At 59.6% G+C, this 57,671-nt stretch carries 45 protein-coding genes, 2 tRNA genes and 16 pseudogenes (1 of these 63 running past the window's edge); 18 read left to right on the top strand and 45 right to left on the bottom strand.

All coding sequences use genetic code 11. The annotated features are described in order from the left end of the window. A protein-coding gene (gene fabI / locus JCM25143_RS00300) for an enoyl-ACP reductase FabI (protein WP_025859637.1) crosses the window boundary here: on the bottom strand, positions 1–240 show its 5' portion. The gene continues 600 nt to the left of window position 1, outside the view; 240 of the gene's 840 nt are visible here — the first part of the coding sequence; the start codon lies at positions 238–240; its stop codon lies off the left edge, out of view. Between the two features lie 163 nt (positions 241–403). On the opposite strand from fabI, the gene pdxH reads away from it, so the two are divergent. Then, the gene (gene pdxH, locus JCM25143_RS00295; protein WP_025859636.1) at positions 404–1,042 is read left to right on the top strand and encodes a pyridoxamine 5'-phosphate oxidase; all 639 of its coding nucleotides are present in this window, start codon (positions 404–406) and stop codon (positions 1,040–1,042) included. 130 nt (positions 1,043–1,172) lie between these two features. Next, positions 1,173–2,051, top strand: a complete 879-nt coding sequence (locus JCM25143_RS00290; RefSeq protein WP_025859635.1) for a universal stress protein — start codon at positions 1,173–1,175, stop codon at positions 2,049–2,051. Between the two features lie 42 nt (positions 2,052–2,093). Here the strand turns inward: JCM25143_RS00290 and JCM25143_RS00285 are convergent, their stop codons facing one another. From JCM25143_RS00285 to JCM25143_RS00250, 8 genes and pseudogenes are all read right to left on the bottom strand, one after another. Further along, positions 2,094–2,915, bottom strand: coding sequence for an MBL fold metallo-hydrolase (locus tag JCM25143_RS00285; RefSeq protein ID WP_025859634.1), 822 nt, complete (start codon positions 2,913–2,915; stop codon positions 2,094–2,096). Between the two features lie 11 nt (positions 2,916–2,926). Continuing rightward, the gene (locus JCM25143_RS00280; protein ID WP_051542681.1) at positions 2,927–3,742 is read right to left on the bottom strand and encodes a TatD family hydrolase; all 816 of its coding nucleotides are present in this window, start codon (positions 3,740–3,742) and stop codon (positions 2,927–2,929) included. Continuing rightward, a pseudogene (gene metG / locus JCM25143_RS15385) lies at positions 3,739–5,279 on the bottom strand (methionine--tRNA ligase). Before metG ends, JCM25143_RS00280 begins: the two are co-directional and overlap by 4 nt. Next, positions 5,276–6,219 (bottom strand): annotated as a pseudogene (locus JCM25143_RS15380) (DNA polymerase III subunit delta'). The pseudogenes metG and JCM25143_RS15380 overlap by 4 nt, the downstream one beginning before the upstream one ends. 29 nt (positions 6,220–6,248) lie before the next feature. Continuing rightward, positions 6,249–6,886 (bottom strand): annotated as a pseudogene (gene tmk / locus JCM25143_RS15375) (dTMP kinase). 5 nt (positions 6,887–6,891) lie between these two features. After that, a pseudogene (locus tag JCM25143_RS15370) lies at positions 6,892–8,108 on the bottom strand (D-alanyl-D-alanine carboxypeptidase family protein). 6 nt (positions 8,109–8,114) lie between these two features. Then, positions 8,115–8,948, bottom strand: a complete 834-nt coding sequence (locus JCM25143_RS00255) for a septal ring lytic transglycosylase RlpA family protein (protein WP_035370268.1) — start codon at positions 8,946–8,948, stop codon at positions 8,115–8,117. A 17-nt stretch (positions 8,949–8,965) separates the two neighbouring features. After that, a complete protein-coding gene (locus tag JCM25143_RS00250; RefSeq protein WP_025859631.1) occupies positions 8,966–9,952 on the bottom strand; it encodes a lytic murein transglycosylase in 987 nt (328 codons plus the stop codon). A 221-nt stretch (positions 9,953–10,173) separates the two neighbouring features. Between JCM25143_RS00250 and JCM25143_RS00245 the strand changes: the two genes are divergently transcribed. Continuing rightward, the gene (locus tag JCM25143_RS00245) at positions 10,174–10,743 is read left to right on the top strand and encodes a DedA family protein (protein WP_025859630.1); all 570 of its coding nucleotides are present in this window, start codon (positions 10,174–10,176) and stop codon (positions 10,741–10,743) included. Beyond that, positions 10,740–11,810, top strand: a complete 1,071-nt coding sequence (locus JCM25143_RS00240) for a D-alanine--D-alanine ligase (protein ID WP_025859629.1) — start codon at positions 10,740–10,742, stop codon at positions 11,808–11,810. The genes JCM25143_RS00245 and JCM25143_RS00240 overlap by 4 nt, the downstream gene beginning before the upstream one ends. Positions 11,811–11,823: 13 nt before the next feature. Here JCM25143_RS00240 and JCM25143_RS00235 read toward each other — a convergent pair whose 3' ends face one another. Together JCM25143_RS00235 and JCM25143_RS00230 are read right to left on the bottom strand one after the other, a co-directional pair. After that, a complete protein-coding gene (locus tag JCM25143_RS00235; RefSeq protein ID WP_025859628.1) occupies positions 11,824–13,344 on the bottom strand; it encodes an amino acid permease in 1,521 nt (506 codons plus the stop codon). An 11-nt stretch (positions 13,345–13,355) separates the two neighbouring features. Further along, positions 13,356–14,204, bottom strand: coding sequence for an undecaprenyl-diphosphate phosphatase (locus tag JCM25143_RS00230; protein WP_025859627.1), 849 nt, complete (start codon positions 14,202–14,204; stop codon positions 13,356–13,358). On the opposite strand from JCM25143_RS00230, the gene JCM25143_RS00225 reads away from it, so the two are divergent. Further along, the gene (locus JCM25143_RS00225) at positions 14,205–14,789 is read left to right on the top strand and encodes an MlaD family protein (RefSeq protein WP_081773416.1); all 585 of its coding nucleotides are present in this window, start codon (positions 14,205–14,207) and stop codon (positions 14,787–14,789) included. Between the two features lie 100 nt (positions 14,790–14,889). Further along, positions 14,890–14,964 (top strand) — tRNA-Met (locus tag JCM25143_RS00220). Between the two features lie 151 nt (positions 14,965–15,115). On the opposite strand, the gene JCM25143_RS00215 is transcribed toward JCM25143_RS00220, so the two are convergent. Both JCM25143_RS00215 and prmC read right to left on the bottom strand, forming a co-directional pair. After that, positions 15,116–15,562 (bottom strand): DUF4167 domain-containing protein, encoded by a 447-nt coding sequence (locus JCM25143_RS00215; RefSeq protein WP_025859625.1) that lies wholly within the window; start codon positions 15,560–15,562, stop codon positions 15,116–15,118. Between the two features lie 253 nt (positions 15,563–15,815). After that, positions 15,816–16,697 (bottom strand): peptide chain release factor N(5)-glutamine methyltransferase, encoded by an 882-nt coding sequence (prmC, locus tag JCM25143_RS00210; protein ID WP_025859624.1) that lies wholly within the window; start codon positions 16,695–16,697, stop codon positions 15,816–15,818. A 101-nt stretch (positions 16,698–16,798) separates the two neighbouring features. Here prmC and JCM25143_RS00205 point away from each other — a divergent pair, with 101 nt between their 5' ends. Further along, complete coding sequence (locus JCM25143_RS00205) at positions 16,799–17,188, top strand: hypothetical protein (RefSeq protein WP_408735017.1); 390 nt, start codon at positions 16,799–16,801, stop codon at positions 17,186–17,188. A gap of 39 nt (positions 17,189–17,227) precedes the next feature. On the opposite strand, the gene prfA is transcribed toward JCM25143_RS00205, so the two are convergent. The 7 genes and pseudogenes from prfA to JCM25143_RS00170 form a co-directional block, all read right to left on the bottom strand. Then, positions 17,228–18,289: a peptide chain release factor 1 gene (gene prfA / locus JCM25143_RS00200; RefSeq protein ID WP_035370246.1), complete on the bottom strand. Its 1,062-nt coding sequence runs from the start codon at positions 18,287–18,289 to the stop codon at positions 17,228–17,230. After that, positions 18,286–19,533: a histidine--tRNA ligase gene (hisS, locus tag JCM25143_RS00195; protein WP_025859621.1), complete on the bottom strand. Its 1,248-nt coding sequence runs from the start codon at positions 19,531–19,533 to the stop codon at positions 18,286–18,288. The genes prfA and hisS overlap by 4 nt, the downstream gene beginning before the upstream one ends. A gap of 175 nt (positions 19,534–19,708) precedes the next feature. After that, positions 19,709–20,865, bottom strand: a pseudogene (ispG, locus tag JCM25143_RS15365) (flavodoxin-dependent (E)-4-hydroxy-3-methylbut-2-enyl-diphosphate synthase). A gap of 147 nt (positions 20,866–21,012) precedes the next feature. Then, positions 21,013–21,240 (bottom strand): hypothetical protein, encoded by a 228-nt coding sequence (locus tag JCM25143_RS20495; protein ID WP_051542680.1) that lies wholly within the window; start codon positions 21,238–21,240, stop codon positions 21,013–21,015. A 2-nt stretch (positions 21,241–21,242) separates the two neighbouring features. Continuing rightward, positions 21,243–22,202 carry a helix-turn-helix domain-containing protein gene (locus JCM25143_RS15360; protein ID WP_051542676.1) on the bottom strand — a complete coding sequence of 320 codons (960 nt, stop codon included), beginning with the start codon at positions 22,200–22,202 and terminating at the stop codon, positions 21,243–21,245. After that, a pseudogene (locus JCM25143_RS15355) lies at positions 22,195–23,279 on the bottom strand (NAD(P)H-dependent flavin oxidoreductase). The gene JCM25143_RS15360 and the pseudogene JCM25143_RS15355 overlap by 8 nt, the downstream one beginning before the upstream one ends. Beyond that, positions 23,272–24,525, bottom strand: coding sequence for an aspartate kinase (locus JCM25143_RS00170; protein ID WP_025859620.1), 1,254 nt, complete (start codon positions 24,523–24,525; stop codon positions 23,272–23,274). The pseudogene JCM25143_RS15355 and the gene JCM25143_RS00170 overlap by 8 nt, the downstream one beginning before the upstream one ends. Before the next feature lie 213 nt (positions 24,526–24,738). Here JCM25143_RS00170 and ubiG point away from each other — a divergent pair, with 213 nt between their 5' ends. Further along, positions 24,739–25,512 (top strand): bifunctional 2-polyprenyl-6-hydroxyphenol methylase/3-demethylubiquinol 3-O-methyltransferase UbiG, encoded by a 774-nt coding sequence (ubiG, locus tag JCM25143_RS00165; protein ID WP_408735016.1) that lies wholly within the window; start codon positions 24,739–24,741, stop codon positions 25,510–25,512. A gap of 55 nt (positions 25,513–25,567) precedes the next feature. Here ubiG and JCM25143_RS00160 read toward each other — a convergent pair whose 3' ends face one another. The 5 genes and pseudogenes from JCM25143_RS00160 to JCM25143_RS22930 all read right to left on the bottom strand — a co-directional run. Next, the gene (locus JCM25143_RS00160) at positions 25,568–25,933 is read right to left on the bottom strand and encodes a DUF2147 domain-containing protein (protein WP_234394801.1); all 366 of its coding nucleotides are present in this window, start codon (positions 25,931–25,933) and stop codon (positions 25,568–25,570) included. A 215-nt stretch (positions 25,934–26,148) separates the two neighbouring features. After that, positions 26,149–26,655, bottom strand: coding sequence for a DUF1178 family protein (locus JCM25143_RS00155; protein WP_025859617.1), 507 nt, complete (start codon positions 26,653–26,655; stop codon positions 26,149–26,151). A gap of 53 nt (positions 26,656–26,708) precedes the next feature. Next, positions 26,709–26,969 carry a glutaredoxin 3 gene (gene grxC / locus JCM25143_RS00150; protein ID WP_025859616.1) on the bottom strand — a complete coding sequence of 87 codons (261 nt, stop codon included), beginning with the start codon at positions 26,967–26,969 and terminating at the stop codon, positions 26,709–26,711. A gap of 80 nt (positions 26,970–27,049) precedes the next feature. Further along, positions 27,050–27,694 carry a ComF family protein gene (locus JCM25143_RS15350; protein WP_234394800.1) on the bottom strand — a complete coding sequence of 215 codons (645 nt, stop codon included), beginning with the start codon at positions 27,692–27,694 and terminating at the stop codon, positions 27,050–27,052. Positions 27,695–27,738: 44 nt separating this feature from the next. Next, positions 27,739–27,813: pseudogene (locus JCM25143_RS22930) on the bottom strand (hypothetical protein); the annotation flags it as partial. A gap of 99 nt (positions 27,814–27,912) precedes the next feature. Between JCM25143_RS22930 and JCM25143_RS15345 the strand changes: the two are divergent. After that, positions 27,913–28,826 (top strand): annotated as a pseudogene (locus tag JCM25143_RS15345) (methyltransferase domain-containing protein). Here JCM25143_RS15345 and moaA read toward each other — a convergent pair. From moaA to JCM25143_RS00120, 5 genes and pseudogenes are all read right to left on the bottom strand, one after another. Continuing rightward, positions 28,823–29,836 (bottom strand): annotated as a pseudogene (moaA, locus tag JCM25143_RS15340) (GTP 3',8-cyclase MoaA). The pseudogenes JCM25143_RS15345 and moaA overlap by 4 nt on opposite strands. Positions 29,837–29,996: 160 nt before the next feature. After that, positions 29,997–30,341 carry a phosphohexomutase domain-containing protein gene (locus tag JCM25143_RS25015; RefSeq protein ID WP_369347341.1) on the bottom strand — a complete coding sequence of 115 codons (345 nt, stop codon included), beginning with the start codon at positions 30,339–30,341 and terminating at the stop codon, positions 29,997–29,999. Positions 30,342–30,359: 18 nt separating this feature from the next. Beyond that, a pseudogene (locus tag JCM25143_RS15335) lies at positions 30,360–31,405 on the bottom strand (hypothetical protein); the annotation flags it as partial. Beyond that, positions 31,405–32,288 (bottom strand): annotated as a pseudogene (gene galU, locus JCM25143_RS15330) (UTP--glucose-1-phosphate uridylyltransferase GalU). The pseudogenes JCM25143_RS15335 and galU, both read right to left, overlap by 1 nt. A 320-nt stretch (positions 32,289–32,608) precedes the next feature. Beyond that, positions 32,609–32,694 (bottom strand) — tRNA-Leu (locus JCM25143_RS00120). Positions 32,695–32,766: 72 nt separating this feature from the next. Between JCM25143_RS00120 and lipB the strand changes: the two are divergent. Beyond that, positions 32,767–33,467: pseudogene (gene lipB / locus JCM25143_RS15325) on the top strand (lipoyl(octanoyl) transferase LipB). Here the strand turns inward: lipB and JCM25143_RS00110 are convergent. Together JCM25143_RS00110 and JCM25143_RS00105 are read right to left on the bottom strand one after the other, a co-directional pair. Beyond that, positions 33,448–34,008, bottom strand: a complete 561-nt coding sequence (locus JCM25143_RS00110) for a LolA family protein (protein WP_025859615.1) — start codon at positions 34,006–34,008, stop codon at positions 33,448–33,450. The pseudogene lipB and the gene JCM25143_RS00110 sit on opposite strands and share 20 nt — an antisense overlap. Then, complete coding sequence (locus tag JCM25143_RS00105) at positions 34,005–34,346, bottom strand: BolA family protein (RefSeq protein WP_025859614.1); 342 nt, start codon at positions 34,344–34,346, stop codon at positions 34,005–34,007. The genes JCM25143_RS00110 and JCM25143_RS00105 overlap by 4 nt, the downstream gene beginning before the upstream one ends. A 51-nt stretch (positions 34,347–34,397) precedes the next feature. On the opposite strand from JCM25143_RS00105, the gene JCM25143_RS00100 reads away from it, so the two are divergent. The 3 genes and pseudogenes from JCM25143_RS00100 (at position 34,398) to JCM25143_RS15315 (ending at position 38,031) form a co-directional block, all read left to right on the top strand. Next, entirely contained in the window at positions 34,398–35,006 is a 609-nt protein-coding gene (locus JCM25143_RS00100; RefSeq protein WP_025859613.1) for a J domain-containing protein, read from the top strand. A gap of 70 nt (positions 35,007–35,076) precedes the next feature. After that, positions 35,077–36,082 (top strand): annotated as a pseudogene (locus JCM25143_RS15320) (AAA family ATPase). Positions 36,083–36,107: 25 nt separating this feature from the next. After that, positions 36,108–38,031 (top strand): annotated as a pseudogene (locus tag JCM25143_RS15315) (cobaltochelatase CobT-related protein). 54 nt (positions 38,032–38,085) lie between these two features. On the opposite strand, the gene JCM25143_RS00085 reads toward JCM25143_RS15315, so the two are convergent. The 7 genes from JCM25143_RS00085 to JCM25143_RS24530 form a co-directional block, all read right to left on the bottom strand. Then, complete coding sequence (locus JCM25143_RS00085; RefSeq protein ID WP_148299959.1) at positions 38,086–39,339, bottom strand: hypothetical protein; 1,254 nt, start codon at positions 39,337–39,339, stop codon at positions 38,086–38,088. Between the two features lie 45 nt (positions 39,340–39,384). Then, the gene (locus JCM25143_RS00080; RefSeq protein WP_025859611.1) at positions 39,385–40,086 is read right to left on the bottom strand and encodes an FkbM family methyltransferase; all 702 of its coding nucleotides are present in this window, start codon (positions 40,084–40,086) and stop codon (positions 39,385–39,387) included. A 35-nt stretch (positions 40,087–40,121) separates the two neighbouring features. Next, complete coding sequence (locus tag JCM25143_RS00075; protein ID WP_148299958.1) at positions 40,122–40,544, bottom strand: LbetaH domain-containing protein; 423 nt, start codon at positions 40,542–40,544, stop codon at positions 40,122–40,124. Between the two features lie 185 nt (positions 40,545–40,729). Then, entirely contained in the window at positions 40,730–41,836 is a 1,107-nt protein-coding gene (rfbG, locus tag JCM25143_RS00070; protein WP_025859609.1) for a CDP-glucose 4,6-dehydratase, read from the bottom strand. Next, entirely contained in the window at positions 41,821–42,585 is a 765-nt protein-coding gene (gene rfbF / locus JCM25143_RS00065) for a glucose-1-phosphate cytidylyltransferase (RefSeq protein WP_025859608.1), read from the bottom strand. The genes rfbG and rfbF overlap by 16 nt, the downstream gene beginning before the upstream one ends. A 41-nt stretch (positions 42,586–42,626) precedes the next feature. Beyond that, positions 42,627–43,268 carry a class I SAM-dependent methyltransferase gene (locus JCM25143_RS15310; RefSeq protein ID WP_051542674.1) on the bottom strand — a complete coding sequence of 214 codons (642 nt, stop codon included), beginning with the start codon at positions 43,266–43,268 and terminating at the stop codon, positions 42,627–42,629. 457 nt (positions 43,269–43,725) lie between these two features. After that, on the bottom strand, positions 43,726–43,854 hold the full coding sequence (locus JCM25143_RS24530) for a hypothetical protein (protein ID WP_267879888.1): 129 nt from the start codon (positions 43,852–43,854) through the stop codon (positions 43,726–43,728). Here JCM25143_RS24530 and rfbH point away from each other — a divergent pair. Next, complete coding sequence (gene rfbH / locus JCM25143_RS00050) at positions 43,816–45,102, top strand: lipopolysaccharide biosynthesis protein RfbH (protein ID WP_035370243.1); 1,287 nt, start codon at positions 43,816–43,818, stop codon at positions 45,100–45,102. The genes JCM25143_RS24530 and rfbH overlap by 39 nt on opposite strands. 92 nt (positions 45,103–45,194) lie before the next feature. Here the strand turns inward: rfbH and JCM25143_RS15305 are convergent, their stop codons facing one another. Continuing rightward, positions 45,195–45,908 carry an N-acetylneuraminate synthase family protein gene (locus JCM25143_RS15305; RefSeq protein ID WP_234394799.1) on the bottom strand — a complete coding sequence of 238 codons (714 nt, stop codon included), beginning with the start codon at positions 45,906–45,908 and terminating at the stop codon, positions 45,195–45,197. 50 nt (positions 45,909–45,958) lie between these two features. Further along, positions 45,959–46,288: a hypothetical protein gene (locus tag JCM25143_RS22535; protein ID WP_199897783.1), complete on the bottom strand. Its 330-nt coding sequence runs from the start codon at positions 46,286–46,288 to the stop codon at positions 45,959–45,961. 421 nt (positions 46,289–46,709) lie between these two features. Here JCM25143_RS22535 and JCM25143_RS00040 point away from each other — a divergent pair, with 421 nt between their 5' ends. Both JCM25143_RS00040 and JCM25143_RS00035 read left to right on the top strand, forming a co-directional pair. After that, a complete protein-coding gene (locus tag JCM25143_RS00040) occupies positions 46,710–48,506 on the top strand; it encodes a thiamine pyrophosphate-binding protein (protein ID WP_025859606.1) in 1,797 nt (598 codons plus the stop codon). Then, on the top strand, positions 48,506–49,516 hold the full coding sequence (locus JCM25143_RS00035; protein WP_025859605.1) for an NAD-dependent epimerase/dehydratase family protein: 1,011 nt from the start codon (positions 48,506–48,508) through the stop codon (positions 49,514–49,516). Before JCM25143_RS00040 ends, JCM25143_RS00035 begins: the two co-directional genes overlap by 1 nt. 9 nt (positions 49,517–49,525) lie before the next feature. Here JCM25143_RS00035 and JCM25143_RS00030 read toward each other — a convergent pair whose 3' ends face one another. After that, complete coding sequence (locus JCM25143_RS00030) at positions 49,526–50,977, bottom strand: pyridoxal phosphate-dependent decarboxylase family protein (RefSeq protein WP_025859604.1); 1,452 nt, start codon at positions 50,975–50,977, stop codon at positions 49,526–49,528. Positions 50,978–51,010: 33 nt separating this feature from the next. Next, a pseudogene (locus JCM25143_RS15300) lies at positions 51,011–51,993 on the bottom strand (bile acid:sodium symporter family protein). Positions 51,994–52,174: 181 nt separating this feature from the next. Between JCM25143_RS15300 and JCM25143_RS15295 the strand changes: the two are divergent. After that, positions 52,175–52,981 (top strand): hypothetical protein, encoded by an 807-nt coding sequence (locus JCM25143_RS15295; protein ID WP_234394798.1) that lies wholly within the window; start codon positions 52,175–52,177, stop codon positions 52,979–52,981. Between the two features lie 89 nt (positions 52,982–53,070). Here the strand turns inward: JCM25143_RS15295 and mfd are convergent. Together mfd and JCM25143_RS00010 are read right to left on the bottom strand one after the other, a co-directional pair. Next, positions 53,071–56,533: pseudogene (gene mfd / locus JCM25143_RS15290) on the bottom strand (transcription-repair coupling factor). Positions 56,534–56,602: 69 nt separating this feature from the next. Then, positions 56,603–56,911, bottom strand: a complete 309-nt coding sequence (locus JCM25143_RS00010; protein ID WP_025859603.1) for an FAD assembly factor SdhE — start codon at positions 56,909–56,911, stop codon at positions 56,603–56,605. A gap of 200 nt (positions 56,912–57,111) precedes the next feature. On the opposite strand from JCM25143_RS00010, the gene JCM25143_RS15285 reads away from it, so the two are divergent. Then, positions 57,112–57,671: OB-fold nucleic acid binding domain-containing protein (locus JCM25143_RS15285; RefSeq protein WP_035370242.1), on the top strand; the 560-nt coding region annotated here is incomplete at its 3' end.

The raw sequence follows: 57,671 nt of genomic DNA, 5'->3' as shown, positions 1-57,671 counted from the left end.
AGCATCGTCGGTTACATCGCACGGCAGCACCAGCTTTGCGCCAATACTTTCCGCCAGCGGCTGCACGCGCTTGCCCAGTGCATCGCCCTGATAAGTAAAGGCCAGTTCGCCACCCTGCGCCGCAACGGCGGATGCAATAGCCCAGGCAATGGACTTGTCATTGGCAACTCCCATCACCAGGCCTCTCTTGCCCTTCATCAGAGTGCCCTGCGCGGCCGGTACAGTGTGGGAAGAAGACATGCGATAACCTCAGCCTATGCGAGTGAAAACCAGTGGGGTGTTGCGCCGTGGTTGGTCGCACACCCGGAGCGGTGAAACAAGCCCGAACGCTACTCCCATACTTCAAAGCAGCCCTTCACGGGAGTATGAGTGAAGTAGAAACCGCAGCATACGAGTAAACGCCATGACGGATACCCCCTCGCCTCTTTCCGCTCCCCCACGCGATGACCTGCCGCTGATCGACCTGCAAGCGGACCCTTTCACACTCTTTGAAAGCTGGATGGCCGAGGCGGAAAAAACCGAAATAAACGACCCGAACGCCATGGTGCTGGCCACAGCAACACCAGATGGCCGCCCCTCCGCCCGTATAGTCCTGCTCAAAGGTGCGGACCGGCGTGGCTTTGTTTTCTACACCAACCTTGATAGCCGCAAGGGTAATGAACTAGCGGCCAATCCGCATGTGGCGCTGCTGTTCCACTGGAAAGGCCTGCGCCGGCAAATCCGAATCGAAGGCCCGGTCAGCCCTGTGAGCCCTGCCGAGGCGGACGCCTATTTTGCGAGTCGTAGCCGGGTCTCGCGTCTGGGAGCCATTGCCTCTGACCAGTCCCGCCCGCTGGCTTCCCGCACGGTGTTTGAAGAGCGCCTGCACAATGCAGAGGCCCTCTATGGTGAAGGAGCCATTCCGCGCCCCGCCAACTGGTCCGGCTACCGCGTTAGCCCCGAACATTTCGAATTCTGGCAGGAACGCCCATTCAGGCTGCATGACCGCGCAATCTGGGAGCGGGCAGATGCAGGCTGGCAGGTCACACGCCTTTATCCCTGAGCCACAGCCCTGCCCGATCAGCCCCCACTCTGCCAGCCGGAAGAGAACCCGGCTGGACATTGATCCAGCGCAACGTCGATGATGGTCTGGCGTAATAAGATGTAAACACGGCCCGAAGGAAGGAAGCCCCATGAAAGAAGTGCGAAAAATCCTGCTGCCCATGCCCAGCGTCTCCAATGGAGAGGCGGCCCTGACACGAGGCTATAATTTCGCACGGCGTTTCGGCGCGCATCTGGCCATATTACACGTCAGAACCGACGGACGGGACATTGCCCCCCTTGCGGGCGAAGGCCTGTCCGGGGCGATGGTGGAAGAACTCATGCGCTCGGCGGAGCACGAAAGCTCGCGCCATGCCCATGATGTGCACACGCTTTTCGAGCGCTTTGCCGCAGCTAACCCTGATGTGCCGCTGGTTTCGCGTCATTCCGCCAACGGCCTGCCTTTCCCCAGTGTCAGCTTTACCGTTCTACGCGGCGTTGAAAGCGAGATCATTCCCTCCCATGCCCGTCTGTCCGATTTTACGCTGGTGCCGCACCCGGATTCAGGCCGCGAGGTTTCCTCTTCCGAAACATTGCATGCCGTGCTGTTCGATAGTGGCCGCCCCGTAGTCATGGCACCACGCACGCCCCCCGTGGGGCTGATCAAGCGCGTGTGCATCGGCTGGAACGGCACGGCGGAATCCTCCGCCGCGCTGCATGGCGCACTAGCATGGGCCGCCGAGGCCGAGGCCGTGCGCGTTCTGCACTGCGAGGACTACCAGCGCCGTGGCCCCAGCGCACAGGACGTGCTGGACTATCTGGCCCTGCACGGCATTGAGGCCGATGCGGTGGAGTTCCCTCCGGTGGATCGCGATGTCGGTAAAGGACTTATGGCCGCCTGCACGGATTTCGGCGCCGACCTGCTGGCCATGGGGGCGTATTCTCACTCACGCCTGCGCCAGCTTATTCTGGGTGGTGTTACCCGCCATGTTCTCGAACACGCGGACCTGACCGTTCTGATGAGCCGCTAGCCTGAATGCGGGGCGGCATCACCGCCCCGCTTCATGGCCTTTTTACGCTACTTGCTGATTGTTCGCCCGTGGTGGGTCTGGCAGGTCGATGCTCAGGCCGTCATATGCAGGCTCCACTCCATCGGGCAGAATTGCACAGAGTGATGCCCAGTCCATGGCAACCCCCATATGGGTCAGGATCGTGCGCCGGGGCTTTATCCGCTCACGCCATTCCATCACCCGGTCAAGCCAGGCATGAGCCACATGGGGTGTGAGCTGAAAACAGTCCACTATCCAGGTATCCACACCTTCCAGCACATTCAGGCTCTGCTCTGAAAGCTCCACAACATCCGTGCTGTAGGCAAAATTCCCGCATCGCACGCCGCTAGAACCAGCATAACCGTGCTGCTGCTCGATAAACGTGAAGGCATAACTGCCTATCGCGGTTTCCTTGCCGATTTCGAAAGGGTGAGCCTCCAGCACCGCCCGGAAAAAACCCGGCGGCTTCCATGGCTTGAACACAAAACTGAAGCGCTGTTCAATTTCGGCCAGCACTTCGGCCGTGCCATAGGCCTTAATAGGCTGGCCTATCACCCGGTTGACGGCACGCACCTCGTTAATACCATCGACATGGTCGGAATGGCCATGCGTATAGATAATAGACTGAAAGCGGCTGATACGCTGCGCCAGAAGCTGCGCACGCAGGTCTGGCCCGGTATCGATCAGCACAGCCTCGCCATTATCCATCTGCAAGAGGATAGAGGAACGGGTACGCCTGTTGCGGGGTTCGCTAGGGTCGCAGTCGCCCCAGTCCCCCCCGCCGTCTTCACCACCGACCATGGGTACACCAGCAGAGCCGCCGCAGCCCAGAACAACCACTTTCATAAACCCGCTCCCTAGACTGCCTTACGGAACAGGCGAAAGAAATTGGCCGTTGTCAGATCTGCAAACGCGCTTTTATCCATGCCCCGCTCTTGCGCCAGACGCTCGGCCGTATAGGCCACCCATGCGGGCTGGTTGCGTTTGCCGCGCCTTGGCACCGGTGCCAGATAAGGGGCATCCGTTTCCACGACAATTCGCTCATCCGGCACGCTCTGGGCCACTGCACGAATTTCATCGCATTTGGGAAAGGTTGCTATACCCGAAAAGCTGACATAACCGCCAAGAGCCAGCACCCGCTGCGCCAGTTCCGGCCCGGATGCAAAGCAGTGCAGAAGAATAGGGAACGCACCTTTGGCGTATTCATCTTCCAGCACTGCCGCCACATCGTCATCCGCCTGACGGGCATGGATGATCACCGGCACATCCAGCAGACGTGCTGCTGCGATATGACGGCGAAAACTCTCCTGCTGCAACGGACGTATGGCGTCCTCGCCATGGAAATAGTCCAGTCCGGTTTCACCAATGCCTATTACCTCTGGCCTGTCGGCCATGGCGGCAATCTGCTCAGCCGGGGGCAGATGTTCTTCATCCACATGGTCAGGATGGGTGCCAATCGTGCACCAGACACGCAGGTCCGGTTTATCATGGCCTGCCAGCGCAAGCTGTTCGCCTGCGCGTGACAGGCGCGTGCCGATCGTAACCAGACCGGCAAGCCCTGTCTGCCGGGCCTCATCCAGCAGGAGGGGCAGTTCCTCATCGGAAAAATGATCGAGATGGCAGTGGGTATCGATCAAACAGCCCTGACCCACTCCATTTGCGGCGCTACTCATGGCGCTGCTTCCGGCTCGACATAGCGGGGGAACAGTCCCTGTGGTGCAGGAAGCGCGCGCCCTGCAGGCAGAGGCACCTCAAGTGCGGCAAGGCTACGCTCGTCGGGCTGCACAGCAAGCTGGTCGAGCATACGCTCCATGGTCTGAGGCATGAAAGGCTGAAGAACCGTGGCAATACCCCGCAGCGCATCCAGCAGAACCCGCAGGACGCTGGCCATGCGCACCGTGTCAGTCTTGCGCAACGCCCAGGGTGCCTGATGGTCGATATACGCATTGCAGGCGCGGATAACCTTCCAGACATCCTCCAGCGCATCCGTCAGGGCACTGCGTTCCAGTTGCGTGGCCATAAGCTGGGGCAGCACCGCCACCTGTGCGAGAAGCTGCTTATCCTCAACCGTTGGCTCACCCCGCGCAGGATCATCGCCTCGCAGTTTTTCGCAACCAGTGAGAGCGTGCGCTGGGCAAGGTTGCCCAGATCATTGGCCAGCTCGACATTATTGCGCGTAATCAGCGCCTTGCGCGACAGATCGCTATCCCCGCCAAACGGCACTTCACGCAAAAGGAAGAAACGCACCGCATCAAGGCCGAACTCACGCACGAGATCGCGCGGGTCAATAACATTGCCGATCGACTTGCTCATTTTCTGGCCTTCGACCGTCCACCAGCCATTGGCGAAAATCCGGCTGGGCACATCAATGCCCGCGGCCATAAGGAACGCAGGCCAGTAAACAGCGTGAAAGCGTGCAATGTCCTTGCCGACAAGATGCAGGTCCGCTGGCCAGTAGGCCGCCCGTGCACCATCCATGTCAGGAAAGCCCAGCGCGCTCAGGTAATTGGCCAGCGCATCAAACCACACATACATGACATGGGCCTCATCCCCCGGCACGGGAATACCCCATTTAAAGCTCGTGCGGCTGATTGACAGGTCACGCAGCCCCTGACGGACAAAGCTGATAATCTCGTTGCGTGCACCATGTGGCCCCAGAAATTCCGGGCACTGCTCATATAGTTCCAGCAGCCGGTCCTGAAACGCGGAAAGACGGAAGAAGTAAGAGGGCTCCTTGACCCACTCCACCGGAGCACCCGTGGGTGCCAGCTTCTGACCATCTGGCCCGGTGGTCAGTTCGTCCTCACCGTAGAAACATTCATCCCGCAGGGCGTACCAACCTTCATACGCGCCAAGATAAATGGCATCGTTCTGCGCAACACGTTCCCACAGGGCCTGCGCTCCGGTCACGTGGCGCGGCTCGGTCGTGCGGATAAAATCGTCATACGAAATGGCCATGGAATCAGCCATATCGCGGAAATCAGCAGCAATACGGTCAACAAAGGCCTGCGGCTCAACACCGGCGGCCTGTGCTGCCTGCTCCACCTTCTGACCATGCTCGTCGGTGCCGGTCAGAAAAAACACATCATGACCGGCCAGACGGTGGAACCGCGCCATGACATCCGCCGCGATAGATGTATAGGCGTGCCCGATATGCGGCGCACCGTTTACATAATAGATGGGAGTAGTAACGTAAAAACGACGGGTCATGCTTGGCTCGCAATCGTCATGGCTTCGAGTAGGGCTTCCTGTTTATCCAGGTTGAAACGCTCTGTTTCACCATATAGGCGTACAAGGGTCTCCCATGCACGCGCACAGGCAAGACCATGAGCGCTTCCACTCAGCGCGGCCTGTCTGGCCACCGCCTGAAGCCGATCTGATAACAGGCTGAAAAACAGATCGAAACCATATTCCTTGCGCAGAACCATTTCCGCGACTTCATAACCTTCCAATGCACTGAAACCTGCACACACGCGCTCGACACAACGGGCGATTTCACCCTGCGTATCGGCCAGCAGGGCAAGTGCGCGGCCGGGGCCCCGTGGGCCAGTGCAGTCACGCGCTCCAGCTCAGCCGGATCGGCCTCAGGCGCTATAGTGCGCAGTACCGCCCCCATGGTGCGGGCATCAAGCCCTCCGAGCGCAAGCCTGCGGCACCGGCTGCGAATAGTCGGCAACAGACGTCCGGGGGCTGAGCTTGTCAGAAGCAGGATGGTTGCAGGCGGAGGCTCTTCGAGTATTTTCAGTAGCGCATTGGCCGCACTGCGGTTCATCCATTCTGCGCCATCGACAATAACAACGCGCCAACCACCTTCCGCGGCGGTACGGCGCAAAAACGCATTGATGGGCCGCACATCGTCCGCAACGATCTCGGAGCGATAGCGCTGGCGCTTTTCATCAAAACCGCGCTCAACCACCAATAGGTCGGCATGGGTGGCAGCAGAAACGCGCCGGCCTGCCGGGCTGTCCGCCTGCGTGGCTCCCAGCAGCAGACGCCCCAGCGCAAAGGCAAACGTGGCCTTGCCAATACCGGGCGGGCCGGTAATCAGCCACGCATGGGGCATACAGCCCCGCTCCAGCGCCTGACGGAATACGTCAAGCCCGGCCTCATGCCCCTGCAATGCCAGTGAGGCAAGGCGTGGGCCTGTAATGGTAGTGCCTGTCTCCCCCATGCCCGGCCTCACGCCTGACAGACCAGAGCCAGAATATCCTCCACAATCCGGTGGCTGATCTGCCCGGCCTCTTCCTGCGCGGTGTTCACACGCCTGACCCGTTCAGGCTCATGGAGGGCCATGGCCTCAAAACCCTCCGCTACACGCGCATGAAAGTCTTCATCCGCCTGCTCGTATCGGTCCGGGCGTCCCGCACGGGCGGCAAGCCGCTGGCGCGCAATGGCGCGCGGCACTTCGAGCAGGAAAGTCCTGTCCGGCCGGAGGGCCAGCATAGCGGTCAGGTTACGGATCAGGGCCAGAATACCCGCCTGCCCCGCCGCACGGCCATAGCCCTGATAGGCCAGTGTGGAATCGGTAAACCTATCACACAGGACAATCTGCCCTGCTTCGAGCGCAGCAGGATCACACGATCCACATGGTCGTAACGTGCGGCGAAATGCGCCAGAATTTCGGCCCGCAGAGAAAGCGGGTTATTGCCGAACAGCAGGAGCTGGCGCAGGTCTTCCGCGCCGGGAGAACCTCCCGGCTCGCGCGTAATCAGCACGTCATGCCCGCGTTCACGCAGGGCTTCGCCCACCAGCCGTAACTGGGTGGACTTGCCTGCGCCTTCACCGCCCTCAAGCGTTATAAACACACCCTTGTACATACCCGTTACAGATGCAGCCTGCGCGCGGCCCGCCCGACAAGGCCAAGAGCAGGCACGGAGCTTGCGGCTTCAACCGGCACCTGCGCCTGCTTGCCGCCCGGTAGAGAAACGGTAATGCGGCCCACAACCTGCCCCTGCGTAACGGGGGCCACCAGCGGGCTGTTATAGTCCAGCGCAAGCTGGGTGCCATTGCGCCAGCCATGGGGCAGAAGTAGTTTCAGATCCTGTGCCGCGACCAGAGCCACTGTGCGCTCGGCCCCCATCCATACCGGGGCCTGCTCTACGATATCGCCTTTATGGACAACCCAAGCGGTTTCAAAATTGGCGAAAGCCCAGCCCATGAGCCGTTCACCCTCACGCCACGCTCGCCGGAGGATGTAAGCCCGTTAATGGCCATGATAACCCGCCTGCCCTCACGCTCGGACGAGGCGCACAGCCCGAAACCACCTGCATCCGTGTGGCCGGTCTTCAGCCCGTCGGCCAAACCTTTCACCACCAGACTGTTGCGGTTTTCCTGACGGATATTGTTGTAGAAAAACTCTTTTTCGGAAAAGAAGTGGTAATATTCTGGGAAATCATGAATCAGACGCAGCGCGAGATACGCCACGTCCCGCGCGGACATGTAATGCCCCTCCGCGGGCCAGCCGGTCGCATTCATGAAATGGGAATTGCTGAGCCCCAGACGCGCGGCGGTCTCGTTCATCAGCGCGACGAACTGCTCCTCCGAACTGGCGATCCCCTCCGCCAGAACAATGCACGCATCGTTACCGGATTGAATGACCATGCCCTGAATAAGGTCCTGCACGGGCACGCTCTGGCCCAGCGGCAGGAACATTCTGGAGCCCTGCATACGCCATGCGCGCTCACTCACAGGCAGGGTCTGATCAAGTTTCAGGCGCCCCGTACGCAGCATGCCAAACGTGACATAAGCTGTCATCATCTTGGTTAGTGATGAGGGGGGCATACGCTCGTCGGCATTTTTTTCCAGCAGGGGGGCTCCACTGCTGTAATCAAGAATGCAGGCCCAGCGCGCGGAGGTCTCGACCGGGCCAACGGGCGTTGTGGCCGGGGCGGGCGGCGGCGCATCGGCTGGGGCCTGTTTTGCGGCAGTTGCCGCACGGCCACGCGTTTTGCCCCAGGCATCCGCCACAAGGCTGCTCGAAACACCGCCACAAAAAAGGGCCGCGCCCCCTGTGAGTAAGAACCGTCGGGTCTGCAACATGTTTTCCTATTCGACGACGATATGAGAGCCAGTCAGTCCGGCGGCCAGTGCCCGTCTCAGCGCTGAATCCGCGTCCTGTATAGTCGTAAACGGTCCAAAGCGCACCGCCCACATCATGCCATATCCGGCAGTCAGATCGGGGCGTATCACCCCCCCGTATCGGGCTGCCTGAACCATGGCGCTGTAGCGCGATGTCAGGTCCATAACCTCTACCCAGAGCATACCCGGCGCGGCCCAACCCTGCCTAACCTCGGCTGGCAGAGCGGGTAGCGTCAGGCCTGTTTTCGGCGTAGCGGCATCTCCCGCCTGCACCGCCATACCCACGGTAGAACTCCCCTGTCCGGACAGGTCCGTCTGGGTAACACCCTCACGCGGGGCCGCACTGATTTCGAGCTTCGGCGCACCGGGCAGGATTTCCGCCAGCCTGCGGCTTTCCGCTTCGTTCTCGACAACCCGCACGCGGGCAGGGCCCTCTCCCATGCCCAGCAGATCAGCCGCCCGCGCTGAAAGCGACAGCATGCGTCCGGCCTGTGCAGGGCCACGGTCATTCAGGCGAACCACCACCTCACGCCCGTTTTCAAGATTGGTTACGCTTACAATGGCCGGTAGTTGCAGGGTCTGGTGCGCGCCGGTCATGGCCATGCTGTCACGCACTTCACCATCGGCGGTGAGTTCGCCGTCCTGCCCATGGTCACGTACGGCAAGCCCTGTATCCTGCCATGCAAAATCCTCACGCGGGTAGAACCACCGCCCGTCCGCCTGCCATGAAGCTCCGGTTACGTAATGCGGGTCAGGCGTTGCCTGTGGCTCGCGCCGGCAGGCCACCAGCAGCAAACCCATACATAAAACCGCTTTTTTCACGTTATCGCATCACCCAGAATACCAACCGCCAGCGCATAGAAGTCCGAAGCGTTGTAACGGCGTATTACATTGAAATTATGGTAAACGACAAACGCTTCACCACCGGGCCCATCCGGGCGGATAACCGCCCCCATAGCCGCATTATCGGCAAAACGCCCGGCACGGGGCCGCACACCCTGCTGCACCCACCATGATAGCGGCCTGACATGGCTGCGCCCGAGTTGGGCCTGCGCCATGGAATCCGGCACAATCACGGCTTCGCCCCATATTGCCCCATCCTGCCAGCCGCTCCGGGCCAGATAATTGGCAATGGAGGCGAATACATCCGCCTCGTTACGCCAGATATCGGGCCGTCCGCCTTCGGGGTAGCTGACAGCAAAACGCTCATAGGCGCTGGGCATGAACTGGGGTTGCCCCATCGCCCCCGCATAGCTGCCCAGCATGGCGCGCGGCTCCATACCGCCCTGGGCAAGAATATGCAGCGCCTTGAATAGCTCGCCCCTGAAAAACGCAGCCCTCCGCCCTTCAAAAGCCAGTGTGGCCAGCGCATCGATAACGGAAAACTTGCCCATACGGGTGCCATAGGCAGATTCCAGCCCCCAGATGCCAGCAATCACGCCCCGGCTGACCTTGTACTGCCCGCCAATCTGGCCGATGCGCTCGCCCTGTTCGGTCATGGCTTGGAGGCCATCGGACAGCTTTTTTTCCGTCAGCACCCTGTCCTTGTACTGCGCCCATGTCAGAACCTGCTCCGGCTGGTGCCGATCCGCCTTGATAACGGCTGCATTGGGGGTTTTGCACAGGGCCAATGCCTGATCGATTACCCCCGCCGGAAGACCCTGCCCCAGCGCCTCGTGCCTGACACCGGCCAGAAAGGCGGCATAGGTAGCAGGCTGCCCCCATGCCCTGCACACAGGCACACTAGAAAGCCCCGTAAAGGCCGAGGCGGCCAAACCGCGAACAAGCAGAGTTCTTCTATCCATTATCCCCTCGTCCCGGCTGCCTTGCGCCGCCTGTGCCATGACTGACGCCTTCCCGTCTAGCACCCTGTTCGCGCGTTCATCCACTCTCTTTTCCCGTATGGGGCCTGCCGTGCTCCAGCTTGACAGGACACCGGCTTGAGCGCCTCCTGCAACGGGTTCATCCTGCCCTGTATCCCAGCCGGGCACAGACCCGCACAACAGGAGAGGAGAGCCGGGGTTCCTTGCTTGAGCATGTCCTTCACCTGACAGCCGCAAGCCCTTTTATGCAGGTTGTCATCATCATTCTGGCCACCTTTGTGCTGGAAGACGCCGCCACGCTGATTACCGCCATTCAGGTTCAGCTCCATGTCGTATCCCCTTTCGCGGCGCTGACGGCCCTTTATTCAGGAATCGTTCTGGGCGATGTTGGGCTGTATGGCCTTGGCGCTCTGGCGGCATGCTGGCCACCCGCCCGGCGGTGGGTCGACATGCCGGGTATTAGCCAGCAACGCCAGTGGCTGACACGCAACCTGTTCAGGGCTGTGTTTATCAGCCGTTTCATTCCCGGCACGCGCCTGCCGCTTTATACCGCGTGTGGTTTTTTTCGTGCGGGGCTGAAAACCTTCACACTGGCCACCGTGCTGGCCACCATGCTGTGGACAACAGGGCTGTTCCTGCTTTCGCTCAAAATCGGCGCTTTCCTGCTGGCGCATCTGGGCGCGTGGCGTTGGGCTGGCATTGCAGGTTTTGCGGCACTCATGATCCTTTCGGGGCGGGTTGCCGCCCGCATCAGGAAAAACCACAACTCATGACCGATGATACTTCAGCCAAGGCGGCCAACCCGCTCTCCCTGTTTGAATTCTGGCCCGGCTGGCTCTTTTATACCCCGGTAGTGCTGTACTGGTTCCTGCTCGGCCTGCGCTATCGCAGCCTGACCGTGCCGACCGCCGCCAACCCGCGCATTGTCACAGGCGGGCTGTGTGGAGAAAGCAAAAGCAGTATTCTGGACATGGCAGGCTCATATGCCTCCGGCTGGATTGCCCCCTACACAACCCTGACCACCGGCAAGGACGACGCAACCCGCGCACGTGCTGCCATCAAGGCCAAAGGCCTTGAACTGCCCGTGGTGGTCAAACCCGATATTGGCTGCAACGGCACCGGCGTACGCCTTGTGCGCACACAGGCTGATCTGGAAAAAACACTGGCGGCTTTTCCGCGCGGGATCGATCTGGTTATCCAGCGCCTCATTTTATTGCCGCATGAGGCGGGGCTGTTCTACATCCGCCACCCCGATGACCCTCAGGGCCATATTTCGTCCCTGACCTACAAGGACATCCCGAGCATAACCGGCAACGGCCGCGACACGGTTCTGGAGCTTATCCGTCAGGACAACCGCGCTGCCCGCCTGCCAGAACTGTATGAAAAACGCCTGAAAGAACGCCTGCACACCGTTCTGCCCGAAGGCGAGCGGATGGAACTGCTCTTTACCGGCAACCACTGCAAGGGCGCGGTCTTCCATAACGGCAAGGAGGATATCACCCCTGCCCTCACCGCGCGCATAGACGCGATCATGCAGGATATTCCCGATTTTCATTTCGGGCGTATCGATGTGAAATTCCGCTCGCGCGAGGCCCTGCGTAACGGGGAGGATTTCGAAATTATCGAAGTCAACGGTGTCGGCTCCGAAGCCACCCATATCTGGGATTCTCGCACCACACTCAAGGAAGCCTACGCAGCCCAGTTTCACCACTACGGCGAAAGCTTTCGCATTGGTGCAAGCAAGGTCGCGCAAGGGTGGCGGCCTACCAATCTGTGGCGCGGCATTCGCCTATGGCGGTGGCAGAAAAGGCTTCTGGCTTCCTACCCCCCCAACGACTAGGCGGGTTCTGGCCTCACGGGCCGGATTCCGCCTGCCCCATCCGTGAATGATGGCGGCCGTAAAACCGGTAAAACGCCCAGCCTGCCAGCGCGTAGCCCACAAGCAGCGCAACTGGCAGCGGATTGCCCTGCCACAACGCCAGCGCCATGTCGGCAGCAAGCGGCACGATCATGACAAGGCAGAACAGCACACCCAACAGCGGCACATAACCAATCCAGATACCCCGTATCCAAAACCCGCCCAGAGGCACCCGGAAGACACGCGGCATATCCGGCTCGACATTCCGCAGCCAGATAACCGTCAGGCACACGACCCCAAACGCCATGGCCGTGCCAAGGCTTACCAGATCACCAATCATTTCAACCGGCAGCACCGCCGTTGCCAGAGCAACCCCGACACCCAGCACCAGTGTTCCGTGCCATGGGGTGAGAAAGCGTGGGTGCAGCCTGCGAAACAAAGCGGAAAGCAGGCCATCTTCCGCCATTGTATAGAAAATACGGCTCTGGGCGTATAACAGCCCCAGCAAAACCGAGCACAGGCCGATAACCGCCCCAAGCTTGATACACAAAGCAAGCCATGGTTGGCCCATAACCCCAACTGCCACGGCCAGCGGGTCTGCCACACCGAGCCCCCGCCATGGCACCACGCCCACCAGCACAGCAGCCACGGCCATATAAAGCCCCGTACACACGACCAGCGCCCCGACAATACCCAGAGGCACATCGCGACGGGGGTTACGGGCCTCTCCCGCTGCAGTGGAAACCGCCTCAAACCCGACATAAGCGAAAAAAATCAGCGACGCGGCACGAAAAATACCCGGCACACCGTAATGCAATCCGCCTTCATAAGCCGGGATAAAAGGGGTCCATAACGCAGGCCGGACCCACCATACCCCTACCCCCACAAACAGAAGCAGCACCCCGACCTTGAGGAGCACAATAGCGGCATTGATACGAAAAGACTCCCGCACCCCCACAAGCAGCACACTGGTTACAAGCAGGATGGAAGCGGCCCCCGGCAAATCAAGCCTCAGCCCGAAATGCACCGTCTGGGTAGAAGCCCCCTGCGCCACCTGCACTGTTGTCGTGCTCAGGGACTGAGGCACCAGCATGCCAAAATCATGCAGCAGGCTGACAAGATAGCCCGACAGCCCCGAGGCCACACCCGCACAGGAAATGCCGTATTCAAGCAGCAGGAGCCAGCCAACAGCCCATGCCCAGCCTTCCCCCAGCGAAACATATGCATAGGTATAGGCCGACCCGGCCACCGGCATAAGAGACGCCAGTTCGGCGTAGGATAGCGCAGTAAAAAGGCAGGCCACCCCTGCCAGCATAAACGAAAGCAGCACGGCTGGCCCGGCGTAATCCGCCGCCGCCACACCGGTCATGACATAAATACCAGCCCCGACCGTAGACCCAACCCCAAGCAGGACAAGATGCACCGGCCCAAGTGTGCGGCGCAAAGAGCCCGCGGCACCTTCGCGCCCCGCATGTTCAAGCCGCTTGCGACGGTGCACAGACGGCACAGCCGCCATATCCGCCCGCCTCAGCCCATGAAACGCAAGGCGAGAAACGCCACGCCGCCCAGCACCATGCAGTACAGGGCAAAGGGGGTCATGGCCCAGCGGTCATGACTGCGGAAATAACGCATGAGAAACGCGGTGCTGGCCAGCGCGGTAACCCCGGCGACAACGGCTGCCGCCATGGCAAGGTGGATCTGCCCAGCATCTGGCGGCGCATGCCACAGCTTGAAACCCTCGCGCACGGTCGCGGCAATAATGACAGGCTGCGCCATAAGAAAGGAAAAGCGTGCCGCCGCATCATGGTGCAGGCCGCGCAAAAGCCCACCACAGATTGTCGCCCCCGAGCGCGACAGGCCGGGAAAAAACGCCAGACACTGGAACAGACCGATCACCACGGCATCACGCGAGGTCAGGCCGGCAATACAGCGCACCTCACGGGTAACCACACTGCTGCGCAGCCGCTCTGTCAGCAGTAGCAAAAGCCCGTTCAGAAACAGGAACACCGCCGCCGATGAGGCCGAGCCAAAAAACGAACGGAGCAGATGCTCGAACAGCCCCCCCACCACAACCGCAGGGATGGTTGCAACAATCAGCAGCCAGAAAATATGCAGGCTTTCAAGCTGGATACGCTGCCCGTCCCGCCCGACAGCCCCCAGAAACAGCGCACGCCAGTCCCTGAAAAAAAACACCAGCAGGGCAACAGAGGTGCCCAGATGCAGCATGACCAGAAAAGGAAGGAACGACACATCGTGCAGGTCGTAATTCCAGTGCAGCAATGCTGGCAGAATAACGGCATGCCCCAGACTACTGACCGGGAAAAGCTCTGTCGCGCCTTGCAGCAACGCCATGATAAATGCCTGCATGTACGACATATGCGCCTGTATCCCCATTACTCTTTTCTTATTGATGTCCTTGCACCATGCCCCCGATGGCTGCAAGGTTTTCGTCCGGCCCTGATAACAGGCCGGGAACAGGTAGCCATAAAAGAAGGTAAAAACATGATGAGGCAGAGCCGCACAGGCGCATGGATTTTCAGTGGCGCTGTTTTGCTGGCTGCAGCGGGTTTTGCCTCCTACGCGCTGGGAACACAAAAAGCCCCAGGCGGCAATGGCTACGAACTGTCCGCCCGGTTTGTTTCAGCAAACGGGCTGACCCGTGGCGCGGATGTCGAACTGGCAGGCGTGCGGGTCGGGCGGGTATCTTCCATTACTCTGGACCCCGCCAGTCAGATGGCACTTGTGCGCTTTCGGCTCGCCTCGTCGCTACGGCTACCACAGGACAGCACGCTCAGCATTGGCAGTGCCACGCTGGCATCAGAAAACGCGCTTATGATCGAACCGGGGCATGACAGCACATACGCCCCTCCCGGTGCCCTGCTGACCCACACACAGGAACCTACGAGCCTTGAGCAGCAGGTCAGTAATTATATCTTCGGTTCCGGCAACCTTGGGCCGTAAGGACCCTGCGGTAAGCGCATGATCTACAAAAAGAAACAAAAACCATAAACACGGGTTGACGCCCATGCCGGAACACGGTAGATCAGCGCCAACAAACGATGGCGGCGTAGCTCAGTGGTAGAGCAGGGGAATCATAATCCCTTGGTCGGCGGTTCAAATCCGTCCGCCGCTACCAGTTTTTTTCATAAAAACTTGGTTTTTTCAAAGACACCACGGCAATAGCCGTGCGTCTTTGCGCGTCATGCGTATAGATTCTGCATGGACATCACCCTTCCCATGCCATCAGCCACAATCAAGCTATGACATGGGAAGAGTGCTGGAACTGCTTAGCCCTCTGACAGTTCGGGCTGCGGTTCCATAGCCAGATCCCTGACTTCGCCCTCTTCTTCCGCATCAGCTTCAGGCGCTTTATCCTCGCCGTCTTCCGTCGCGTTATTCTGGTTACGCTGCTGGCGACCGGCCTGACGCTCAGCGCGCTCGATCTGGCTCTGCTGAGCGGCCTGCGCCATGGCATTCATGATACGGAAATAATGTTCGGCATGCTGGAAATAGGCTTCAGCCGCCACACGATCCCCAGAGCCTGTGGCATCGCGGCCAAGCTGGAGATATTTTTCAAAAAGCTGCTGGGCGGTGCCGCGCACCCTCACATCCGGGCCATGGCTGTCGAAAACGTGGTTCCGGTTCATGGGAATCTGGCCGCTCGACTGCCTGGAGGACGATCCACTGCTCCCGCCAGAACGATGATGTCTGGTCCGCATCCGCTTTACATTCATGGGCTTACCACAGCGCTTTCCTGTTCATGGCACTTTACATGGGAGCGGGCCATTCCTGACGGGCCAGTTCCTGAATGAAGGTCCAAATTGTTTTTCTGGAGGGGCACTTCTAATAGGCAGCAACATGGTCATTGCCAGATATAAAGGCCCGTACCGCTTGTTTGGCCTAACGAGGTTACAACAACCCACAGATGGCCTTTTTGATCAAGCTCTTTTACATTACCAACCACAGGCCTTAAAGCAACCGCTTTTTTCATATCGGCTGATGCCGCATGACTACCGCGCGGGATATGCCCTCAAAATCGGGCCGCACCTCAGCCACGTCGAGATGGTTTTCAGCCGCCAGCGCCCTCAGATCCGCTTCCTGCCCTATGCCGATTTCAAAGACCCCAAGCCCATCCGGCGTAAGCCGGGCTGGCAGGTCTGTGCACAGCAGGCGGTACGCATCCAGCCCATCCCGACCGCCATCCAGTGCGCGCACGGGTTCATGGTTTCGGACTTCGGGCATCAGTTCCGCCAGGTCGCGCGTAGGAATATAGGGCGGATTGCTCAGCACGAGATCAAACCGGGCCTCTGGCGCCAGTGCGTCCGTCCAGCTTCCCGCAATAAAAGCCGCACGACCACCAAGCCCGCAACGCGCGGCATTGCCTGCGGCAAGAACTGCCGCCTGCGGGCTGATATCCACCCCCATACCCCATGCCTGCTTATATTCGCTCAGCACGGCCAGCAGAATACAGCCGGTTCCCGTACCCAGATCCAGCACCGATAGTGGCGCATCCCTGTCGGGAAAATGATCCAGCACGCAGGATACGAGCGTTTCCGTATCGCCACGCGGCACAAGGCTGGCGGAGGAGACTGCCAGATCGAGTGTCCAGAACCCTTTCTGCCCAGTAATATAAGCAAACGGCTCATGCTGCGTACGGCGCGCCACCCAGTCCAGATAGCACGCCTGATCAACCTCGCTACGAGGTGAAAGGGCCAGCATCTGCTCGGCAGTCAAACCCAGTGCGTGCTGCAACAGCAGTCTGGCTTCACGTCTCGGGTTTTCTACGCCGGCTTCCGCCAGAGCCTGTGCACCCTGCCGTAAAAGCTGTTCTATTGGCGCCTGTCCCCGGTTATGATCCGCAAATGTCACGTTCTTATACTCCAAGCCCACATAGGCCTGTTTCCGCCATGCCAACACGTACAGCCCGGGCCGCGGCCTTTGTGTTCGCTTTTTTTGCCCTGTTCCCTACCATGGCCCATGCAGGGGAGTTTTCCGTGACCGATGAAAAGGCGGATACGGAAATATCCGAAGTTTCGCGCATCTATCTGGACGGTCAGCTTGTCAGCACCATCAAGCTTAATGACATGAACCGGGCCAAGACAGTGCGTGTGCCGACACCAACCGGACGCACCGAACATTCGTATACGTTATGCGGAGAAATCACCATCCGCACCCCTGAAGGCCGGGTAGAAACCCACGAAGTCAGCAGCGATGGCGTGCTGCACAGCCCTGATGGGCATCATTTCTTTGCCCTTGGCTCAAACGGTTTTACGGATTTCTACCTGCTGGACCCGGATTCACCCGAGACAGCCGAACACCGGCCCGGCCAGTCAGACTCCTGCGCAGCCCCCATCAGCTAGGCACTACAGCCCCAAGCCACCTGCCGGTGGCCCAGAGTGCTACAGGCCTTCAGCCGCCAACAGGGCGGCCTGTTCGTCCTGTGTCAGCGCATCCACGAACTCATCAATCTCGCCCAGCATAAAGCGGTCAATCTTATAGGCAGTCAGGTTGATCCGGTGATCCGTAACGCGGCCTTGCGGGAAATTATAAGTTCTGATCCGCTCGGAACGATCGCCCGTTCCCACCTGTGAGCGACGATCCGCCGCGCGGTTGGCATGAGCCTGCTCGCGCTCGCGCTCATACAACCGCGCACGCAGGATTTTCATGGCCTTGGCGCGGTTCTTGTGCTGGCTTTTTTCTTCCTGCATGGAAACAACAATACCGCTGGGCATATGCGTAATCCGCACCGCACTTTCGGTCTTGTTCACATGCTGCCCACCCGCGCCCGATGCCCGGAAAACATCGATACGCAGGTCTGTTTCGTTGATATTGACATCCACCTCTTCCGCTTCAGGCAAAACGGCCACGGTCACGGTGGAGGTATGAATACGACCCTGACTTTCCGTAGCTGGCACACGCTGCACGCGATGCACCCCGGATTCATATTTGAAACGAGCGAACACGCTGCGGCCATTGATTTCCGCTATGCCGCAGCGCAGGCCACCCAGTTCGCTCTCATCGTAATCCATAACCGTAAAGCGCCAGCCTTTCAGCTCGGCATAGCGACGGTAAAGGTCGAACAGTTCGGCAGCGAACAACGCGGCCTCATCTCCCCCGGCAGCGGGGCGAATTTCCAGAATAGCGCTACGCTCATCCGCAACGTCACGCGGCAGCAGCGCCAGCCGCACGGCCTGATGCAACGATGGCAGGCGGCTTTTCAGCTCTTCCAGTTCCACCGTTGCCAGTTCACGCATTTCGGGGTCGGCCAGCAATTGCTCGGCCTGCGTCATTTCCTGCTCCGCATCACGCAGGGCGTTGATCTGGCTGACCACACCTTCAAGCTCGGCATATTCGCGCGAGGCCTGGGTAAACGCATCTCCCCCCAGACCGCCAGCCAATAGGGCTTCAAGTTCCAGTGCGCGGCTGACAATCCTGTCCAGCCGTTCATCCAGTGCGTTCACGCAAACACGCTCCCGGCATCCGTCATGAGCGCCTGATGCGTGGCTTCACGCTCCTGCCCGCTTTCCATATCCTTTACCCGGAACAGACCGGCCGCGAGTTCGTCTTCCCCCACAAACAGGACATGGCTGGCATTCTGTTTTGCAGCCCGCTCCATCCGTTTGCGCAAGGCCCCTTTATAGCCAATTTCGGTTCGGATACCCTGCGCGCGCAACGCCTGCAGAATGCCACACAGGGCCCGCTCATCCGGCGAGCCCACGGGCACGATCACGACGGACCGGGGGGCCTGCGGCGGTGTTTCCAGCAACATGGCCAGACGCTCGACACCCGCTGCCCAGCCGATAGCAGGCACATCCGGCCCGCCCATCTGCTTGACCAGCCCATCATACCGGCCACCAGCCAGCACCGTGCCCTGTGAGCCAAGTCGCGTCGTCACGAATTCAAACGTGGTGTGGTTATAGTAATCCAGCCCGCGCACGATACCGGGGCTGACTTTGTAATCGATGCCGAACACATCCAGCTTGGCGCGCAGTTCATCCCAGAAGTCCTGCGCCTGCGGGGTCATATACTCTGCCATGCGCGGGGCATCCGCCACCAATGCGCGGTCGCCTTCGTTCTTGCTGTCCAGAATGCGCAGGGGATTCTTTTCCAGCCGCACCAGACTGTCTTCCGACAGGCGGTCCTTATAGTCGGAAAAATAGGCCACCAGCGCAGCACGCCAGGCATCCCGGCTTTCGGCATCACCCAGCGTATTGAGTTCCAGCGTTACATGCTCGGCCACACCAAGGGCCGACAGTACCGCATGCCCCATGGCAATCACCTCGGCATCGGCCAGCGGCTCGGCGGCCCCCAGCAATTCAGCGCCGATCTGATGAAACTGCCGATAGCGCCCTTTCTGGGGGCGCTCGTGCCGGAACATCGGCCCGGTGTAAAAAACCTTCTGAGGCAAGGACTGTGTTAGCGCGTTGCTGACCAGCGCACGGCAGATGGCGGCCGTGCCTTCTGGGCGAAGGGTCAGGCTTTCACCATCCCGGTCACTAAAGGAATACATTTCCTTGGACACAACATCTGACGTATCGCCCAGCGAGCGCGAAAAAACCCGTGTTTCCTCAAAAATCGGGGTGGACCACTCATCAAAGCCATACAGCCCCGCAATCCGTCGCGCAGCTTCGACAACCTGTGCGTGGCGGCGCTGCTCCTCGCCAATAAGGTCGTGGGTTCCTCTTACGGGTTGAATGCTGCTCACCGGCCTGCCCTGCTCTCGATCCCGCATTCCGTGTCACGCCCCGGAATGCTGCGTGTTGTCTTTGATGGTTCCACAAAACGCCATGCGCCGCGCACGAAACAGTTCCATGCGCGGCGCACTCCGGCGCCAGTTTCCTGATCCGGCCTCGGGCAGACAGCCCGAAGCCGCTAGCCGCTTAGTTAGCCGAAGCCATATCCGGCAGTTGCTCGGCTTCACCAGCCTGCTTTGCCTTGCTTCTTCCGCCTCGATCTGGCCACGCGGGCCTCAACCAGATCCACGACATGGTTGATCATGTCGCCTGCGGGCACCGTGTGATCCTGCTTGCCAGCCGAATACACCATGTGACGGCCAGAACCACCGCCCGTAACGCCCAGATCGGTCATCAGCTTCACCGGGGCCATTCACCACGCAGCCAATGATCGACAGGGTCAGCGGTGTTTTGATATGCGCCAGACGGTCTTCAAGTGTCTGCACCGTCTCGATCACGTTAAAGCCCTGACGCGCACAAGACGGGCAGGAAATGATCTTCACGCCACGGTGGCGCAGGCCGAGGGACTTGAGAATATCCCAGCCAACCAGCACTTCCTCTTCCGGGGCGGCGGACAGCGAAACGCGCATGGTATCACCCACGCCCGCCCACAGCAGGTTGCCCAGCCCGATGGAGGATTTGACCGTGCCAGCGCGCTTGCTGCCTGCTTCGGTAATACCGATATGCAGCGGGTAGTCGCACGCATCGGCAAGCTGCTGATAGGCAGCAACGGCCAGAAACACGTCAGACGCCTTCACACTGATCTTGAATTCACGGAAATCATGATCTTCAAGGATTTTAGCGTGTTCCAGAGCGCTTTCGACCAGCGCTTCAGGGTTGGGCTCACCGTATTTTTCCAGCAAGTGCTTTTCAAGCGACCCGGCGTTAACCCCGATACGGATGGAGCAGCCATAATCCTTGGCGGCTTTCACCACTTCGCGTACGCGCTCGGCGCTGCCGATATTGCCGGGGTTGATACGCAGGCAGGCGGCACCCGCCTGAGCGGCTTCGATAGCGCGCTTGTAGTGGAAGTGAATGTCCGCCACGATCGGCACGTTAACTTCGCGCACGATTTCGGCAAGAGCTGCGGTGCTTTCCTCGTCCGGGCAGGACACACGCACAATATCCACGCCCGCCAGTTCTGCCCGACGAATCTGCTCGATTGTCGCCTGCGCATCGCTGGTCAGGGTGTTGGTCATGGTCTGGATGGAAATCGGGGCGTCCCCACCGACAGCCACCTTGCCGACATGGATCTGCCTGGATTTCCGTCGTTCTATATGCTGGTAAGGCCGGTAGCCGCTCATTTTACATCCTTTTGTCGAGACGACAGTTGGCGGACAGAACCGTGCTCGGCACCACGGCTTGCCCGCGAATTCTGGTGCTGTCCTGCCAAAAACAAACGCTTTTGGCTACACACAAAACAGAAACAGCGCCATGACCATGGCAGGGAGTTAGCGCAAGCCCTGCCCTTCGATCTGATCCGCGTTCAGTTTATCCGCATCAGAGGCCGCATGCGGCACAGACGGCGCGACATCTGCCGGGGCACTCCGCGCCACAGGCGGAGCAGCCACACTGGCAACCAGCGAACCATCCCGCACGGCCTGTGCGCTCAGCACCAGATGCCGCCGCACTGCACCGTTACGGCCCAGAGGCGGTGTTGTTACATCCCCTTCATTCACTGTTATACACCAGCATTGCCCACTGTCAGGTCATAAGGGCCATTGCCTTCGGGCACATTCCAGCTTTCACCTGGTTGCAGAACCTTGTCGTAAACAACCTTGCCTGCACCATCACGCACCTGAATCCAGCTTACCTGCCCAGCCCGGATCACCATGGGCTGGCCACCAGCAGAAGGCCCAGAGACTACACTACCGCCAGCAGGGGCTGCTGCAGATTGAGCGACCTCGGCCCCAGAAACAGATGCACTAGCCCCCTGTTCGGCAGAATGTTCGGGTGCGCCCGCTGCCTGCGGTGCTGCACCCTCACCTGAAAAAGCAGATTCAGACGAATCCTGTACCGCTTCGGGTGATTGAGGCAGTGGCGGAGGAACTGGCACGTCCTGCACCCTGCCTTGACCTGAAGCTGTGTCAGGAATGCCGCTTTTCTCTGGCAGAATGGAGGCAACCTGCGGAGAGGGCGCATTATGCGCGGCCTCTCCGGGCATGAGACTCGCCACCGGCGGCACTGGCTCCGGCAGCGGGGTTGCCCGCCCCATGAAGCAGTACCAACCCACATAACTAAGAACGACAACCCCAAGACCGATGGAAATAGCCACCGCCGGAGGCAGGCGCCGGTCAGGGATAGGAACGGGAAAATCAAGCTCGGGCCTGTGCCCGGCTGCCCGGCTGCCCTTGCGGTAGAACCCGGCCAGACTTTCGGGGTCAAACCCTAGTGCCTGTCCGTAAGTCCTTAAAAATCCAAGGGCATAAACTTCTGCAGGCAGGATACCGGCCTGCCCGCTTTCCAGCGCTTCCAGATAGGAACGACGGATACGCAGCCAGCCGGACACATCATCCAGCGACCACCCCAATTGCTCGCGCCGCTGGCGCAATGCCTCACCCACACCGATCATGGCCACATCAGGCAGAGGCGGTGTGGAACTGCCCTGCACTTGCTCTGGACCGTGTGTGTGTTCAGCCATCGGCATCCATACGTCTTTGTTGCCCGACCAGAGCTAACACGGCCTGCTCTATCAGGTCAGCAATAATTTCCGCGACAGGCTGGACAGACCTGACCATCCCTACCGACTGCCCCGCCATGACGGAGCCGTTTTCCACATCACCATCAATCACGGCACGCCGCAAGGCACCGGCCCAGAAATGCTCGATTTCAAGCTGGGCTTCTTCGCGCGTCAGTTCGCCACCCTGAAAGCGGCGAATGACATCAGCCTGATGCGCCACAAACTTACGCCCGCCTTCATTAGCCAGCGAGCGCACAGGAATGACCGGAAAGCGCTCATCAAGCTGGGGCGATGTCACCGCATCGCGCGCGGCGGCACGCAGGAAGGCTTTTTTGAACTTCTCGTGGGCGATGCTTTCTTCGGCGGCAGCAAAGCGCGTGCCGAACTGGCCACCCGCGGCCCCATTTCCAGATACCCCAGAAGAGCATCGCCCCGCGCCAGACCACCGGCAACAAACACGGGCACGTCCTGAATGACCGGCAGGATTTCCTGCGCGAGAACCGTTAGAGAAACCGGGCCGACATGGCCACCGGCTTCCGTTCCCTCAATCACCAGTGCATCAACGCCCATCTTGATCAGGCGCTTGGCCAGAACAAGTGCTGGTGCGAAGGCAATGACCTTTGCCCCGCCTTCCTTGATGGCCTTGATAGCCGCACCCGGCGGAATACCCCCCGCCAGCACGATATGCGTGACACTCGCGTCCAGACAGACCTTGATCAGGTCATCCAGCCGGGGGTGCATGGTAATCAGGTTCACCCCGAATGGGCGATCGGTCATGGCGCGGGTGGCGGCAATTTCCTCCGCCAGTCGATCGGGCTCCATCGCACCGCAAGCAATAACGCCAAACCCGCCCGCATTGGAAATGGCCGAAACCAGATGCCGCTCACTCAGCCAGGACATGGCACCGCCAAGAATGGCATAGGGCGTTCCCAGAAACGCCGTGCCCCGCTGCCACAGCCGGTCAAGCCGCGCGCGAGCGCGCTGGAGCTCGGCCTGCGTGGGAGCCAGTTCCGCCTCTGCGGGCAGCACCTCAGACATTATCCAGCCCATAAGCGGTATGCAGGGCGCGCACGGCCAGTTCGGCATATTCTGCCGCGACCAGAACGGACACTTTGATTTCGCTGGTAGAAATCGCCTGAATGTTGATCGAGCGCTCGGACAGGGTGCGGAACATGATGCTGGCCACCCCGGCATGCGAACGCATGCCCGTGCCAACCACGCTAACCTTCACGATATCCGGGTCGGTCTGGAGCTCCTCGTACTGCACGGCTTCACGCACGGAATCCAGCACGTCTATGGCGCGCGGCAGATCGGTCTTGCTGGTGGTGAAAGTCATGTTGGTGGTGCCATCCGCGCCCGTGCTCTGCACGATCATGTCCACATTGACATTCGCCTCGCTCAGCGGGCCGAAAATCGCTGCGGCAATGCCGGGCCGGTCTGGAATGCGCCGGACAGACAGCTTGGCTTCATCACGGGAATAGGCAATGCCGGTGACCAGTTTCTTTTCCACGATTTCGTCCTCATCCACCACCAGAGATCCAGGAAGCTGGCCTTCCATAACCGCCGGACCATCTTCAAAACTGGACAGCACCTGCACCCGCACGCCTTGGCGCATGGCCAGCGCAACACTGCGGGTCTGCAGTACCTTGGCCCCTACGGAGGCCAGTTCCAGCATTTCCTCGTAGGTAATCCTGTCGAGCTTGCGCGCCTTGGCGACTATACGCGGGTCGGTCGTGTAGATCCCGTCCACATCGGTATAAATATCGCATCGGTCAGCCCGGATGGCCGCCGCCAGTGCAACAGCCGACGTATCGGACCCGCCACGCCCCAGCGTGGACACCCGGCCATCAGGCGCAACCCCCTGAAAGCCCGCCACAACCGGCACAACGCCCTCGGCCATGGCGCCCAGCAGGCGTTCGCCATCAATACGGTCCAGACTGGCCTTGCCATGGGCGGAATCGGTCTCGATCGGCACCTGCCACCCGGCAAAGGAGCGCGAGGGCACGCCCAGAGTCTGCAATGCAATGGCCAGCAGCCCGCTTGTTACCTGCTCGCCCGTGGCTACGATCGAATCGTATTCCTTGGGGTCGTGCAGGGGGGACAGGGACTGACAGTAGCCCACCAGCCGGTTGGTCTCTCCCGCCATGGCAGAAACAACCACCAGAACATCGCAGCCGGCGTCTTTCTGCTTTTTGACACGTTCGGCCACGGCCCGGATACGATCAAGATCGCCCACGGACGTGCCGCCGAATTTCATGACAATCCGGGGTGCGGAACCGGACATACGTTTTTCTCCACCAGACACGCCGCGAAATAACGGGCCACGAAAAACCCCCGCCCCAGCTTTCCCTCCCGTGTATGAAGGATATAAAGCTCTCCGGGCGGTTGCGCGGCTTCACAAGGCGCGTCACATAGCCTCCCCGGCCCCCTTTCGTCCAGCGGGGAGACCAGCAGTAAAGGAATTTGTTGCATGCCAGCCACCAGCGCTCCAACGGATATGCCGCAGGGCATGCCCCTGAACGCGGCCCCCGGCCCCGTGACAAACGCCTCTGTCTGCCCCGAGGAAATCGCCCGCTTCAGCGCGCTGGCCCAACAATGGTGGGACCCCACAGGCCCCATGCGGCCCCTGCACGCCATGAACACCGTGCGGACAGAATGGATCAGCCGCCACCTGCCCCTGCGTGGCCGGACATCGCGCCGGGTACGGCTGCTCGATATCGGCTGCGGTGCGGGACTGGCCAGCGAATCGCTCGCCACGGCTGGGCATGATGTGCTGGGGCTTGATGCCTCGGCAGATGGAATCGCCGCTGCCCGCGCCCATCTTGAGGCGCACCCTCTCCCTGCTGGTTCAGGCCCGCTCACCTACCGCAATGGCAGTGCGGAAGATCTGGTGGCTGAAGGGCAACGCTTTGATGCCGTTATCGCGCTGGAAATCATTGAGCATGTGACAGACCCCGAGGCGTTCATGCAGTTGCTCAGTGCACTGGTGGAACCGGGCGGCACGGTTATTGTCTCGACCATGAACCGCACCCTGCGCTCATTCGCCATTGGCAAAGTCGGTGCAGAATACCTGCTACGCCTGCTGCCCGTAGGCACGCATGACTGGAAAAAATTCATCCGCCCATCAGACCTCGCCCGGCAGGCCCGCGCCGCAGGGCTGGATATGCAGACCATTACCGGCCTGACACCCGGCCCCGCAGGCTGGGCCAATAGCTGGAAAGAAACGCGAGACCTGAGCGTGAACTACATTGCGTCGTTCATAAAACGCTGATTTGTCAGGTTTTATCTGGTGGCGCCTGCGGCAGCGCAGGGCACCGGCAGCGGCTTCAGGGCATTTTGCACATCGGGCCCATGGCGGGGCCTGTATAGCGTGTCCATGTCTGGGTCTGCCCGAATAACGGCAGGCCCAGATAACCCCGGAGCTTGAGCACATCCGGCCCATCCGCCCATATCTGAGCATCGTATACATGCCCTGTATCGGGGTCGAGAATATGCCCCTGCAACTTGCGGGTATTCTCCTTCATGGGCCGGAAATCCGTCAGCATCATGAGGTTGCATTCCACCTTGCCATCATGCCCACGCGGCACGTCCGTGCCTTCGTACTGTAGCCCAACAAGGTGCCCACACACGACATCGCCGCATTGCTGAACCAGAAACACACCATCATGGTCCTGACTCAGCCAGTAACCCATCAGCGTTCCTTCTGAGGCTGCCATAGCCGGCCTAAAGCCGCCGCCAATCAGCAGCGCACAGAAGGCAAAAACGGCCGCCCAACCGCGCATATTACCGCTAAACCACCGGCCTGAACGCGCTGCCATGCTCTGTCCACTCATGTGCCTACTCCTTGCCGCAAGCCATAAATGACAAACCCCGCATTGCGCGGCCGCCCCGTTATGCTGGCTCGGCGTCAGCTATCGGTCTTGCTTACCCACGGGATGGCGTGAAACTGCACACCTTCATCGTGCAGCATTTCACGGTCCCGCGCGCTTACATCTCCATAAATACCGCGCTCCGGTGCCTCGCCATGATGTATCCGCAACGCTTCGTGCGCAAAATGCTCACCAACATTTTCGCAGTTTTTTTCAACCATCTCGCGCATCTGCCTCAGCGCACCCAGAATCCTGTCCTCTTCGCTAACGCTCAAGGGTTCAGAGCCGCTCTGCCCAGTGGGCACAGGCTGATTCTGGCCGGATGCACCCGCCACGGCAGGCGTGTCCTGCACCTGTGGCGCGGCTTCCTGCCGCCGCCCACCACTGACGATGGCAGGCGCCATGGGGGCCTGATCCACAGCGGCCATGCCACATTCAGCACAGGACAGCATGCCAGCCTCGCGCAAGCGGCTGAAAGTCGCGCTGTCCTTGTACCATCCTTCAAACTGATGGCCATCAGCACAGCGCAGGCGGTAGCAGATCATCTCTTGCGCCTCTCCCTTACCATCCACTCACGCGCAGGCACCGGCTGCCATATTCAGGCAATACCAAGGCTTGCATCCAGACGGCCCGAGCGTTCAAGCGCCATCAGGTCATCACACCCACCCAGCGCTGTATCGCCCACAAAGACCTGCGGCACGGTCGTCCGCCCACCTGAACGACGGATGGAGTCTTCGCGCTCGGCGGTGCCGTGCGGCGCATTGATTTCCTTAAACGGCACGTTCTTGCTTTGCAGCAGGGACACGGCCCGGCGGCAGTATGGGCAGCCCGGCTGGGTATAGATAACAATCTCTGACATAAGCTCTCTCTTGCACTTCCTCTGACACCCGAAGCTTTCGCCTATCACATGGTGATGCCACGCGGGATCTGACAGAGTTGTTAGTGCATTTCCTGCAAATCTATATCAAGCCCGGGCCGCTCAGGCACTACACCAGCCACCAGCAGGTGTATCTTTTGCGCACCGGCCTCTCGCAGAGCCTGCACACAGGCTGTTGCCGTGGCACCTGTTGTCAGCATGTCATCAACCAGCACGACCGTGCGCCCGCGCAGCACACCACGCCAACGCGCCCGAACCCGCATGACTCCCTGCATTTCCTGCCTTCTTGCCCCGCGCGAAAAACGGGCAAGCCGCACCGTGGCGCGCAGGCGCTCCAGTACATCCGGCCCATGTTCGCTGCCCTGCATTCTGGCGATATGGCGGCTCAATAAAGCCGCCTGATTGTAGCGCCGCGAGAGCAGCCGCCACCGATGCACCGGCACAGGCACCACCAGCGCACCCGGCACCAGCACATCCTGCCCCGCCCGGACCATATGCTTTGCCAGAAATGCTGCATAATCAATCTGGTCCGCATATTTCAGCCGCAGGATCATGTCGCGTGCCGCGGCATCGTACACAAAAGCCGCACGCCCCTGATCCCATGCCGGGTGCCGCCGCTCGCAGGCGGCACAAAGGCCGTCTGCTCCCAGCAATGCGCTGGAAGCCTGAGGCTGCGCACACGCCTTGCAGTATGGAGGCCCCAGCATGGCAGGCGCACAAAACACGCCCCACAGACCAGCCCGGCCTGCACCGTATCAGCCCCACACAGTAGGCAGGAAGGCGGGTACAGCCTGTCCAGCACGAACCGGCCTGCCACCCGCAGCATATGCGCACCCATAGCCCAGCCTCCGTTCAACAGCCTGCCTGCGGTCATAACGGCAAAGGCAGACTTGGCAAAACAGGCCTGAGCGCGCACACCAGCGAAATGAACACGCCCGCCATCTTCGACCACCGCGCCATCAGGCTCCACAGGGACAGGGCCGCAGGCAGACAGGCCCTGATCAGCCCCATTCTGGACGCCGCAACCGCAATCCTGTCAGACCGGCTGGATGATGTCGCGCGCCCCTTTACCGCAGCGCTGGATATAGGCGGCCGTGGGCTGGTCAGCCAGATGCTGGCAGAGCGGCATATCCCCACACTGTCCATGGATATCTCAGCCCGGCAGGCCGCCCTTTGTGCACCTCATGCGCTGTGCGCCAGCCCGGAAGCCCTGCCCTTTGCACCGGCAAGTTTTGACCTTGTGGTAGCTTGCCTGTCGCTACACTGGGTGAACGACCTGCCCGGCACGTTCATGCAGATCCGCCAGAGCCTCCGGCCCGATGGGCTGTTTCTGGCCTGCATGCCTATTCTGCCGACCCTGCGCCCCCTCCGCTCGGCTCTTGAGCGGGCTGAACTAGCTTGAGCGATGGGGTTTCGCCCCGGGTTTCGCCCCTGCCTACCCAGCAGGGCTGTGTGCAGCTTTTACAACGCGCGGGCTTTGCCCTGCCGGTTGTGGATAGCGAGCGGTTGGACCTGCGCTACCGCTCCACCACCGCCCTGCTGGCCGACCTGCGGGCTGCGGGCGAAACCAGCGCCCTTGTGCAGCGGCCACGACGCTTTACCTCACGCATGCTGTTTGCGGCAGCCGCAGCAGAGCTTGAGTCTAACAGTGAAGACTCTCGCACAATGGATTGTAATAAAAACAATACTGATGGTTTTTCTATGCCGCTGCACATGGCCGTTCTGTCTGGCTGGGCTCCAGCGCCAACACAGCCGCAGCCTCTGCAACCCGGCCAGTTTCAGCATGATCTGCGCGATGTACTGTCCGGCAGCAAAGCAACGGAGCAGATACCGGATTAACCCCCGGTCACACTCATATGCCGCTCCGGCCCAGCAACCTGCCCCAAGGCAGGGTCCAGCATGAAGTCATGCCGGGCGGGCTTGCGGCCAATAGCCTGATCAATCATCCCGGCCAGTGCGGCATCATCCGCTCCAGCCCGCATCAGCCGCGCAAATCGGCACCATCCTCCTGCCCCAGACAGGTGTAAAGCCTGCCGGTGCACGATAGCCGCACCCGGTTGCAGGTTGAGCAGAAATTATGGCTCAACGGCGTAATAAACCCAAGGCGCTGCCCTGTTTCGGCCACACGAACATAGCGCGCTGGCCCACCAGCCTGTGGGGACTATCCTCCAGTGTCCAGCGCCGTGCCAGATCAGTCCGGACATCGGATAACGGCAGATAACGCGCGATCCGGCTATCGCCTGTCTCACCCATGGGCATGGTTTCAATCAGGCACAGATCAGCTCCGATTTCTCCACACCATCCAGCAGGTCATCAAACTCGGTGTCGTTTCCGCCTGCCATGGCCACAGTATTGATACGCACGGCAAGGCCCGCCTCACGCGCGGCACGAATCCCATCGAGTGTGGTCGCCAGCCTGCCGCGCCGGGTCAGTTGGGTGAAACGCTCCGGGTCAAGGGTATCAAGGCTGACATTCACCCGCCGCACGCCTGCGCGTACCAGCAACTCGGCAAATTCAGCCAGCCTGCTACCATTGGTGGTAAGCGTGATTTCATCGAGCCGTCCGGGCTCATCGGCCTGACCCAGAAGAGGCCGCAGCGCCAGCAGAAAATGCCCGATATCCTTGCGCACCAGCGGTTCACCGCCAGTAATCCGCAGCCGCCTTACGCCCTGATGCATAAACACGCGGGCAAGGCGCAGCAGCTCGTCATAATCGAGAACATCATCTCTGGGCAGGAAGGTCATGTTTTCCGACATGCAGTACAAACACCGCATATCGCACCTGTCTGTTACTGACAGGCGCAAATAGGAAATCCGCCGTCCGGCAGGGTCCATGAAAGGGGACAACATTTGTCCTCTATATCAGTAACTGGGAGCGAACTGAAACATATATTCCCTGCAAGACACATATTCAAACCTGACAGGGCAGGCCTGATTCTGAAGCCGCCTCAAACGGAACGGGCGGCCCGGCATACCGCCAGACCGCCCGAACCATAACAGACGAGCAGATTTAGTGCCCGGCGTTGTCACCCGAAAAATCCGGGCTGGACAGGCCGGACTCTTCAAGCTGCACCACCAGAGCCGCTTTGAGCCGTTCCAGACCAGCCTCGTCGCTCCCTTCTGCCCGCGCCACCAGCACGGCCTGCGTGTTGGAGGCACGCAGCAGCCACCAGCCATCAGACGTGTTCACCCGAACGCCATCGATTTCGGAAACATCGGCACCGGCCTTACGCAGGCGCTCGGCCACTTCCTCAATCACCTTGAATTTACGGTGATCATCGCAGTCAAAACGCACTTCCGGGGTGGAAATGGTCTTGGGCAGAGACTCGCGGAAAACCGAAAGAGGCTCATCCATACGCGCCAGAATATCCAGTGCGCGCACCCCACCATAAAGGGCATCGTCAAAGCCGTACCATTTATCGGCAAAGAAGATATGGCCCGACATTTCACCCGCCAGCGGCGAGCCGGTTTCGGCCATCTTGGACTTGATGAGCGAATGGCCGGTGCGCCACATCAGCGGCTTGCCGCCCGCGCGCGCAACCTCGTCGAACAGAACCTGACTGGCCTTTACGTCTGCAATGATGGTCGCACCCGGATGGGTCTTGAGCACATCACGCGCCAGCAGAATCAGCGTCTGGTCGCCCCACAGGATTTCGCCCTTGTTGTCCACCAGACCGATCCGGTCGGCATCGCCATCGAAGGCAATACCCACATCGGCACCATTATCACGCACGACGCTGATAAGCTGCTGAAGATTCTTGCAACCGTCGGGTCGGGGTGATGAGCCGGGAACGTGCCATCAATAGCAGCATTGAGCACGATATGCTCGCCCGGCAGGGCCGCCACCAGCTTTTCCAGAATCTCGCCAGCGGAACTGTTGCCGTTATCCCAGACAATCTTCAGCTTGCGCGAACCGCCCACGTAGTCCTTGACCAGGCGGGCAACATATTCGTCGCGCACATCGGCTTCGCGCACGCTGCCATCCTCACGCGCGACAACATTGCCCTGCGCGGAAAGCTCGCCCAGTTCCTTGATCTGGGCGCCAAAGAAGGGCTTACCCGCCAGCATCATCTTGAAGCCGTTGTAATCCGGCGGATTATGGCTGCCCGTCACCATGATCGCGCCATCGGCCTCAAGCGTGGCCGAGGCGTAATACAGCATGGGAGTCGGGCCGCGGCCCACACGGGTCACTTCAAGCCCGCATTCCACCGCACCCTGCACCAGGGCTTCCTCCAGCATGGGGGAAGACAGGCGGCCGTCGTATCCGACTACAAGCGTGCGTCCACCATTACGGCGCACCATGCTGCCGAATGTACGCCCGATAGCGAAGGCATCCTCAGCGCTCAGGGTTTTACCGACAATCCCGCGGATATCGTATTCACGCAGGCTGGTGGCGTCAAAGTTGTGAGAAAACGTCATTATTTCTGCCCCTCATACTTGGGCAGGAAGGCGCGCACGCCCTCAGCCAGTTCCGGGCGCTGCAGAGCAAAGGCAATCTGGGCTTCAAGGAAGCCAAGCTTGTTGCCGCAGTCGTAACGCGTACCTTCGTAGCGCAGTCCGTGGAATGGTACCTCGCCAATGGTTTTGGCCATGGCGTCGGTCAACTGCACTTCACCACCCGCGCCGCGCTCCAGCTTGGCCAGATGCCGCATGACATGCGGGGTCAGCACGTAACGGCCAATAATGGACAGATTGGAAGGAGCGTCCTCGGGCTTGGGTTTTTCAACCAGCCCGCGCACCTCGACCAGATGCCCGTCATCCTTGCCAACATCGAGAATACCGTAGCGGTTCGTGTGCTCACGCGGCACTTCCGACACTGCCACAACACTGCCGCCCGTTTCATTATACGCTTCGGCCAACTGCTTGAGGCAGCCTTTTTCAGACTGAACCAGATCATCCGGCAGCAGAATGGCAAACGGGTCGTCACCAATGAATGCGCGTGCGCACCAGATGGCGTGTCCCAGACCAAGCGGCTCCTGCTGGCGCACTGCCATGAGCGAACCGGCCTGAATGGAGCTGGGGCCAAGCGCCTCCAGACAATCCAGCTTGTTGCGTTCTTTCAGCGTGGTTTCAAGCTCGTAGGCAATATCGAAATAATCAATCAGGGAATCTTTGCCGCGCCCCGTGATCAGACAGAATTCCTCGATACCCGCAGCACGTGCTTCATCGATCGCGTACTGGATAAGGGGCTTGTCTACAACCGGCAGCATTTCCTTGGGCATGGCTTGGTGGCCGGCAGAAAGCGCGTTCCCAGCCCTGCAACCGGCAGAACTGCTTTACGTAAAGGCTTGGGTTTGGACACGAATGCACACCTTAGAAAATCACGTTGAGTCTCAACCATTCAGACCGACCATGCAGCATGTCGCCACCAGCCAGACCGTGCCACCAGACCAGAACACGCCGCCACCCATCCTTGGGGCAACACGGCTCCACTCTGCCAGCCAATAGTATCTCTTGTTACATATCTCCGCTCGCGCGGCCATTCCCATAGACAGGAAAAGAACGGCGCGAATATGACAGGCCAGAGGCCAAATTCGGATCAGTGCCGGACCCGAAGACACAAAAACAGCCCCTCCCCTTACCAGGGAGGGATTCTGAATTTGTCATTTTTCTGGAGAAAAATGGTGCGGTCGAGAAGACTCGAACTTCCACGGGGTTTCCCCCACAAGCACCTCAAGCTTGCGCGTCTACCATTCCGCCACGACCGCCCGTGACAACCGGTACCAAAAAGGCGATACCGTGTGGTGAGAGGCATATAACCGAACCATGGACACGCGGCAATGACCAAAGAACATATTTTGTGGGAAATCAGCAAAAAAACAGTTCCTTACCCGCAGGCCCTGTCGCGCATGGAGCAGATTGCACGCGACATCCGGGCAACGGGGGTACCAGAGCGCGTCTGGCTGCTCGAACACCCGCCGCTTTACACTGCAGGCACCTCCGCCCGGACGGAAGACCTGTTCAACCCCGCCGGTTACCCCACCTACCCCGCCGGACGGGGTGGACAGTGGACCTACCATGGGCCGGGCCAGCGCATTGCCTATGCCATGCTTGACCTGCAACGCCCCCATGGGGATGTTCCCGCCCGCGACCTGCGTGCTTATGTACAGGCACTCGAACGCTGGATTATCGCGGCTCTCGCGCGTTTCGGCATTAAAGGAGAAGTGCGCGAAGGGCGTGTTGGCGTATGGGTGCAAGACCCGGCCAGCGGCATGGAAGAAAAAATTGCCGCAATCGGGGTGCGCATTTCACGCTGGGTAAGCTGGCATGGCATTGCCATAAACCTTGCCCCCCGGCTGGAAGATTTTGACGGAATCGTACCCTGTGGCATCAGGGAGTTCGGCGTTACCAGCTTTCGCCGCCTTGGCTTGATACGGATATGGCCGCACTGGATCAGGCGCTGGTGGAATGCTGGCCCACCGTTTTTGGCAGCCAGCCCTCCGCCCTGCAACCGGTTGAGCCTAGCCTGACCCCAGCGTAATCACCGTCACACGGCGTCGTTCATCGACAATCCGCACCTCATAGAGTGCCAGACGCGCCGCAGAATCGCGAAAGCGGAGCGTCACCAGCCCCTGCGACGGGTTATCCGTCCGGGCGAGGGAAAGCTGGAGCACGCCGGGGGCATGGCGGATATCGGTCACGGTCACCGCGCCCCCCAGATGCACCGGGTTGTCCAGCAGCAACCCAAGCGGGTTATGGGCCAGCCCTATGCGGGTTTCAGCCCCTGTCGCACTGTCCGTAAAAACAGCATGGCGGCCTTCGGCATGCAGGGTCATGGGGTGCGGAGCGGTAAAGCGCATATCCAGATAGCCGGGATGGTAGGCCAGTTCCCCGCTACCCACGGCACCATCAGGCCAGACCTGCGAGAAAGGAGCCGCCTTGAGGTCGACCGTATGGAAATACGCCTCGACCCGCGCGATATCGCGTTCTGACGATGCGCCCTGCATGCCTTGGCCAGCGCACGCGGCCAGCAGCAGGGGTAACAGCAGGGCACTGCGCCGGATATGTTGCCACAGGCTCATGCCGTATGGCTTTCTTCTTCCTGCGGGGTGCGCAGGGTCAGTGCAAGAGCGTGCAGCCCGCTGTTCAGTTCATCGGCCAGCACATCATGCACCATGCGTGAACGGTTAACGCGGCTGACGCCTTCAAACGCCTTGGAGACGATCAGCATACGGAAATGCGTTTCGGTGGCTCCCGCATCCGGGCCACGCACCATGGAAACATGGTGGGCATGGCGGCTGCTTTCGTCGAGCATTTCAAGCCGCTGGGGCTGAAAGGCCGCGAGCAGTTTGTGGTGCATGCGTCCGGCGCGTGCTTTGGAGGGAACAGAACCCGTGGCAGAATCCGAAAGACTGCTCATATCGGCATTAACCCCTTGCGACTGATGCGTTTGCAACGCAAATAACAGGAAATGACCAAGCCAAGGAACACCCGCGCCCGCGCGTTTGACCCGGACCCCGACGCGCCGCAGCGTTGCTGCGACATGCCGAACTGCTCAAACGCGGCAGGCTACCGCGCCCCCCGCTCACGCGAGACGCTGAACCAGTATTACTGGTTCTGCCTCGAGCATGTGCGCGAGTATAACGCGCGCTGGGATTACTACAAAGGCATGAGCCCCGGACAGATCGAGGCCCATCTGCGCGCCGATGCCCGCTGGGACCGCCCGACATGGACCTTTGGGCAGGCAGGCTCGCCCAAAAACCACAACACCACGGAAGAAGACATTCTCGACCCGCTGGACATTCTGGGGCGCAGCCGCCGCAGCCGGGCTGAACAGGCCCGCTCGCGCGCAACACCCGCAGCCCCCCCGCCCCTGCGTGAAGCGCTGGCGGTGCTGGGTCTGCCATGGCCCGTTTCGATGGAAGACGCCAAAACGCAGTATCGCACGCTGGCCCGCCGCCACCACCCCGATACCAACAACGGAGACCGCGCGGCGGAAGAACGCCTCAAGCAGATCAACGTAGCCTTTACCATGCTTCGCACACATCTGATGTCAGAAGGCCTCGAAAAAACAAACTGATCATGTATCCTGCACCTGCCAGACCCCGCAGGCACGCAGGGCGTTTCACCTTACGACCAGACGGATCATCATGACGGACCTCTCCACCCAGCCCTCCACGGGCGATCTGCCCCCTATCTCGGCCATTTCCGTTCCCGACCTGAACGTGTCTGTCCGTGAGGTCTTCGGCCTTGATACCGACATGACCGTTCCGGCCTTTTCTATCCGCACGGACCATGTACCCCCGATTGATCCGGCCTATCTGTTCGACCACGACACCACGCTGGCCATTCTGGCAGGCTTTGCCTTCAACCGCCGGGTGATGGTGCAGGGCTTCCACGGCACGGGTAAATCCTCCATGTGGAGCAGATTGCCGCCCGGCTGAACTGGCCGTGCATTCGCATCAACCTCGACAGCCATGTTTCGCGTATCGACCTCGTCGGCAAGGACGCCATCGTGGTGCGTGATGGCCAGCAGATTACCGAGTTTCAGGAAGGCCTGCTGCGTGGTGCCTGCAACGCCCCTGCGCGCTCGTATTTGATGAATACGATGCCGGGCGACCCGATGTCATGTTCGTGATCCAGCGCGTGCTGGAAGTCGAAGGCAAGCTGACCCTGCTGGATCAGAACCGTGTCATTACGCCCAACCCGTGGTTCCGCCTGTTCGCTACCGCCAATACGGTGGGTCTGGGTGATACCACGGGCCTGTATCACGGCACGCAGCAGATCAATCAGGGGCAGATGGACCGCTGGAACATCGTCACCTCGCTCAACTATCTGCCCCACAGACAGGAGGTGGGCATTATCTGCTCCCGCATGGGAATCGCGGAAAACGACACGCAGGCCCGCGCCAAAATCGAGCAGATGGTTGCCCTCGCCGCCCTGACGCGCGCTGGCTTCATGGCGGGTGATCTATCCACCGTCATGTCCCCCCGCTCTGTTATCGCATGGGCCGAAAACGATCAGATTTTCAAGGATACGGCCTTTGCTTTCCGCCTAACGTTCCTGAACAAGTGCGACGAGGCCGAGCGCGCCATGGTGGCCGAATATTACCAGCGCTGCTTCAACAGTAGCCCGCTGCCCGCCCGCACGGCGTAATACCTCAGACCGGAGCAGGCTGGTTATGGCTGACACAACACAAGACCCGCCAAAAAATCCAACGGCGCTTTTGCCCCGCCTCTCGCGCGAGGAGGCGGAAAAACGCGCCGATGCTTTTCGGCAGGCCACAGCGGCCACCCTGCGCGCCATGGGCGGCGGGCAGGAAGCCGATGTGTCATTCCATAGCGGTAACATGCCGCTGGCACCGCTCAGCCTCGGCGGCAAAGTCCGCTTGCAAAATCCGTCGCTCTCGCTGAACGAGGATGAAAAACAGCGCCTGCGCGGCGTGGCGGACGCGCAGGCGCTGCGCCTCAAGCACCACGACTTTACCCTGCACGCGGCACGCCAGCCTGCCGAAACCATGGCGCGCGAGGTCTATGACGCGCTGGAGCAAGCCCGTATCGAATCACTGGGTTCGCGCCATATGCGTGGCGTGGCCGCCAATCTGCGCCAGCGCCTTGAACAGGACGTGCAGGCTGCAGGGCTGGAGCGCCTGACAGACCCCACACAGCTTTCACCCGTGGTCGGGCTTGAACTGCTGGCCCGTGAAAAGCTGACCGGTGAGCCCATACCCGAAGCCGCACGCACTATTGTGGAAAAATGGAAGGCCACCCTGCCCCCGCAGGCCCTGAGCGTGCTGGACACCCTCGCCCGCGATCAGGAAAGCCAAACCGCCTATGCCCGCGCCACCCGGCGCCTACTGGCCGCCTGCGCTCTGGCAGAAGACGACACGGCACAGGAAGAAAACGAAAACAGCGAAGACCCCGGTGGCGACACCTCGGACATGCCCGAGGATACCTCCGAGCAGCCCCCGGCGGATCAACCGGAACAAAGCCCCGAGCAGGAACCTGATCTTGAAGATGCTGTCAGTCAGCCTCAACTCATGGCGGGGAGTGGGGACAGCGCACCCGATACTGGAGAGGACGAACAGGACTCCGGCATGGCCGAAGGCACGGGCGAGGCCGCAGGCCCCGGTAGCCGGGCCGAAATAGACCCCGGCGATACCGCACGCAGCTACCATGCCTATACCACCCGGTTTGATGAGGAAGTTCCCGCCGAAGACCTATGCGACCCGGAGGAACTCTCCCGCCTGCGCCACCAGCTTGACCTGCAACTCGCTACCCTGCACGGCGTTGTGTCGCGTCTGGCCAACCGCCTGCAACGCCGCCTGATGGCCCAGCAGACCCGCTCCTGGTCGTTCGATCTGGAAGAAGGCATGTTGGATGCGGGCAGACTGTCACGCATTGTGGCCAACCCGTCTCTCTCGCTGTCCTATAAACAGGAACGGGAGACGGAATTCCGCGATACGGTTGTCACCCTGTTACTGGACAATTCCGGCTCCATGCGGGGGCGCCCTATTTCGGTGGCGGCGGCCTGTGGCGATATTCTGGCCCGCACGCTGGAGCGCTGCAACGTAAAGGTGGAAATTCTCGCTTTACCACCCGCGCATGGAAAGGCGGGCAAAGCCGTGAGCAATGGCTGACAGACCACAAACCCGCCAACCCCGGCAGGCTCAATGACCTGCGGCACATCATCTATAAGGCGGCGGATACACCGTGGCGTCGGGCACGCACCAATCTGGGCCTGATGCTGCGCGAGGGGCTTTTAAAAGAAAACATTGATGGCGAGGCCCTGCTCTGGGCATGGAAACGGCTGAAAAGCCGCCCGGAAGCCCGCAAAATCCTTATGGTTATTTCAGACGCGCGCCGGTGGATGACAGCACCCTGTCCGTAAACCCCGCCTCCTATCTGGAAGACCATCTGCGCGAGGTAATCACGCTGATAGAAAACCGAAGCCCGGTGGAACTGACCGCCATCGGCATCGGCCATGATGTCACGCGCTATTACCAGAAAGCCGTGACAATCACCGATGCGGAAGAACTCGGGGGCACCATGCTACAGGCCCTGTCGAGCCTGTTTGATGAACGCGCCCCCCGACGCACGCGCTAGAGCGGCCTGAGCAAGAGAGCGCACCGGGAAGGCGCATTCTCTTGCAGTCCGTTTTTACTGCAATGATGCAGGAGGCCATACAAACCCGGCAGGCAGCCCTTCCGGCTGGGCTTTTACCCGGTCAAGCCGGATTGCGGCTGCCAGTTCCAGAACGGTGGATACGAAAATATCCGGCGCGTATTTTTTCTGGAAACAGGTCGAAACTTCAATCCCTGCCTCTATGGTTCTGTCAGGGTGAGCGATGGTTTCCGCTACGCAATGCCTGATGGCATCGGGCTCGAAATCAAACATAAACTCATCTGCACGAGGCAGGTCATTAAAAAATGGCTGCCTGTTTGTCAGACACAGAGTGTACGCGCCATAAGAACGACAGACCCGGTCATGCGCAGCCAGTCCGGTATTGGGTGACATATCGATCATTGCAAGAGAACTTTGAATAAGCCCTGTTGATTCCTGATAATTACAGGAATCAACATAAGTGCAGCGTTTATTGGACAGGTCAACATGCCCCCACCCGGTGCCCTGAATGCGCACCGGGAACTCCGCCAGTATGTTTGCCAGAAAGGCTGCTTTTACATAGCGCAGATAGTGATCAAGGTTTGAAATAAAGAACAGGCGCAGTTTTATGAGGCTCTGCACATCGAAATTATGGTTGGCAAAATACTCTACAACGATATCGTCAATCTGATTGGTTGCGGGGTTACTCATGTTCTCCGTCAGATACGTGGCAATTTCCCGTATGGCCTTGAGCATGCGCGGGGGCAGTACGTTCTCCCAGCTATCCCACAGAACCTGCGGATTATGGGTGTTTTTCAGGAAAAGAAGCTGCCCGGAGCGCTTGCGTTCGATATCAACATCTTCCCGACGCATCGGGTCCACCATAACTGACCCGATTGTCCCGATTACCCCATTAACCAGCGGCAACCGCCTGCGCAGGGCCGCATGCTCGGGAAAGCCGTACAGCGTGGCGAAATTGCTGCTCCTGACCACATGACGGTCAAAAAAATGGGCGGGGGAATCTCCATAGAGTGAAACAAACGGAATACCGCACTCTTCCCATACCCTGTGCTGCTGCCCATTCTGTCCGTTCAAGGCCAGATCAGCGCCAATACCCATGAAGCTGAAGGCGACCTCCACATTCTGGCCGATGATCTTTTCTTTAAGAACTGCCAGAGCCATCTCCCCGGAAGCCAGATCAAGTTCGACAAACTCGTAACCCGCATCGGAAAAACACCGACCCAGCGCACGGCCCAGCCCGTTCAGCATGTCACCTTGCGAACTGGCCGCTACGTACACAACTTTTGTCATTTATAATCTCTTCCACAATGCAGGAAACGGGCAGGCGCGCCCGCGTCAGATCTTACGCGGGCGCGGGATTGCATAGGCCACCACTTCAAACGTGTTTTTTTCGTGCTGGCGCAAAAAGATATCCGCATCGGGCAGAATATCCCTGATCTGGAACGGCAGTGCCCAGATATCCTCGGGGCGATGATAAACGCTGATCGCAAGCCGGGCATTATTCTGGCGTATGGTCTGACTCATACCCCGTAGGGCGGCAGCCTCGGCCCCTTCGATATCCAGCTTGACGTAATCAACCGGAATGCCGTGAAAAACCTTATCCACCGCCACGCACTGAATACTCTCACCACCCGGCTCATGACCGCCGACAATACGCGACCCCTGCTCGTTCCCTGTCGCAAACGAAACCTGATGCATGCTGTCAGACAGGCCACACGGCATGAAGGTGGCTTGAGCACCGCAGCTTTCGCCAAACTGCGCCAGTTTTTCAAAATTCGCGGCATCTGGCTCAAAAGCCAGCCAGCGATTGATTGAAACCCCCGCCTTTACCAGCCCCCGGAATGTATCGCCATCATAAGCACCACCATCCAGAAAACTGATAGGGGCATCAAACCCCGGCAGATCTTCAGGCAGGTACATTTTGCGCGACAGAACAGGGGATTGTGGCGCATTGCCCCCAATCACGCGAAACCGCAGGATAGACAGCAGTGTTTCGACCGAAACCGCATCACCCAGCAGGCTGGCAAGCGCGCGCACCTGCTCGAAGTGATCAATAAAAAACTGGCGTTCATTCAGCAGAAATCACCAATCGAAGCACCCAGCGCATCGACAATATCCGCCCCCCAGAAAACATGCTCAAACCCATAATCCTGCCCGAGGCGAACCAGTTCTCCCATATCGTTATGGGGGTTCAATATACCCAGCACAAAAACTTTTCCGGCCGCGATTTCGGGCGTAATCGCGTCAGGGTGCAGCACCGGCAGCCCCTCGATACTGGCCAGATCAGCCCCAGCCCGACGATCGATCATGCCAAGGCATGGCAGGCCGGCCTGCACCATCTGCCGCGCAATCCGACGGCCAAAATTGCCAGCCCCATAAACATATGCCCCGTTGGCAAGCTGGCTACGCAACCATGCTGGGGAACGATCACGCATGACCGCCAGAATATCGCTTTCAAGCTGGTCCAGAGCTGTGGAAAAGCAAGCAGCACTCATGATTTCACTCCGGGTCAGGGCCCTGCCTGCCACCATTCCAGATAATGATGCGGCGCAGCCTCTCAGGCGGCCTCACACCACAACAACACAATATTTTTTCACCACAGCCAAACACAGTGTCACGCCAACATCCGACCTAACCCGCCAGAACAAGGCTGTACCAACCGCCTGCGTTCATACACAAGCTAGCAGCCGCTCTTTTCCCTGACTGCGGATTGGTATTGCCGGATTTGCGCAAGGGTATACGCCCGCATGGACTCTCCACGCGCATGGGCCTGATGCCAGCTGACAATCCTGTCCAGAGCGGCCTCCAGCCCCCAGACCGGTGTCCAGCCCAGCAGGGCCTGCGCTTTTGAGCAGTCGAGTTTCAGATGGGTTGCCTCATGCACACCCTGCCCCTGCTCGCATATCCATGCAGCACCCTCCCCCCATTGCCGGGTCAGGTTTTCAACGATCCACTGAACGGGTTTGACATCTGTATCCGAAGGACCGAAATTCCACCCTCCCGCAAAGCCCGCACCGTTTTCATACAGGTGTTCAGCCAGCATCAGATACCCGCGCAGGGGTTCCAGAACATGCTGCCATGGACGAATGGCCTGCGGGTTGCGCACCTTCACCGGTTCATGCGCGGCCAGTGCCCGCATAATATCGGGAATAAGCCTGTCGCAGGCCCAGTCTCCACCCCCGATCACATTCCCAGCGCGAGCGCTGGCAAGCGCCACGCCATGCTCGGCATAGCGTTCGGGATTGAAAAAGGAGCGCGTATAGGCCGCCGTAACCAGTTCGGCACAACCCTTGCTAGAAGAATAGGGATCGAAACCACCCATGGGGTCGGTTTCGCGGTAGCCCCAGAGCCACTCGCGGTTTTCGTAGCATTTGTCGGAGGTAACATTCACCACCGCACGCACGCTGTCGGTCTGGCGCACCGCCTCAAGGAGCGCCACCAGCCCCATCACGTTGGTCGAATAGGTTTCCACCGGGTTGTCATACGAATACCGCACCAGCGGCTGAGCCGCCATGTGGATGACAATATCCGGTCGCGCCTCAGCCAATGTGGCGGCCAGAAACCCGGCATCGCAGATTTCGCCTATAACGGATGTCATACCCTGTGCCACATCGGCACTTTCAAACAGGTTTACATCCGTTGGAGGCCTTCGTGCGTAGCCTGTTACCTCGGCCTCGAGTTCGCGCAGCCAGAGCGAAAGCCAGCTTCCCTTGAAACCGGTATGCCCAGTCAGGAATACCCGCTTGCCGCTCCAGAAATTCGGCCTGACCATTACCAGATTTTCCAAGGCGCCTGATCAGTAGACCAGAGTTCCTCAAGGTAGGTTTTATCGCGCTGCGTATCCATGGGCTGCCAGAAACCATGGTGGAAATACGCCTCAAGCTCCCGATCTCTGGCGAGGCTTTCGAGTGGCTTGCCTTCCCAGACAGTGGCATCGCCTTCAATGCGTTCAATCACATCAGGCGAGAGGACAAAAAAGCCACCATTGACCCAATGACCATCACCATCGGGTTTTTCCAGAAACGACGTAACAGTTGCCTTATCGAACTGAATGGAACCAAAACGGCCGGGGGGCTGCACGGCGGTCATGGTTGCCTGCCTGCCGTGCTGTTTGTGAAAAGCGACCAACTTGCCGATGTCCACAGTGCTGACACCATCCCCATACGTCATGCAGAAATCGCCCTTGAGGTAAGGAGCAACACGCTTGAGGCGGCCACCTGTCATTGTTTCTTGACCGGTATCAATCAGGGTAATGCGCCATGGCTCGGATTTTTGCGTATGCACTTCCACAGTATTGTTTCTTATGTCTATTGTAACGTCAGACATATGCAGAAAATAATTCGCAAAATACTCTTTGATCATATACCCTTTATAGCCACAGCATATGATAAAATCATGGATACCATAAGCAGAGTAAATCTTCATGATATGCCAGAGTATAGGCCGCCCCCCGATCTCGATCATCGGTTTGGGGCGAATAAAGGATTCCTCGGAAATTCTGGTGCCCAGCCCACCGGCCAGTATTACTGCTTGCATAAACCCGACTGACGCTCCACGCTCGAGATGACCTGCGGCCTTCATTTCAGCTTACACGCAATCTGAAACATATGGAAAGGCGCGCCGCCGGTTATGGCCCGGAAAGGCCTCAGTTCCAAAATATCAAGGCCAACTTTATCAAAAAGGCAGCGAAGGGATTTTTCGGAATAAAAATTGATATGCTCGTGCCAGTGCCTTTTACCCTGCGGCAGGGCAACCTCTTCCTGCCTCATAATGGCTTCAAACGGCACTTCCACATATAAAACGGACTGCTCACGCATGGTTTGCGCAATATCATTGAGCAGATCGGATGGATACGGCACATGTTCGAGCACATTACTGCACACGATCAGATCATAATGCTTCAGATTCAGATCGTTTCTTGAAACAATACCAGCCCCTGACACAGGTTGGTTGCCACTGATATCGTAAATATCAAACGCGGCACACCTGTTCCTGAAAGGTGTATTTTTTCCCGTATCTCCACCCCAATCGAGAATATTTATTGGAAAAGTCAGGTATTTTTCGAGAAAATTCTCTATATCGGGGATATAGTCTATCACCGTGTTCAGAACATCATTCCGGGCCGCATAGCCGGGTTCATAATGCTCCCTGAGTTCAGTATAGGCCTTACCGCGATAATCCGTATAAAGCCTTTGCAGCTCAACATCGGAAAACCGCATATCCAGAAACAAAAATCCACAATCACGACAATACAGGGAATTACAGAGCGAGTAGCATGCCCGCTCCTGATCGTGGAAAGCCCCCAGCTTTCATCGATCGTGACCGGCAGCCAGTCAAAAACACGATGCGCAATAAACGGCATGAGAACAGCCGGAGAGCGTTCAAGATCCTGCCCCCCACAGCAGACACAGGCCCGCGCGACCCTCTCCTTTGTGGGGGAAAACTTTTCACGGCTCATCTGCTGTCCAGTCTCGTGCATTACCAATGCCTTTGGGGTCATATGCGCAAACATATATCACTCCTTAAGACAGAGTGAAAAATGTTCTTCCATGACACTTTCCAACCCTCGGGGAGCAAGGGCGTCAGCGCCCTCCTTCTTGACAAAATTCCAAACAAAATATTAAAATATAAAAAGAAATTACCTAAAATATACTTTTGAAATTCCTCCCCACACCCTCAACCCTGCGCTTTTTCTGGAACAGACATGACAAGCACTGCAAATACTTCTTCTGAAAAGGCACGCACGCTGAAGACCTTAAAGAACAGATATTTTCTCTCGTTGCCGAATATACAGCCATTGCCCACGCCCCAGCCCCATTCGTGCCCGGCAAAACCCCTGTTCCGGTTTCCGGCAAGGTCTATGATGCAACGGATGTCACCTCGCTGGTAGAAAGCGCGCTTGATTTCTGGCTGACCACAGGACGTTTCAACAGCGCCTTTGAACAGCGGCTGCGCCAGTTCATGGGGGTGCGGCATGCACTGACCTGCAACTCTGGCTCATCCGCCAACCTGCTGGCTGTCAGCACGTTGGCAAACCCCCTACTGGGCAAACGCGCCCTGCAACCGGGCGATGAGGTCATTACCTGTGCCGCCGGTTTTCCGACAACCGTAAACCCCATTCTGCAGAACAACCTGCTACCGGTTTTCGTGGATGTGGACATCCCCACCTATAATATCCGCGCAGACCTGATCGAGGCTGCCATTACGCCGCGCACGCGCGCTATTGCCGTGGCCCATACGCTGGGCAATCCATTTGACCTCGATACGGTTATGGAGCTTGCCAGAAAGCACGATCTTTTTGTGGTGGAAGATACCTGCGACGCTCTGGGCGCCACATACAGGGACAAGATTGTCGGCTCGTTTGGCGATATCGGCACGCTCAGCTTCTACCCGGCCCACCATATGACCATGGGCGAAGGCGGCGCAGTTTTCACCAACGATTCAAAGCTCAAGCGTGTTCTTGAATCCATGCGGGACTGGGGGCGCGACTGCTGGTGCGATCCGGGTCGGGACAATAGCTGCAAGCGGCGCTTCGAGCAGCAGCTTGGCACCCTACCCTTTGGCTACGACCACAAATATACCTATTCGAGCATTGGCTATAACCTCAAGATTACCGATATGCAGGCTGCCGTCGGGCTGGCGCAGTTCGATCATCTTGAAAACTTCATCGCGGCTCGTCGGCGCAATTTCGAACAGCTCCTGTCGCTGCTCAAACCGCTTGAGGAATTCCTTATCCTTCCGCAGGCCACGCCGCATTCAAACCCGTCATGGTTCGGGTTTCCGCTGACAGTTCGGCCCGGCGCCCCCTTCACGCGTGATGCGCTGGTCAAGCACCTGAACGAATGCCTGATCGCGACCCGCTTCCTGTTTGGTGGCAACCTGCTGCGCCAGCCTTATATGCGTGAACGCCCCCACCGCGTTGTCGGCACACTGGACAACGCGGATCAGGTTATGAACGCCACCTTCTGGGTGGGGGTCTTCCCCGGCCTTTCAGAGGCACACATTGCCTATATGGCCGAAGAGTTCCACAATTTCTGCAAAAAGCCGCACTAAAGCAGAATACGGCCCGTTTAAAGAAAACGGGCTGACCTGACGGATAAAGTCAGGTCAGCCCGAGCAGAAGGCAAAAAGTCTGTCTCTGGCCTTTACAGGCCGCGATTGAGCAAAAACGCTTTTTTCTGACCGCCGACCTTTTCCACATGTTCGACCGTCAGAGCCTGATCGGGGTCGAGTGTCTGGGTCAGCACCTCGCCTTCGATCATTTCACGGCTGGATAGCTGCCCCTTGCGCAGCGGAACCGCCAGATAGAAATCATGCGCGAAGGTATCGGCAGAGAACACATACCCCGCCTCCAGCTTCCGGCGTGCGTAAATGCCGCGTACCAGCGCATCAAGGTAATGGACTTCGCGTTCGGAAATATTCCTGCGCGTTGCCTCTGTTCCCCCGCACATTTCCCGCGCCTTGTGGAAAGCCTGAAACCACTCATCGCACTGCTCAGGCAGCGAGCAGTAGGAAGAAACCGGCACGCCCTGATAGTCGATATCGACATGGCGTTCCCACATCCGCGCGCCCTTGGCGTAGGAAATCAGCATGGACGAATGCCAGTCATGGTATTCGTGCGTGGAGAAACCAATGACCAGATCAGGGTAGCGGCTACGCAGATAATCGATCTGGTTAAGTTCCAGTTCGCTATCTTCCGAAGGATAGAGCGAAACGCAGTGATTGATGGCCAGCGGCACCTGCCGCTTTTCGAAAAACGCGACCAGATCATCAATCGCACTTTCCGAACCACCACCGGTGGAGACAATCACCGGGCGGCCGGTGGACGCGACTTTTTCCAGAAGCGACCAGTCATTCATGTCTGAACTGGCGATTTTTATCAGCGGAAAATCAAAGGCGACACACAGGTCTACCGAGCCTCGTCAAAAGGGGTGGCCATAGGAATGCAGCCAGCCGCCTTGATAGCCTCAACCATGACGGAAAAACCCTCACGATCCAGACGGGTATCTTCTGTCTTTTTTACATACCGAAGGTCTGTATTGCCTTTGAAATTCGGATGAATGAATTCATCCACATCCCGGAACTGGAGCTTTATTGCTGCCTTGACATTGTTTTTACGGGCAATGGCTGCATGGTCATGAATAATTTTCAGTCCGCGCTCGATGCTGCCCCAATGATTATTGGCCATTTCAAGCACAAAGAGGTCTTCAAAATACTGGCGAGATTTCTGCCCTGCCATATGTGGCGCTCCAAACGGGAAAGAGAGATTTGGCCGCGACCGCAAATGCAATCCAGAAATTGCCATGCCATGTCACTAAAACCATGCAAAAAACGACTACAGACTTGAGCCCCCAGAATGCACGTAAATTGCTAAAAACGCAACCGACGCACCGGCCTTCTGTGGCGGATATGCGCCACAAAATGTCCACGCCCGGCATGAACCTCCGCCGGTTTTTGCCTCCCCCAATACGGCCTGTGCCGCACCCTTCACAGTGTTCTGGCGAAATGTTAACAATCGCGCTGCCAATGGCGGGTACAGACAGGCTGTCATGGTCAGATGTGAGGGCACATAACAGCGGGCAAGACGCCCGATTGCTCGCACTGACAGGCATGACACGGCCCAGAGTGACATTTTGAAGAATTCTTACATGGATAGAACAATGGCCAAGGTAAAACTCTCCGACTGGGTTGCCCAGAAAGTATCCGAAGCCGGCGTACGCCATGTTTTCATGGTTACGGGGGGTGGTGCCATGCACCTCAACCACTCGCTGGGTATGCACCCGGACCTGACCTGCGTGTTCAACCACCATGAACAGGCCTGCACCATGGCTGCAGAATCCTACTTCCGTTATGCCAACGACATTGCGCTGGTTAACGTCACAACCGGGCCGGGTGGCACCAACGCCATTACTGGCGTTTATGGTGCCTATGTCGATTCAGTCGGCATGGTGGTGTTGAGCGGTCAGGTCAAGCGCGAGACAACCGTCCGCCATACCGGCCTGCCGCTGCGGCAGTTTGGCGATCAGGAAATCGATATCGAATACATGATCCGCTCGGTGACCAAATACAGCGCCATGGTGACCGACCCGCAGACAATCCGCTACCATCTGGAAAAAGCCTTCCATCTGGCCCGCTCTGGCCGCCCCGGCCCCACATGGCTCGATATTCCGCTCGATGTGCAGGGGGCTTACATAGACCCCGACACGCTGCCCGGTTATGACCCCTCCGAACAGGAGACGCCATGGGAGGAAACAGATATTGCCCAGGCGGTCAGCACCATTGCGACACAGATCGGGCAGGCCCGGCGGCCTGTTATTCTGGCAGGAACCGGCGTTCGCCTTTCGGGCCAGTATGATGCGTTCCTGAGTTTTGCTGAAAAAGCGGGCATTCCGGTTGTCGGCGGCTGGAACGCACAAGACATTCTCACCAATGACCACCCGCTCTATTGCGGTCGCCCCTCCACTATCGGGGATCGCGGCGGCAACTTCACCGTCCAGAACGCAGATCTGCTGGTTGTTCTGGGGTGCAGGCTGAATATCCGCCAGATCAGCTATAACTGGGGCTCTTTCGCACCCAACGCCAAGAAAATCTGGGTCGATATCGATGAGATGGAACTGCGCAAGCCCTCCATCAAACCCGACACCCCCATTCTGGCAGACCTGCGCGCTCTGCTGCCTGCCCTCGCGGCATGGCCATGGCCAACCCCCAGCACCGAACATACGGACTGGCTGGAATGGTGCAGGCAGCGTGTGGCGAAATACCCTGTCGTGCTGCCTGAATATTATGAAAATGATAAGGTTAATCCCTATTGTTTTGTAAAAGAGCTGTTTGAATCACTCCCTGAGAACCAGATTGTCATTGCCGCCAATGCCACGGCAGCGGTTGTCGGTTTTCAGGCTGCCATTTTCCGGCAGGGGCAGCGCATGTGGTCCAATTCGGGCTGTGCCAGCATGGGATATGACCTGCCTGCCGCCATTGGCGCTTATGAGGCCTCCGGGCGGGAAGTCATCTGTCTGGCGGGCGATGGTTCGATCATGATGAACCTGCAAGAACTCCAAACCATTGCCAGCAACAGAATGCCTATCAAGATATTCCTGCTGAATAATGCTGGCTATGTCTCGATTTTTCAAACCCAGCATAATTTTTTCAATGGAGAGGAAATCGGCGCAGGCCCCAGCTCGGGCGTTGTTCTGCCTGACTTTGAAGCCCTGACAAAAGGCTTCCGCCTGCCTTACCGGCGTATCGAAAGCCATGAGGGCATGAACGCTTCCATCAAGGATTTTCTGGCAATACCCGGCCCTGCGGTGTGCGAGATCATTCTGGATGAGAACCAGCCTTTTGCTCCCAAACTGGCCAGCCGCCAGCTTGAAGACGGCACTATTGTCTCCTCCAGCTTTGAAGACCTCGCCCCCTTCCTGTCGCGTGAGGAACTGGCATCGAACATGCTCGAACCGTAATGCAGGCTCCCTCCGCACCACCCGGCCCTGCCCCATACGGCACAAAGCCGCGGCCCTTTGCTTTTTCGGCCGATATCAAGGCCGCCCTTACAGCAAGGCCGGAGTTGCGCGTTCTCGTAACAGGGGGACGCGGGTGGATCGGCCGGGCCTGTCTGGAACTGCTGGATGAAACACTGGCAGAGCAAACAGCCGGGCGTGTAAGTGTCTATGGCTCGACGGCGGGGGAACTGACCCTTTCATCAGGCCGCACGCTGCCGGTCCTCCCCCTTGATGCCATGGCCACAGCCCCTGTGGCTCCCACGCTCGTGGCGCATTTTGCCTATCTGACCAAAGAAAAAGCCTCGGCCCTTTCGCCAGAGGCATTCGTGGCAACCAACCGTGCCATATCTCTGCAAGTCGAGCAGACCCTTGAGCGGTTGCGCCCCGAAGGGTTTTTAATGCCCTCGTCTGGCGCCGCCACGCAGCCCTCCACCGGCGCAAGCTCCGACAGCTACGGCACCATGAAACGGGATGACGAGGCCCATTTTACCGCCCTGTGCGCGGCACTGGACGTACCTTTTACCTGCCCGCGCCTGTTCAACTTGGCGGGGCCTTTTATCAACAAGGTTACAAGCTACGTTCTGGCCTGTGTCATTCTGGACATGCAGGCCGGCCGCCCGATACGGCTTAACGCCCGTAAAAAGGTCTATCGCTCCTATATCCATGTGCGCGACCTGCTGGATATCTGCTTTGGGGATATGCTGCTCTTCCCCCACCTTCAGCCGCCGGTTTTTGAAACTGCGGGCGAACGGGTTGTCGAAGTCGGCGCTCTGGCCAGCCTTGTCGCGCAGATACTGGGAGAGGCTGCCCACCCCATAGAGCGGCCCGCACTGGACCCAAGCCAGCCAGATGACCGATATGTGGGCGATGCGACACTCTGGCATGCTCGCCTTGCACGCCGTGCTCTTGAGCCAGCTCCCCTTGAACAGCAGATACTGGACACCGCGATTTTTCTTGCTCACGGGGCCTGACAGACGCGCTCAGTCTGTTTCCACTGCGCCTTCCGGCACCCGCCGTGCCGCCAGTGCCAGCAGGGCATCGAGCATGATATCCGCATCCTGCTCGGTCGTCCGGTGGTTGACGATGGCTGCGCGAATAACCAGCACGCCACCCAGCCGCGTGGTGGAAGGCGCTGCAATTCCACTTTCTTGCAGGTCCTTGACCAGCTCTGCATTCAGGTGATCGAGATCGTCCACCCCCGGCACATCCACACGAAAGCAGACGATATTCAGCGCCACCGGGGCCATCAGGCGTAGAGTGGGCGTGTGCCTGACACGTTCCGCCAGATGCTGCGCCACGTTGCAGCAGCGTGCCACAACCTGCCCCAGCCCCTGCGTGCCAAAGCCTTCAAGCGCGAACCAGACCTTGAGCGCACGAAACCCGCGTGAAAGATCCGGCCCCAGATCACAGAACCACGGGGCCGAGGCTGCCAGCCCCCTGTCCTCGCGCGAGAGGTAATCAAGGGTCTGGGCAAAGGCCGCTGCCTGCAGGCTGGGGTCTCGTACCAACACACACCCGGCGTCGTAGGGCACCTGCGCCCATTTGTGGAAATCAAACGCCAGACTATCCGCCCGCTCCATCCCTCGCAGGGCAGGTGCATGCTCAGGCGAAAGGCAGGCCAGAGCGCCAAACGCGCCATCCACATGAAACCACAGGCCTTCGGCCTGAGCCAGATCAGCCAGCGCGTCCAGCGGGTCTGAACTGCCCGTATCCACCGTACCTGCCGTGCCCACGACCACAAAGGGTTGCAGCCCTTTGGCCCGGTCCGCCGCCAACATGGTGCGCAGGGCGGCTATATCCATCCGGTAATGCTCATCCACCGGCACCCGGCGCAGGGCCTGCGTGCCCAGTCCAGCCATATCGAAAGCACGGGCAACACAGCCATGGGCGGTCTGGGCCGCGTACCCTACAAGCCCCTGCCCTGCCACGCCGTTCTGGCGGATATCTCGCCCCGCCATCGCACGGCTGGCCGTCAGAATAGCGATAAAATTGGCCATGGACGAGCCTGTAACCAGCAGCCCGCTGGCATCAGTCGGGAAACCAAACAGTTCCGCCGCCCAGCGTATGACCATCCGCTCGACATCGACAGGAACATGGTTGCGCCCACCTAAATTGGCATTCAACCCAGCGGCCAGCATCTCTGCCAGCATGCCCTGCGCCGTGCCGCCCCCATGCACCCAGCCCATGAAACGGGGGTGCCGGTTGCCAACCGCGTAGGGACGCACGGACTGCGCAAACTCCGCATAAAGCGCTTCCAGCGCTCGCCCTTCACGCGGGAGCGGTGCTTGCGCAAAATGCTGGCGCACTGCATCGGGCGGGGGCTGCCACACCGGCCCCTGCGCCACGGTGCTGATGTTATCGAACATCTCATCGAGCATGCGGTGGCCGAGAGCGCGCATTTCATCCCACCGAGCGGGGTCCAGACCTGCCATATTGTTTTTCCTGCCCGTATTCAGCCTGCGCGTTCAGGCATCCTGACCAATGGCCCCGGCCTCTTCACGATTTTTCGATTGCGAGAGCCTGCGCGCCAGCACGGCACATATAAAAAGCTGGATCTGATGATACAGCATCAGCGGTAGCACGATCAGCCCGACCGATGCTGCGGGAAACAGCACGTTGGCCATAGGCACGCCAGAAGCCAGCGTCTTTTTTGAACCGCAGAAAATAACCGTTATCTCATCCTGCCGCGATAGCCCCAACACCCGGCTCAGCACTGTTGTCAACAGCAGAACCAGTGCGAGCAGCACCGTATCGGCCAGCGCCACCAGCCCCAGATCCGCCAGCGGCAACCGGTGCCAGAGCCCCTGCATGACCGCATCGCTAAAAGCCGCATACACCACCACCAGAATCGAACCACGGTCCGAAAAGGAAAGCAGCGTCTTGTGCCGGTGCGCCCACTTACCCAGCCAAGGCTGAAGCACCTGCCCGGCAATAAAGGCAGAAGAAGCTGAAAAACGATATCGAGCGGGTTACCAGAAAGCTGGCCATGCTGGCTCAGCACCAGCCCGACCAGAACAGGCGTGATGAAAATACCAAACACGTTGGAAGCCGTGGCCGCGCAGACAGCCGCAGGCACATTGCCCCCTGCGATAGACGTAAACGCAATGGAAGACTGCACCGTGGAAGGCAGACAGCACAGGAACAGGATACCCAGCCAGAGCTCGGGCAGCAGCAACCCCGGCACCAGCGCATGCGCCGCCAACCCCAGCAGGGGAAAGATAACAAAGGTGCAGCACATGATCAGCAGGTGCAGCCGCCAGGCCACCATGCCATCCACCACTGCTTTACGCGAAAGCCGCGCCCCTTGCAGAAAGAACATGAGCGCGATCAGCCCCACCGACAGCCAGTGAAAGACCGGCACCGCCGCTCCGTGACAAGGCAGCACAGACGCCAGAAAAATGGCGCAGAGCAAGCCGACCAGAAAAGGATCCTTTTTCAAGAAACGCACCACTTCTGCTCCCATTCATTCCCAAGGGTTGCTTGCTGTTTCCACTTACGGCACCCTTGCCATGAAATGAAGCACGCCCCCCTCTTTTCCCGTCTTTTTCTCGGTGTCGTGAGCGTATGCGCCGCCACAACGGGACAAATCGCCCACGCGGCCCCTCCGCATGAATGCATAACCCTCACGCATGGGGCCACGGCACGACACCCCACAGGGCGTGATCTATGACTCGGTGCAGCTGCACACGCCAGACGGGCAGAGCACCCTGAGCGCGCGGCACCTGACCCTGAACGGCAAACCGACTGACCCCGCCGCCACGGATGATCTGGCGGCTGCAGCCTCGCTGCTCGTGCTGGCCGCCATGACCAACACCCACACACCCGGCTGCTCGGCATGGCTGGCGCAACAGGGGCAGACAGCTGAAGCCACGCTACAGGCAGGCAAGGCGCTCGATCTGACATGGCAGGGTGTTAGCGTTACGCACCGCACCGCCAAAGTCATGCTCGGCGGCCTGCATTTTCAGATACAGGGCGGCACGCCACTGGCCAGCGCCACGCTGGCCCTGTCTGGCATCAGCTACCATAACGTAGCCAATCAGGGGCTTCTGCCCTCGGATGCACAGGCCCGCTTTACCCTGCCCAGCCGCGAACTGGCCGGGCTTATGGATGCCATAGGGGGCCGCAGTACGGCATCGCCCGCCGTACACACCACGCTGTCGGCCTTTACCGCCACACAGGGCGATATCCGCCTTGAGGGCCATGGCAGCGCCACCCTGACAGGTAACGTCAACACGACCTCGGCTCAGGGACATCTGGAAATCAGCAATCTGCCAGAACTCATTCAGCATGCGCGCGATGAGCAGCAGTTAAAACTGGCCGCGGGCCTCGCACTCGCCCGGCTTGTCAGCCACCGCGAGGGTGAGCGCAACACATGGGACACGATATGGGAAAGCGGCGTGCTGACCGTCAACGGCTTTCCGCTGCCGCTTAAATAACCAGCCCGAGCAGCCCTGTATCCCCGCTCATGCTCAGAGCGGGATCACTTTAAAACCTACGGCTCCCGCACAGGCAGGAGCCGGTTTATTCAGGCAAGGGCCTTTTCGCGTATTTTCGCAAGACCACCCAGCACCTTACGGGCCAGCCCCACGCGCTGGACGTTGGTGAGTTCACGCACCACAGCCAGCTTGTGGTCGGGGCGCAGGCGCATCACACCATCTTTCCAGCCTGCCATCCACTGCACCAACCCCGCCGGATCGCGAAAGCTGTTATTGCGGAACTGAAGCACCATACCTTTTGGCCCGGCATCCACTTTTTCCACGCCGGACTGCTGCATAGTCTTTTAAGATCAACAACATCCAGCAGGTTTTTGACTTCCTCCGGCAACGCACCAAAACGGTCGATCAGTTCGGCCTCCATCGCTTCCGTCTCGGCATCGGAAGAAAGACCACTGATACGGCGGTACAATCCAAGCCGCACGGGCAGGTCCGGCACATAGCTGTCGGGAATCAGCACCGGCAGGCCCATGACAATACCGGGCGTCCATTCGCGATCCTCGGGCTTGCGGCGGCCCTGCTCGGCACGCAGGTCGGCCACGGCATCTTCCAGCATCTGCTGGTATAGCTCTATCCCCACCTCACGCACATGGCCGGACTGCTGATCACCCAGCAGATTACCCGCACCACGCAGGTCCAGATCGTGCGAGGCGAGTGTAAAGCCTGCGCCCAGCGTATCGAGTGTCTGCATGACCTCAAGCCGCTTTTGCGCCGATTCCGCCAGCGCATGAGTCTGCGGCCATGTCAGATAGGCGTAGCCACGCTGCTTGCCGCGCCCCACACGCCCGCGCAACTGGTAGAGCTGCCCCAGCCCGAACATGTCTGCCCGGTGAATGATCAGCGTGTTGACCGCAGGCATGTCCAGCCCGCTTTCCACAATATTGGTGGAGAGCAGAATGTCGTATTTGCCATCCGAAAACTCGGTCATGACCCGTTCAAGCTCGGTGGGCGTCAGGCGGCCATGGGCCTGCACCAGACGGGCATCGGGCACAATAGTGGCCAACCGTTCAGCCATACGGTCAAGGTCTTCCACACGCGGTGCAACACAGAAAATCTGGCCGCCCCTGAAGCGCTCACGCTGGATGGCCTCGCGGATCACCACACTGTCAAACGGCATGATAAACGTGCGCACCGCCAACCTGTCGGTGGGCGGGGTGGCGATCAGGCTCATTTCCCGCACGCCGGAAAGGGAAAGCTGGAGCGTGCGCGGCAGCGGTGTGGCAGAGAGGGTCAGCACATGCACGCCTTCGCGCAGGGCCTTGAGCTTTTCCTTGTGCGCCACGCCAAAATGCTGCTCCTCGTCGATAATGAGCAGTTCCAGCGAGGCGAACTGAACCGTTTTGGCCAGCAACGCATGGGTGCCGATCACGACATTGATGCTGCCATCGGCCAGACCTTTACGCACCTCCGTTGCATCCTTGCCCGTAACCATGCGCGAAAGCTGGGCCACCTTGATGGGAAAGCCTTCAAACCGGGTAGCAAAGGTGCGATAATGCTGGCGCGCCAGCAGCGTGGTGGGCACGACAACCGCCACCTGCCCGCCAGACATGGCCGCGACAAACGCCGCGCGCAGGGCAACCTCGGTCTTACCGAACCCGACATCACCACAGACCAGCCGGTCCATGGGTCTGCCCGACCCCATATCGTCCAGCACATCGGCAATGGCGCGGGACTGGTCATCGGTTTCCACAAACGGGAAACGCGCGCAGAATTCGTCCCACATACCTTCGGGCGGGGCAAATTCCGGGGCCACCAGCAGGGCACGCGCGGCGGCAGTGCGAATAAGCTCGCCCGCCATATCGCGGATGCGCCGCTTCATCTGCGCCTTGCGGTTCTGCCACGCGACACCGCCCAGCTTGTCCAGCGCCACCCCGGCCTGATCAGAGCCAAAGCGGCTAAGCAGTTCGATGTTTTCTACCGGCAGGTACAGCTTTTCCCCGCCATCATACAGCAGGCGCAGGCAATCATGCGGGGCCACGCCAACGCTAACCGTTTCAAGCCCGTCATACCGGCCTATGCCGTAATCCTGATGCACCACCAGATCACCGGCGGAAAGCTCGCTGGCTTCGGCAATCAGTTCATCCGCCCGGCGGCGACGACGCGGTGGCCGCCCTATGCGCTCACCCAGCAGGTCCTGCTCGGACACAAACGCCAGATCATCGCCCACAAAGCCACGTTCCAGCTCAAACGCCACAAGCCCCACCGGGCCGGGCTTGGCCTTGCGGGCCTGCTCCCAGCTCTCGTAGGTTTCCGTGGCCAGTCCGTGTTCACGCAGCAGAACGGCAATGCGCTCGCGTGAGCCGCGTGTCCATGCGGCCACAAAAGTACGCCGCCCCACCTGCGCCCATTCACGCGCGGCTTCTCCCAGCAGGGTAAAGACCTGTTCGCGCTGTGCGCCGGGCACGATCTTGGCGTACATCTTGCCAAAACGTCCGCCCACATCCACCCCCACGGCCCCTTCAGGCTGGGCATAGGGCTGAACGCCACTACGGGCAGACGCGCAATGGCGGCATCCCACCCCTTGCGGTCGAGATAGAGCAGGTGCGGCAAGAGCGGGCGATACGGGGTTTCGCCCTCGCGGGCCGGTTGCCTGCGGGCCTGATAGTGATCCTCTATCATGTCCAGCCTAGCGCTCAGGCCTTCATCCACCTGCTGTTCGAGCGAGACCGCAACACCCGGCAGGTAGTCGAACAGAGTTTCCAGATGATCGTGAAAAAGGGGCAGCCAGTGCTCAAGCCCCGGATAGCGCCTGCCATCCGAAACATGTTCGTAAATCGGGTCTGCCGCAGCGCCAGGGCCAAAGGCATCGCGCCAGCCGGTTCTGAACCGCGAGATTTTTTCCGCATCAAGCGAAAATTCCGATACCGGGCACAGCACCAGCTTCACGCCGGTCGGTCGAGCGCTGGGTGCCGGGATCGAAGGCACGGATGTTCTCCACCTCGTCACCAAACAGGTCGAGCCGGAGCGGTTCGGCAGCCCCTGCCGGATAAAGGTCGAAAATACCGCCGCGAGTAGAGAACTCGCCCGCTTCCATCACCGTATCCGTACGGGTGTAGCCATTGGCGATCAGCAGATCGATCAGGAATGTCTGATCGAGGCTCTCGCCCTCACGAATACTGAGGGACTGCCCCTCAAATGTCTTGCGCGGTGCTACGCGCTGCACGGCGGCATTGACGGTTGTCAGCACCAGACGCGGGCCACGGGCGGGCTCCAGCAGGCGGGAGAGGGTCGCGACACGCTCGGCTACAATCGCAGGGTTGGGAGAAACCCGGTCATAGGCAGGCAGTCCCATGCGGGGAAACGCAGCACCTCGATATCCGTGGCGACAAAGCCCAGCATGTCGGCCAGCCGCGCCATGCTGGCATCGCTCCGGGCAATATGCAGCACCGGCCCCGCATGCTCACGCGCGCGGCGGGCCAGCAGCAATGCATCATATCCTTCGGGCACCCCCCAGATAGTGGCGATCGTGTGCGGGCTGCCTATCTGTACCGTCATGCGCTATCCGTATCTGTCTCTCTGCTCTGCTCGCTCCGGGTATAGTCCCGTGGCCGCTCCATGGAAACCTTAATGCCCGCACCGGGCGCGGCAGGCATCCACCATACGGCGCAGCATGGGGGTGGCTTTTTCCTCGGGCAATGGCAGGCGACCAAACAGCCAGTCTGTCAGATCGGGGTCGGGCATTTCCAAAATGGCTTCCATATCCGTCAGCTCGGCAGCATTCAGCGTATCCGCCACATCCTGCACGAAACCACCGATCAGGATATCGGTTTCAAAGGTGCCGCGATGATTGGCGCGGAACTTCAGCCGCCTGCGTCGGGCGTCCAGCTCGGCTGTGCTTCCGGCTTCGACTGTATCTGTCAAATTGTCACTCATGGCTCTACTGTCCTATACCTTGCTGTTTTTGTCTGTCAGCCTGTCAAACAGAGGCGCATGTACGCCGGTGTCCAGTCCTTCGCCCATCACATCCTCTCTGGCGAGCCGTTCTTGCCCCCCTGCTCGCGCCCCTTGAGACCCTGCCGGGCGTCAATACCGCGCGCGCGCGCCTGCTGGCGCGCATAGCCGGTGGCAACAGGGTGGCGGATCTACTGTTCCGCCTGCCTGAAAGTGTAACCGATCGCAGGCTGCGCCCACTGCTGGCGCATGTCCAGTCCGATACGATCGTAACCGTTACCGGCACTGTAAGCGATATCCGCCCCCCGGCTCCGCGCAGCCGACAGCCCTGGCGCGTGACCCTGACAGATGAGGGCGGGCTGATTGAACTGTCCTTTTTCTCCCCCTGGCAGGCAAAGCAGATCAAATCCGGCGAACAGGTTGCCGTATCGGGCCGGGCTGAGCGCTTTCACGACAGGATGGTCATCACCTCGCCAGACTACCTGCTGCCTGCCTCGGCACTGGGCCGCATTCCGTTTCTGGACCCGGTCTGGCCGTTAACGGCGGGGCTGTTCGCGGGCCATGTGCGGCAGGCCATGGCCGCTGCCCTTGCCCGCCTACCCACGCCCCCTCTGCCGGAATGGCACGCCCCCACAACGCTCACCCATCATGACTGGCCCGGTTTCGCCACGGCCCTGACATGGATGCACCGCCCCGACAGCATAGCCGGCAGCGAAACGGGGGAAGGCTGGCGCAAGGCGCA

The sequence above is a fragment of the Acetobacter papayae JCM 25143 genome, from assembly GCF_000613285.1.
Lineage (GTDB): Bacteria > Pseudomonadota > Alphaproteobacteria > Acetobacterales > Acetobacteraceae > Acetobacter > Acetobacter papayae.
The sequence above is the reverse complement of the archived record's forward strand: the minus strand, read 5'-3'. Positions and strand labels throughout refer to the sequence as shown.

Excerpts from the sequence above, each read along its gene's own strand:
- pdxH (WP_025859636.1), top strand. The coding sequence starts at position 404 with ATGACGGATACCCCCTCGCCTCTTTCCGCTCCCCCACGCGATGACCTG.
- JCM25143_RS00290 (WP_025859635.1), top strand. The coding sequence starts at position 1,173 with ATGAAAGAAGTGCGAAAAATCCTGCTGCCCATGCCCAGCGTCTCCAAT.
- JCM25143_RS00285 (WP_025859634.1), bottom strand. The coding sequence starts at position 2,915 with ATGAAAGTGGTTGTTCTGGGCTGCGGCGGCTCTGCTGGTGTACCCATG.
- JCM25143_RS00280 (WP_051542681.1), bottom strand. The coding sequence starts at position 3,742 with ATGAGTAGCGCCGCAAATGGAGTGGGTCAGGGCTGTTTGATCGATACC.
- JCM25143_RS00255 (WP_035370268.1), bottom strand. The coding sequence starts at position 8,948 with ATGGGTTTGCTGCTGGTGGCCTGCCGGCGCGAGCCACAGGCAACGCCT.
- JCM25143_RS00250 (WP_025859631.1), bottom strand. The coding sequence starts at position 9,952 with ATGGATAGAAGAACTCTGCTTGTTCGCGGTTTGGCCGCCTCGGCCTTT.
- JCM25143_RS00240 (WP_025859629.1), top strand. The coding sequence starts at position 10,740 with ATGACCGATGATACTTCAGCCAAGGCGGCCAACCCGCTCTCCCTGTTT.
- JCM25143_RS00235 (WP_025859628.1), bottom strand. The coding sequence starts at position 13,344 with ATGGCGGCTGTGCCGTCTGTGCACCGTCGCAAGCGGCTTGAACATGCG.
- JCM25143_RS00230 (WP_025859627.1), bottom strand. The coding sequence starts at position 14,204 with ATGTCGTACATGCAGGCATTTATCATGGCGTTGCTGCAAGGCGCGACA.
- JCM25143_RS00225 (WP_081773416.1), top strand. The coding sequence starts at position 14,205 with ATGCGCCTGTATCCCCATTACTCTTTTCTTATTGATGTCCTTGCACCA.
- JCM25143_RS00215 (WP_025859625.1), bottom strand. The coding sequence starts at position 15,562 with ATGAATGTAAAGCGGATGCGGACCAGACATCATCGTTCTGGCGGGAGC.
- JCM25143_RS00205 (WP_408735017.1), top strand. The coding sequence starts at position 16,799 with ATGGCCCATGCAGGGGAGTTTTCCGTGACCGATGAAAAGGCGGATACG.
- JCM25143_RS15360 (WP_051542676.1), bottom strand. The coding sequence starts at position 22,202 with ATGGCTGAACACACACACGGTCCAGAGCAAGTGCAGGGCAGTTCCACA.
- JCM25143_RS00170 (WP_025859620.1), bottom strand. The coding sequence starts at position 24,525 with ATGTCCGGTTCCGCACCCCGGATTGTCATGAAATTCGGCGGCACGTCC.
- ubiG (WP_408735016.1), top strand. The coding sequence starts at position 24,739 with ATGCCGCAGGGCATGCCCCTGAACGCGGCCCCCGGCCCCGTGACAAAC.
- JCM25143_RS00160 (WP_234394801.1), bottom strand. The coding sequence starts at position 25,933 with ATGGGTTACTGGCTGAGTCAGGACCATGATGGTGTGTTTCTGGTTCAG.
- JCM25143_RS00155 (WP_025859617.1), bottom strand. The coding sequence starts at position 26,655 with ATGATCTGCTACCGCCTGCGCTGTGCTGATGGCCATCAGTTTGAAGGA.
- grxC (WP_025859616.1), bottom strand. The coding sequence starts at position 26,969 with ATGTCAGAGATTGTTATCTATACCCAGCCGGGCTGCCCATACTGCCGC.
- JCM25143_RS15350 (WP_234394800.1), bottom strand. The coding sequence starts at position 27,694 with ATGCTGGGGCCTCCATACTGCAAGGCGTGTGCGCAGCCTCAGGCTTCC.
- JCM25143_RS25015 (WP_369347341.1), bottom strand. The coding sequence starts at position 30,341 with ATGGATGAGCCTCTTTCGGTTTTCCGCGAGTCTCTGCCCAAGACCATT.
- JCM25143_RS00110 (WP_025859615.1), bottom strand. The coding sequence starts at position 34,008 with ATGAGCCTGTGGCAACATATCCGGCGCAGTGCCCTGCTGTTACCCCTG.
- JCM25143_RS00105 (WP_025859614.1), bottom strand. The coding sequence starts at position 34,346 with ATGAGCAGTCTTTCGGATTCTGCCACGGGTTCTGTTCCCTCCAAAGCA.
- JCM25143_RS00100 (WP_025859613.1), top strand. The coding sequence starts at position 34,398 with ATGACCAAGCCAAGGAACACCCGCGCCCGCGCGTTTGACCCGGACCCC.
- JCM25143_RS00085 (WP_148299959.1), bottom strand. The coding sequence starts at position 39,339 with ATGACAAAAGTTGTGTACGTAGCGGCCAGTTCGCAAGGTGACATGCTG.
- JCM25143_RS00075 (WP_148299958.1), bottom strand. The coding sequence starts at position 40,544 with ATGAGTGCTGCTTGCTTTTCCACAGCTCTGGACCAGCTTGAAAGCGAT.
- rfbF (WP_025859608.1), bottom strand. The coding sequence starts at position 42,585 with ATGCAAGCAGTAATACTGGCCGGTGGGCTGGGCACCAGAATTTCCGAG.
- JCM25143_RS15310 (WP_051542674.1), bottom strand. The coding sequence starts at position 43,268 with ATGCGGTTTTCCGATGTTGAGCTGCAAAGGCTTTATACGGATTATCGC.
- JCM25143_RS15305 (WP_234394799.1), bottom strand. The coding sequence starts at position 45,908 with ATGAATGACTGGTCGCTTCTGGAAAAAGTCGCGTCCACCGGCCGCCCG.
- JCM25143_RS22535 (WP_199897783.1), bottom strand. The coding sequence starts at position 46,288 with ATGGCAGGGCAGAAATCTCGCCAGTATTTTGAAGACCTCTTTGTGCTT.
- JCM25143_RS00040 (WP_025859606.1), top strand. The coding sequence starts at position 46,710 with ATGGCCAAGGTAAAACTCTCCGACTGGGTTGCCCAGAAAGTATCCGAA.
- JCM25143_RS00035 (WP_025859605.1), top strand. The coding sequence starts at position 48,506 with ATGCAGGCTCCCTCCGCACCACCCGGCCCTGCCCCATACGGCACAAAG.
- JCM25143_RS00030 (WP_025859604.1), bottom strand. The coding sequence starts at position 50,977 with ATGGCAGGTCTGGACCCCGCTCGGTGGGATGAAATGCGCGCTCTCGGC.
- JCM25143_RS15295 (WP_234394798.1), top strand. The coding sequence starts at position 52,175 with ATGGGGCCACGGCACGACACCCCACAGGGCGTGATCTATGACTCGGTG.
- JCM25143_RS00010 (WP_025859603.1), bottom strand. The coding sequence starts at position 56,911 with ATGAGTGACAATTTGACAGATACAGTCGAAGCCGGAAGCACAGCCGAG.